The organism is Streptomyces atriruber, assembly GCF_001418325.1.
Classification (GTDB): Bacteria; Actinomycetota; Actinomycetes; order Streptomycetales; family Streptomycetaceae; genus Streptomyces; species Streptomyces atriruber.
In genome coordinates, this window is record NZ_LIPN01000095.1 from 1 (window position 1) to 50299 (window position 50299).

At 71.6% G+C, this 50299-nt stretch carries 39 protein-coding genes and 1 pseudogene; 26 read left to right on the forward strand and 14 right to left on the reverse strand.

Features of this window, described 5'->3' with window-relative positions; genetic code table 11:
• Positions 1-56 precede the first annotated feature (56 nt).
• Positions 57-3074, forward strand: coding sequence for an alpha-mannosidase (locus AOK03_RS10895; RefSeq protein WP_055564990.1), 3018 nt, complete (start codon positions 57-59; stop codon positions 3072-3074).
• 26 nt (positions 3075-3100) lie between these two features.
• Here AOK03_RS10895 and AOK03_RS10900 read toward each other — a convergent pair whose 3' ends face one another.
• Complete coding sequence (locus AOK03_RS10900) at positions 3101-3817, reverse strand: hypothetical protein (protein WP_244177564.1); 717 nt, start codon at positions 3815-3817, stop codon at positions 3101-3103.
• Entirely contained in the window at positions 3814-4575 is a 762-nt protein-coding gene (locus tag AOK03_RS10905) for a FadR/GntR family transcriptional regulator (protein ID WP_107097975.1), read from the reverse strand. Before AOK03_RS10905 ends, AOK03_RS10900 begins: the two co-directional genes overlap by 4 nt.
• A gap of 213 nt (positions 4576-4788) precedes the next feature.
• Between AOK03_RS10905 and AOK03_RS10910 the strand changes: the two genes are divergently transcribed.
• From AOK03_RS10910 to AOK03_RS10945, 8 genes are all read left to right on the forward strand, one after another.
• Positions 4789-5871, forward strand: a complete 1083-nt coding sequence (locus AOK03_RS10910) for a sugar ABC transporter substrate-binding protein (protein ID WP_055564992.1) — start codon at positions 4789-4791, stop codon at positions 5869-5871.
• On the forward strand, positions 5868-7409 hold the full coding sequence (locus AOK03_RS10915) for a sugar ABC transporter ATP-binding protein (RefSeq protein ID WP_055564993.1): 1542 nt from the start codon (positions 5868-5870) through the stop codon (positions 7407-7409). The genes AOK03_RS10910 and AOK03_RS10915 overlap by 4 nt, the downstream gene beginning before the upstream one ends.
• Complete coding sequence (locus AOK03_RS10920) at positions 7402-8439, forward strand: ABC transporter permease (RefSeq protein ID WP_055564994.1); 1038 nt, start codon at positions 7402-7404, stop codon at positions 8437-8439. The genes AOK03_RS10915 and AOK03_RS10920 overlap by 8 nt, the downstream gene beginning before the upstream one ends.
• 48 nt (positions 8440-8487) lie before the next feature.
• The gene (locus AOK03_RS10925; RefSeq protein ID WP_055564995.1) at positions 8488-9873 is read left to right on the forward strand and encodes an L-fuconate dehydratase; all 1386 of its coding nucleotides are present in this window, start codon (positions 8488-8490) and stop codon (positions 9871-9873) included.
• The gene (locus AOK03_RS10930; RefSeq protein ID WP_055564996.1) at positions 9870-10625 is read left to right on the forward strand and encodes an SDR family NAD(P)-dependent oxidoreductase; all 756 of its coding nucleotides are present in this window, start codon (positions 9870-9872) and stop codon (positions 10623-10625) included. The genes AOK03_RS10925 and AOK03_RS10930 overlap by 4 nt, the downstream gene beginning before the upstream one ends.
• Entirely contained in the window at positions 10622-11665 is a 1044-nt protein-coding gene (locus tag AOK03_RS10935) for an aldo/keto reductase (protein ID WP_055564997.1), read from the forward strand. The genes AOK03_RS10930 and AOK03_RS10935 overlap by 4 nt, the downstream gene beginning before the upstream one ends.
• Entirely contained in the window at positions 11662-11976 is a 315-nt protein-coding gene (locus tag AOK03_RS10940) for an L-rhamnose mutarotase (protein ID WP_055564998.1), read from the forward strand. Before AOK03_RS10935 ends, AOK03_RS10940 begins: the two co-directional genes overlap by 4 nt.
• Positions 11977-12053: 77 nt before the next feature.
• Positions 12054-12899 (forward strand): amidohydrolase family protein, encoded by an 846-nt coding sequence (locus AOK03_RS10945; RefSeq protein ID WP_055565023.1) that lies wholly within the window; start codon positions 12054-12056, stop codon positions 12897-12899.
• Positions 12900-12917: 18 nt separating this feature from the next.
• Here AOK03_RS10945 and AOK03_RS10950 read toward each other — a convergent pair whose 3' ends face one another.
• Positions 12918-14339: a lipase maturation factor family protein gene (locus AOK03_RS10950; protein ID WP_055564999.1), complete on the reverse strand. Its 1422-nt coding sequence runs from the start codon at positions 14337-14339 to the stop codon at positions 12918-12920.
• A gap of 164 nt (positions 14340-14503) precedes the next feature.
• Between AOK03_RS10950 and AOK03_RS10955 the strand changes: the two genes are divergently transcribed.
• The 8 genes from AOK03_RS10955 to AOK03_RS10990 all read left to right on the forward strand — a co-directional run bounded on the left by AOK03_RS10955 (position 14504) and on the right by AOK03_RS10990 (position 26799).
• Positions 14504-15679, forward strand: coding sequence for a DUF6777 domain-containing protein (locus tag AOK03_RS10955; protein ID WP_157868918.1), 1176 nt, complete (start codon positions 14504-14506; stop codon positions 15677-15679).
• A gap of 378 nt (positions 15680-16057) precedes the next feature.
• Positions 16058-18934 (forward strand): helix-turn-helix transcriptional regulator, encoded by a 2877-nt coding sequence (locus AOK03_RS10960; RefSeq protein ID WP_055565001.1) that lies wholly within the window; start codon positions 16058-16060, stop codon positions 18932-18934.
• Positions 18935-19213: 279 nt separating this feature from the next.
• Positions 19214-19867 carry a response regulator transcription factor gene (locus AOK03_RS10965; RefSeq protein ID WP_055565002.1) on the forward strand — a complete coding sequence of 218 codons (654 nt, stop codon included), beginning with the start codon at positions 19214-19216 and terminating at the stop codon, positions 19865-19867.
• A 7-nt stretch (positions 19868-19874) separates the two neighbouring features.
• Positions 19875-21044 carry a sensor histidine kinase gene (locus AOK03_RS10970; protein ID WP_055565003.1) on the forward strand — a complete coding sequence of 390 codons (1170 nt, stop codon included), beginning with the start codon at positions 19875-19877 and terminating at the stop codon, positions 21042-21044.
• Between the two features lie 272 nt (positions 21045-21316).
• Entirely contained in the window at positions 21317-22360 is a 1044-nt protein-coding gene (aroF, locus tag AOK03_RS10975; RefSeq protein WP_244177565.1) for a 3-deoxy-7-phosphoheptulonate synthase, read from the forward strand.
• Between the two features lie 380 nt (positions 22361-22740).
• A complete protein-coding gene (locus AOK03_RS10980) occupies positions 22741-23685 on the forward strand; it encodes a ParB/RepB/Spo0J family partition protein (protein WP_055565005.1) in 945 nt (314 codons plus the stop codon).
• Between the two features lie 143 nt (positions 23686-23828).
• The gene (locus AOK03_RS10985; protein WP_079074630.1) at positions 23829-25928 is read left to right on the forward strand and encodes a SpoIIE family protein phosphatase; all 2100 of its coding nucleotides are present in this window, start codon (positions 23829-23831) and stop codon (positions 25926-25928) included.
• 10 nt (positions 25929-25938) lie between these two features.
• A complete protein-coding gene (locus AOK03_RS10990; protein WP_055565006.1) occupies positions 25939-26799 on the forward strand; it encodes an Fpg/Nei family DNA glycosylase in 861 nt (286 codons plus the stop codon).
• 78 nt (positions 26800-26877) lie between these two features.
• Here the strand turns inward: AOK03_RS10990 and AOK03_RS10995 are convergent, their stop codons facing one another.
• Together AOK03_RS10995 and AOK03_RS11000 are read right to left on the reverse strand one after the other, a co-directional pair.
• Positions 26878-27522, reverse strand: coding sequence for a zf-HC2 domain-containing protein (locus tag AOK03_RS10995; protein ID WP_055565007.1), 645 nt, complete (start codon positions 27520-27522; stop codon positions 26878-26880).
• Positions 27523-27611: 89 nt separating this feature from the next.
• On the reverse strand, positions 27612-28121 hold the full coding sequence (locus AOK03_RS11000; protein WP_055565008.1) for a hypothetical protein: 510 nt from the start codon (positions 28119-28121) through the stop codon (positions 27612-27614).
• Positions 28122-28410: 289 nt separating this feature from the next.
• On the opposite strand from AOK03_RS11000, the gene AOK03_RS11005 reads away from it, so the two are divergent.
• Complete coding sequence (locus tag AOK03_RS11005) at positions 28411-29739, forward strand: CapA family protein (RefSeq protein WP_079074631.1); 1329 nt, start codon at positions 28411-28413, stop codon at positions 29737-29739.
• Here AOK03_RS11005 and AOK03_RS11010 read toward each other — a convergent pair.
• Entirely contained in the window at positions 29726-32731 is a 3006-nt protein-coding gene (locus AOK03_RS11010; protein WP_055565009.1) for a glycoside hydrolase domain-containing protein, read from the reverse strand. The genes AOK03_RS11005 and AOK03_RS11010 overlap by 14 nt on opposite strands.
• 95 nt (positions 32732-32826) lie before the next feature.
• Between AOK03_RS11010 and AOK03_RS11015 the strand changes: the two genes are divergently transcribed.
• The 4 genes from AOK03_RS11015 (at position 32827) to AOK03_RS11030 (ending at position 37767) form a co-directional block, all read left to right on the forward strand.
• Positions 32827-33987, forward strand: a complete 1161-nt coding sequence (locus AOK03_RS11015) for an ROK family protein (protein ID WP_063792473.1) — start codon at positions 32827-32829, stop codon at positions 33985-33987.
• Between the two features lie 261 nt (positions 33988-34248).
• On the forward strand, positions 34249-35160 hold the full coding sequence (locus AOK03_RS11020) for an ABC transporter permease (RefSeq protein WP_079074632.1): 912 nt from the start codon (positions 34249-34251) through the stop codon (positions 35158-35160).
• Positions 35157-36080, forward strand: a complete 924-nt coding sequence (locus AOK03_RS11025; RefSeq protein WP_055565012.1) for a carbohydrate ABC transporter permease — start codon at positions 35157-35159, stop codon at positions 36078-36080. Before AOK03_RS11020 ends, AOK03_RS11025 begins: the two co-directional genes overlap by 4 nt.
• A gap of 55 nt (positions 36081-36135) precedes the next feature.
• On the forward strand, positions 36136-37767 hold the full coding sequence (locus AOK03_RS11030) for an extracellular solute-binding protein (protein WP_055565013.1): 1632 nt from the start codon (positions 36136-36138) through the stop codon (positions 37765-37767).
• Positions 37768-37773: 6 nt separating this feature from the next.
• Here the strand turns inward: AOK03_RS11030 and AOK03_RS11035 are convergent, their stop codons facing one another.
• Positions 37774-39204 carry an amino acid permease gene (locus tag AOK03_RS11035; protein WP_055565026.1) on the reverse strand — a complete coding sequence of 477 codons (1431 nt, stop codon included), beginning with the start codon at positions 39202-39204 and terminating at the stop codon, positions 37774-37776.
• Positions 39205-39372: 168 nt separating this feature from the next.
• Positions 39373-39834, reverse strand: coding sequence for a universal stress protein (locus AOK03_RS11040; RefSeq protein WP_055565014.1), 462 nt, complete (start codon positions 39832-39834; stop codon positions 39373-39375).
• A gap of 108 nt (positions 39835-39942) precedes the next feature.
• On the opposite strand from AOK03_RS11040, the gene lysX reads away from it, so the two are divergent.
• The gene (gene lysX, locus AOK03_RS11045; RefSeq protein WP_055565015.1) at positions 39943-43227 is read left to right on the forward strand and encodes a bifunctional lysylphosphatidylglycerol synthetase/lysine--tRNA ligase LysX; all 3285 of its coding nucleotides are present in this window, start codon (positions 39943-39945) and stop codon (positions 43225-43227) included.
• 106 nt (positions 43228-43333) lie between these two features.
• Positions 43334-44179, forward strand: a complete 846-nt coding sequence (locus tag AOK03_RS11050) for a polysaccharide deacetylase family protein (RefSeq protein ID WP_055565016.1) — start codon at positions 43334-43336, stop codon at positions 44177-44179.
• Between the two features lie 47 nt (positions 44180-44226).
• On the opposite strand, the gene AOK03_RS11055 is transcribed toward AOK03_RS11050, so the two are convergent.
• Positions 44227-44916 carry a class F sortase gene (locus tag AOK03_RS11055; protein WP_055565017.1) on the reverse strand — a complete coding sequence of 230 codons (690 nt, stop codon included), beginning with the start codon at positions 44914-44916 and terminating at the stop codon, positions 44227-44229.
• Between the two features lie 348 nt (positions 44917-45264).
• Here AOK03_RS11055 and AOK03_RS11060 point away from each other — a divergent pair, with 348 nt between their 5' ends.
• Positions 45265-45756, forward strand: coding sequence for a hypothetical protein (locus tag AOK03_RS11060; protein ID WP_055565018.1), 492 nt, complete (start codon positions 45265-45267; stop codon positions 45754-45756).
• Between the two features lie 131 nt (positions 45757-45887).
• On the opposite strand, the gene AOK03_RS11065 is transcribed toward AOK03_RS11060, so the two are convergent.
• From AOK03_RS11065 to AOK03_RS11075, 3 genes are all read right to left on the reverse strand, one after another.
• Entirely contained in the window at positions 45888-46412 is a 525-nt protein-coding gene (locus AOK03_RS11065; RefSeq protein ID WP_055565019.1) for a hypothetical protein, read from the reverse strand.
• Between the two features lie 191 nt (positions 46413-46603).
• The gene (locus AOK03_RS11070) at positions 46604-47908 is read right to left on the reverse strand and encodes an alpha/beta hydrolase (protein WP_055565027.1); all 1305 of its coding nucleotides are present in this window, start codon (positions 47906-47908) and stop codon (positions 46604-46606) included.
• A 168-nt stretch (positions 47909-48076) separates the two neighbouring features.
• Positions 48077-48289: a hypothetical protein gene (locus AOK03_RS11075; protein ID WP_055565020.1), complete on the reverse strand. Its 213-nt coding sequence runs from the start codon at positions 48287-48289 to the stop codon at positions 48077-48079.
• A 172-nt stretch (positions 48290-48461) separates the two neighbouring features.
• Between AOK03_RS11075 and AOK03_RS11080 the strand changes: the two genes are divergently transcribed.
• Complete coding sequence (locus tag AOK03_RS11080) at positions 48462-49223, forward strand: polyprenol monophosphomannose synthase (RefSeq protein ID WP_055565028.1); 762 nt, start codon at positions 48462-48464, stop codon at positions 49221-49223.
• A gap of 30 nt (positions 49224-49253) precedes the next feature.
• Here AOK03_RS11080 and AOK03_RS11085 read toward each other — a convergent pair whose 3' ends face one another.
• Entirely contained in the window at positions 49254-50018 is a 765-nt protein-coding gene (locus AOK03_RS11085; protein WP_055565021.1) for a bestrophin-like domain, read from the reverse strand.
• Between the two features lie 15 nt (positions 50019-50033).
• A pseudogene (locus AOK03_RS43420) lies at positions 50034-50299 on the reverse strand (hypothetical protein); the annotation flags it as partial.

The following is a 50299-nucleotide window of genomic DNA, read 5'->3' on the forward strand; positions in this document are numbered from 1 at the left end:
GCCCCCACCAGCCGCCCCCCACCTACTCGCACCGAAAGACTCCCGGGAGACCCCTCATGCATGACGACCGCACCCTGGTCGAAGCCCGTCTCAAGCGCGTACTCGACGAGCGCATCAGGCCCGCCGTGTACCCCGCTTCCGTACCCCTCGACGTGGCCGTGTGGAACGCGCCGGGCGAGCCGGTCCCGGTCGCCGAAGGGCTCGCCGCCGAGCCGACGCCGACCGCCGTCGGCGAGAAGTGGGGGGCGCCCTGGGGGACCAGCTGGTTCCGGGTGACCGGGACCGTGCCGAAGGAGTGGGCGGGCAAGACCGTCGAGGCCGTCCTCGACCTCGGCTTCGACGAGAACATGCCGGGCTTCCAGTGCGAGGGCCTCGTGTACCGCCCCGACGGCACCCCGGTGAAGGGCCTCAACCCGCGCAACCAGTGGGTGCGCGTCGCGGCGCCCGCCGAGGGCGGCGAGGAGGTGCGGCTGCACGTCGAGGCCGCGTCCAACCCCGTCATCCTCGACTACCACCCCTTCCTGCCCACGCAGCTCGGCGACAAGGAGACCGCGGGCAGCGAGCCCCAGTACAAGCTGGAGCGCATGGACCTCGCCGTCTTCGACGAGACGGTGTGGCAGCTCGTCATCGACCTCGAAGTCCTCGGCGAACTCATGCAGGAACTGTCCCAGGACTCCGGACGGCGCTACGACATCGTGCGCGCGGTCGGCCGCGCCCTGGACGCCGTCGACCTCCAGGACGTGAACGGCTCGGCCGCCACGGCGCGCGCACAGCTCGAAGGAGTGCTCACCACCCCCGCCGAGCCCTCGGCACACCGCATCAGCGCCGTCGGGCACGCCCACATCGACTCGGCGTGGCTGTGGCCGCTGCGCGAGACGGTGCGCAAGGTGGCGCGTACGACGTCGAACATGACCGCGCTCATCGAGGACGAACCGGACTTCGTCTTCGCCATGTCGCAGGCGCAGCAGTGGGCGTGGATCAAGGAGCACCGCCCCGAGGTGTGGGCGAAGGTCAAGAAGGCGGTCTCCGACGGGCGGTTCGTGCCCGCGGGCGGCATGTGGGTCGAGTCGGACACCAACATGCCGGGGTCGGAGGCGATGGCCCGGCAGTTCGTGCACGGCAAGCGGTTCTTCCTCGACGAGTTCGGCGTCGAGAACGACGAGGCCTGGCTGCCCGACACGTTCGGGTTCGCGGCAGGGCTCCCGCAGATCATCAAGGCCGCCGGTTCGAAGTGGCTGCTCACCCAGAAGATCTCGTGGTCGCAGACCAACCGCTTCCCGCACCACACCTTCAACTGGGAAGGCATCGACGGCACCCGGATCTTCACGCACTTCCCGCCCGTCGACACGTACAACTGCTCGATGAAGGGCAGCGAGATCGCCCACGCGGCGAAGAACTTCAAGGACAAGGGCGTCGCCCGGCACTCCCTCGCGCCCACCGGCTGGGGGGACGGAGGCGGCGGCACCACCCGCGAGATGATCGCCAAGGCGGGCCGCCTGCGTGACCTGGAGGGCTCGGCGACCGTCGAGTGGGAGACGCCCGCCGCCTTCTTCGAGAAGGCCGAGGCCGAGTACCCCAACGCCCCCGTCTGGGTCGGCGAGCTCTACCTGGAGCTGCACCGCGCCACGCTCACCAGCCAGGCGGGCACCAAGCAGGGCAACCGCCGCAGCGAACACCTGCTGCGCGAGGCGGAGCTGTGGGCGGCCACGGCCGCCGTGCGCTCGCCCGGATTCACCTACCCCTACGAGCAGTTGGACCGTGTCTGGAAGACGGTGCTGCTCCACCAGTTCCACGACATCCTGCCCGGTTCGTCCATCGCCTGGGTGCACCGCGAGGCCCGCGCGACCTACGCGGCCGTCGCCCAGGAGCTGAACGGCATCATCGACAAGGCGCAGCGCGCCCTCGCGGGCGAGGGATCCGGCGCGCTGGTCTTCAACTCCACGCCGCACACCCGCGACGGCGTCCCCGCGGGCGGTGCCTGCGCCGCCGCGGTCGACGGCGCGTCGGCGATCGCCACGCGCGCCGACGGCGGCTTCGTGCTCGACAACGGTCTGCTGCGGGTGGAGATCGACGGGCGCGGCCTGGTCGTCTCCGCGTACGACCTGGTCGCCGACCGGGAGACCGTCGCACCGGGTCGGGTGGCCAACCTGCCCCAGGTGCACGCGGACTTCCCGAACATGTGGGACGCGTGGGACGTCGACGAGTTCTACCGCAACACCGTCACCGATCTGACCGAGGCGGACCGGGTGGAGGCGGGCGACGGCGCGTCGGTCCGCGTCGTGCGCACCTTCGGGGACTCGCGCCTCACCCAGGTGCTCACGCTCGCACCGGGCGCCCAGCGCCTCGACATCGACACCGAGGTCGACTGGCACGAGACGGAGAAGTTCCTCAAGCTCGCCTTCCCGCTGGACATCCACGCGGAGCGGTACGCCTCGGAGACCCAGTTCGGCCACTTCTACCGCGCCACGCACACCAACACGAGCTGGGAGGCCGCCAAGTTCGAGGCGTGCAACCACCGCTTCGTGCACATCGAGGAGCCGGGCTGGGGCGTCGCGCTGGTCAACGACTCGACGTACGGCCACGACGTGACCCGCACGGTCCGCACCGAGGACTCCGGCACGACCACGACGGTCCGCGTCTCGCTGCTGCGCGCCCCGCGCTTCCCCGACCCCGAGACGGACCAGGGCGTGCACCGCTTCCGGCACGCCCTGGTGCCGGGCGCGGCGATCGGCGACGCGGTGCGCGAGGGCTACCGCATCAACCTGCCCGAACGCCGGATCACCGGGGGCGCCGACGTGGCGCCGCTGGTGACGGTCGACGAGGACGCCGTGGTCGTCACGGCCGTCAAGCTCGCCGACGACGGCAGCGGCGATGTCGTCGTCCGCTTCCACGAGTCGCGGGGCGGCCGGGCGAAGGCCACGCTCACCACGGGCTTCGCCGCGGGCTCGGTCGCGGTGACCGACCTGCTGGAGCGCCCGCTCGACGGGGTGACGGCGCCGGAGCTCGCGGATGACGCGGTGTCGGTGACGCTGCGGCCGTTCGAGCTGGTGACGCTGCGGTTCACGCGGAGCTGAGGCCCCGCGCCGCACCTCGCATCACCTCACCCGTCGGTCCGCAGCCACACGCGCAGCGGGCCGACGGGCTCGAAGCCCTGGCGGACCGCGGCCGCCAGGGCTTCGCCATGCTCGTACCCGACGACCGGCACCCCCGGCCAGAGCCGGTTTGTCGCCTCCAGGCAGGAGCGCCAAGCGGCGTCCAGGTCGTCGTCGACGGTGAAGAGGTTGGAGACGCCGACCACGGAGGCGCCGGGGTAGGCGACGGAGCCCGCGCCGATCGCCCCGTCGGCCGTGTCCGCGAGGAAGACCGCGCCGTCGACGAGCAGGGCGGCCCGGAACAGCCCCTCACTCGTACCGTCCCCGCTCCACGCGGCTTCCCAGTCGGTGAGCCGCTCACCGCCCTCGACGGGCCGCCAGCCGCCAGGCGCCCGCCCGGCCTCGGTCGCGGGACGGTGGATCCACTGTGCCTCGAACAGCACCTCGAACCCGGCCGCGGAAAGGTCCAGCGCGCCGAAGCTGTCCTTGACCGAGGCGCCGGGTGAGGCGAGGTCGATGCGGGCCACCACGTCCTCGGACGTCGCGTCGGGAGAGAGCGTCACGGCGTCGGGATACAGCGGGGGAGTGCGCCGGGGGCTGGCCCAGACCCCGCCGTCGACGGCGCTGGGCACGCCGTGGGAGCGGCAGACGGCGTCGCACCAGTCGGCGTTGTTGCGGACGGCCGCGTGGACGGGGCCGGTGGTGCTCTGCGGGTCAGTGATCACCCAGGGATGGTGCCAGGGCCGTCCGGATCGCGCCGCCGGTTTTCCGTCCCCTCGTCCACCTGCGCCCGCAACCACTCCTCCACCTCGCCCACGTGCGCCGCCGCCGCGGCGCGCGCCGCCTCCGGGTCCCGTGCCACCAGGGCGCGGTGGATGCGGGCGTGTTCGCGGCGGGTGCGTTCGAAGGCACCCTCCTCCTGGTAGCCGCGCCACACCCGGGCACGGAACGTGCGGGACGACAGGCCCTCCAGTATCGCGGCCATCGTGTCGTTGCCCGCCGCGAAGGCGATCGTGCGGTGGAACGCCAGGTCGTGGGAGAGGATCTCCTCCGGGTCGTCGGTGGCGTTCATCGCCTCCAAGTGCTTCTCCACGTCGGATAGTTGGGTCTCGGTGATGCGCGCGGCCGCCAGCGCCGTCGCGGTCGACTCCAGGACCCTGCGTACTTCCAGGAGCTCGACGAGGCGTGGCCCGCGGGACAGGTCCGCCACCACTCCGAAGGTCTCCAGGAGGTCGCCGGCCTCCAGCCGGGTGACGTAGATGCCGGAGCCGTGGCGGGCCTCCAGGACCCCGAGGACCGTCAGTGCGCGGATCGCCTCCCGCATGGAACTGCGCGAGATGCCGAGCTGGGCCGCCAAGTCCCGTTCGGTGGGCAGGCGTTGGCCCGGTTCGAGGCTGCCCCCGCCGATCATCGCCTTGATCTGCTCGATGGCCCGCTGCGTCACGGTGCCCTTCTGCGGGGCGGACTGGTCTGGCTGGTCCACGTAACGCTCCTCCACTGGCCGAGTGCGCCGCAGTCTAGCCAGAGATGTGGTCCGACCACTACGGCCTGAAACCGCGAAAAGTTGACGACGAGGGGTGTTGTGAGCGGCAAGTGGTCTGATAAATATTCGCGTCATCAGCTCCCCCCTCGTTCCCCCTCTTGATTCCTCCCTTCGTTCCCCCCGTTGTTTCCCTTCTCGATGAGGAGCCGTCAGATGGTCGGCAGGACAGTGCGCAACAGGCCCGGCAGGGCGGGGACTTCGCGGGCGGTGCGGGCCGCGGCCGTGGCCGCCTGCGCCTCCCTCGTGCTCGCCGCGTGCGGCAGTACGAAGGACACCGCCTCGCCCGGTGCCGGAGGCGGCGGAGAGGGCAAGGTCGGAGTGGTCCTGCCCCTGCTGACCTCGCCGTTCTGGCAGTCGTACAACGACTACGTGCCGAAGATGGCGAAGTCCGAGGACGTCGACGCGATGAAGACCGTCAACTCCAACAGCGACCCCTCGCAGCAGATCACCGACATCAACAACCAGCTGAACCAGGGCGTGAAGGGCCTCGTCGTCGCGCCGCTCGACAGCGCCGCGATCTCCGCGGGCCTCGACCAGGCCGAGCGCAAGGGAGTGCCCGTGGTCGCCGTCGACGTCGCCCCCGAGAAGGGCAAGGTCGCGATGGTGGTCCGGGCCAACAACGTCGCGTACGGCGAGAAGGCCTGCGACTACCTCGGCGACCAGGTCAAGACCGGCAAGGTCGTGCAGATCATGGGCGATCTGGCCTCCGTCAACGGGCGCGAGCGCTCCAAGGCCTTCCGGGACTGCGTGAAGAAGAAGTACCCGAAGCTGAAGGTCCTGGAGATCCCCGCCAAGTGGGAGTCCGACACGGCCGCCGCCAAGCTGGACACCCTGCTGAACTCCGACCCCGACATCAAGGGGATCTACATGCAGGCCGGCGGCGTGTACCTCGCGCCCACCCTGCAGACCCTCAAGTCCAAGGGAATGCTGAAGAAGGCGGGGGAGAAGGGGCACATCACCGTCGTCTCGAACGACGGCATCCCGCAGGAGTTCGACGCGATCCGCAAGGGCCAGATCGACGCGACCGTCTCGCAGCCCGCCGACGCCTACGCCAAGTACGGCATGTACTACATCAAGGCCGCGATGAACGGGAAGAAGTTCGCGCCGGGCCCCACCGACCACGACTCGACGATCGTGAAGCTGCCCAGCGGCATCCTCGAGGACCAGCTGCCCGCCCCGCTGGTCACCAAGGGGAACGTCGACGACTCCAAGCTGTGGGGCAACTCGGCCAAATGACGACGACCGAGCCCCCCACCGACCGGGCCGACACGACCCCGCTCGTCGAGGCGTCCGGCATCGTCAAGCGGTACGGACCCACCGTCGCGCTGCGCGACGGCAGGCTGACCGTCCTGCCGGGTGAATCCCACGCCCTCGTCGGCCGCAACGGCGCGGGCAAGTCCACCCTCGTCACCGTCCTCACCGGACTCCAGGCGCCCGACGCGGGCACCGTCCGCTTCGACGGCGAGCCCGCGCCGCCGCTCAGCGACCGCGACGCGTGGCGCCGCAAGGTGGCCTGCGTCTACCAGAAGCCCACCGTCGTCCCCGAACTCACCGTCGCGGAGAACCTCTTCATCAACCGCCAGTCCTCGGGCCGCGGCGGATTCATCAGCTGGCGCAGACTCCGGTCCGAGGCCGCGGAGGTCCTGGACACCTGGGACGTGCGCGTCGACCCGGACGCGCGCACCGCCGACCTCAAGGTCGAGGACCGGCAAATGGTCGAGATCGCAAGGGCGTTGAGCTTCGGCGCCCGCTTCATCGTCCTCGACGAGCCGACCGCGCAGCTCGACAACCGCGAGATCGAGCGCCTCTTCACACGGATGCGCGCCCTCCAGGACTCCGGCGTCACGTTCCTGTTCATCTCGCACCACCTCCAGGAGGTGTACGAGGTGTGCCAGACCGTCACCGTGCTGCGCGACGCCCGCTGGATCACCAGCGCCCCCGTCGCCGAACTGCCCAAGGGCGCACTGGTGGAGGCCATGGCGGGCGAGGTCATCGCCGAACAGGCCGACGCCGAGGAGGCCGTGGCCCGCGCCGGAGTGCCGGCCGACGCCCCCGTGCTGCTCGACGTCCAGGGCCTCACCAGCGAGTCGTACACCGACATCGACCTCACCGTGCGCAAGGGCGAGGTCGTCGGACTCGCCGGATCCAGCGGCAGCGGCAAGATCAACCTCGCGGAGAGCTTCGCCGGACTGCACACCCCGACCGCCGGCACCGCCCGGCTCGACGGCCGGCCCCTGCCCTTCGGCGACGTGACCGCGGCCCTGCGCGCCGGGGTCGGCTGCGTGCCCCGCGACCGGCACGGCCAGGGCCTGGTCTTCGGCATGACCATCGGCGACAACGCCACCATGAGCGTCCTGGACCGGCTCGGCCGCCACGGCTTCATCGGCACCGACACCAGGCGCCGCTTCGCCGACGATCTCATCGAGCGGCTCGACATCCACGCCGAGGGTCCCGACCAGCCCGTCTCCGACCTCTCCGGCGGCAACGCCCAGAAGGTCGTCATGGCCCGCGCCCTCGCCTCGGACCCGCGCCTGCTGGTCCTCATCAACCCGACCGCGGGCGTCGACGTGAAGTCCAAGGAATCCCTGCTCGCCCACATGGACAACGCCCGCGAGGACGGCACCGCGGTCCTCGTCGTCTCCGACGAGGTGGACGACCTGCGCCGCTGCGACCGCGTGCTCGTGCTCTTCCACGGCCGGATCGTCGCCGAGCACGCGGCGGGCTTCCACGACCACGAGCTGATCGCCTCCATCGAAGGAATGGACCATGGCTGACCTGAAGGCCCCGTCGGCCTCCACCACGCCCCCCGTACACCTGGGCCGTGACAAGGCGGCAGCGAAGTCCGTGCTGCTGCGACGCGCCCGCGAACTCGCCCTCGTACCCGCCCTGTTGCTGCTCATCCTGCTCGGCGCACTGGTCAACGACTCGTTCCTGACCGAGCGGAACCTCATCTCCATCCTCGGCGCGTCCGCAGCGCTCGCCATGGTCGTCCTCGCCGAGTCGCTCGTCCTGATCACCGGCAAGTTCGACCTCTCCCTGGAGTCGGTCGTCGGCATCGCGCCCGCCGTCGGCGCGCTCCTCGTCCTGCCCGCGGCCCAGGCGGGCTTCGGCACGGACCTGCCCGCCGCCGTCGGCATCCTCGCCATCGTGCTGGTCGGCGCGGCCATCGGCGCCTTCAACGGCGTCCTCGTCGTGAAGCTCAAGCTCAACGCGTTCATCGTGACGCTCGCCATGCTGATCGTGCTGCGCGGCCTCCTCGTCGGCGCCACCGAGGGCAAGACCCTCTTCGGTATGCCCGACGCCTTCTACACCCTTGCCACCACCACCTTCCTGAGCATCCCCATGTCGGTATGGCTCGCGGCGGCCGCCTTCGGCATCGTGGGCTTCGTCCTCAAGTACCACCGCGTGGGCCGCGCCCTGTACGCGATCGGCGGCAACCCGGACGCCGCGCGCGCCGCGGGCATCCGCGTCGACCGGGTCATGCTCGGCGTGTTCGTCGTCGCCGGAGCCCTCGCCGCGGTCGGCGGACTCATGCAGACCGGCTACGTCGGCGCCATCAACGCCAACCAGGGCCAGAACATGATCTTCACGGTGTTCGCCGCCGCGGTCATCGGAGGCATCAGCCTCGACGGCGGCAAGGGCACCATGTTCGGCGCCCTCACCGGCGTCCTGCTCCTCGGCGTCGTACAGAACCTGCTCACCCTCGCCCAGGTGCCGTCCTTCTGGATCCAGGCCATCTACGGCGGAATCATCCTGGTCGCCCTGATGATCGCCCGCGTCACCACGGGCCGCGCACAGGACTGACCCGCATCGGACCGCCGCTTTCCCCGCCCCTTTCCGGAAAGGCCTCCTGTGTCCCCGACCCCAGCCCGCATCACCGCGGTAGACACCTACGACATCCGGTTCCCCACCTCACGGGAGCAGGACGGGTCCGACGCGATGAATCCGGACCCCGACTACTCCGCCGCCTACGTGGTGCTGCGCACCGACGCCGAGGACGGGCTGGAGGGGCACGGCTTCACCTTCACCATCGGCCGCGGCAACGACGTCCAGGTCGCCGCGATCCGGTCGCTGCGCCACCACGTGATCGGCCGCCTGGTCGAGGAGCTCTGCGCCGATCCCGGCACCGTCAACCGCGACCTCGTCGGCGACAGCCAGCTGCGCTGGCTCGGCCCCGAGAAGGGCGTGATGCACATGGCCATCGGCGCGGTCGTCAACGCGGTCTGGGACCTCGCGGCCAAGCGCGCCCGCAAGCCCCTGTGGCAGCTGCTCGCCGACGCCACACCCGAGTGGCTCGTCTCCCAGGTCGACTTCCGCTACATCGCCGACACCCTCACCCCCCAGGAGGCCCTCGGCCTGCTCCGGTCCGGCCGCGCGGGCGCGGCGGACCGCACCGCCAGGCTCCAGGAGTACGGCTTCCCCGGCTACACCACCTCGCCCGGCTGGCTCGGCTACAGCGACGAGAAGCTCACCCGACTCGCCCGGCAGGCCGTCGCCGACGGATTCACCCAGATCAAACTGAAGGTCGGCGCGGACCTCGCCGACGACATCCGCCGCTGCCGCACCGCCCGCGAGGCGATCGGCCCGGACATCCGCATGGCCGTCGACGCCAACCAGCGCTGGAACGTCGACGAGGCCGTCCAATGGACGCGTGCGCTCGCCGAGTTCGACCCCTACTGGGTCGAGGAGCCCACCAGCCCCGACGACGTCCTCGGCCACGCCGCGATCCGCACGGCCGTCTCCCCGGTCAAGGTCGCCACCGGCGAACACGTGCAGAACCGCATCGTCTTCAAACAGCTCCTCCAGGCCGACGCCATCGACATCCTGCAGATAGACGCGGCACGGGTCGGCGGCGTCAACGAGAACCTCGCGATCCTGCTGCTCGCCGCCAAGTTCGGCGTTCCCGTCTGCCCGCACGCGGGCGGCGTCGGACTGTGCGAGCTCGTGCAGCACCTGTCGATGTTCGACTACGTGGCCCTGGCGGGCACCACCGAGAACCGCGTCATCGAGTACGTCGACCACCTCCACGAGCACTTCACCGACCCGGTCGTGATGCGCGCGGGCCACTACACGGCCCCGACCGCACCCGGCTTCTCGGCGACCATGCGGGCCGAGTCCGTCGCCGAGTTCACCTATCCGGGCGGCACGTTCTGGGCCGCGGACCTCGCACAGGACGCCCGCGCCCAGGACGAACCCGCACCGGACCACATCGCACGCGACAAGGGAGCAGCCGCATGACCGACTTCCAGGGGCTCAAGGCCCTCGTCACCGGCGGGGCCTCCGGCATCGGCCGGGCCACCGCCGAGCTCCTCGCCGCCCGCGGCGCCGAGGTCGCCGTCCTCGACCTCGATCCGAGCGGGGTGGACAAGCCCCTGCGCGCGTACACCGCCGACGTCACCGACGACGCGGCCGTGCGGGACGCCGTCGCGGCGGCCGCCGCCGACCTCGGCGGCCTCGACGTCCTGGTCAACAACGCGGGCATCGGCGCCCAGGGCACCGTCGAGGACAACGACGACGCCCAGTGGCACGCCGTCCTGGACGTCAACGTCCTGGGGATCGTCCGCACCACCCGCGCCGCCCTGCCCCACCTGCGCCTCTCCACCGACGCGGCGATCGTCAACACCTGCTCCATAGCCGCGACCGCGGGCCTTCCGCAGCGCGCCCTGTACTCGGCGTCGAAGGGCGCGGTGCTCTCCCTCACCCTCGCGATGGCCGCCGACCACGTACGGGAGGGAGTGCGCGTCAACTGCGTCAACCCCGGCACCGCGGACACCCCGTGGATCGGCCGCCTCCTGGACGCCGCCCCCGACCCCGCCGCCGAGCGGGCCGCGCTGGAGGCCCGCCAGCCCACCGGCCGCCTGGTCACCGCGGACGAAGTCGCGGGCGCCATCGCCTACTTGGCGAGCCCGCAGTCCGGCGCCACCACCGGCACCGCGCTCGCCGTCGACGGCGGCATGCAGGGTCTGCGGCTGCGGCCGGTGAACCGGTGAGCGCCCCGGCGCGGCGCCTCCTGGGCCCCGGCGGCGTCGAGGTGACCGAGCTGTCCTTCGGCGCCGCCGGCATCGGCAACCTCTACTCGCCGATCACCGACGAACAGGCGGCGACCGCCCTCGACCACGCCTGGAACGCGGGCATCCGCTACTTCGACACCGCCCCGCACTACGGCCTCGGCCTGTCCGAGCGCAGGCTGGGCGAGGCGCTGCGGGGCCGGGACCGCTCCTCGTACGTCATCTCGACGAAGGTCGGCAGGATCCTGGAGCCGGCCGACGAGGTGTCCGGCGACGACCTCGCCGACGGCGGCTTCGCGGTGCCGCGCACGCACCGCAGGGTCTGGGACTTCAGCGCGGACGGCGTGCGCCGGTCGATCGAGTCCAGCCTCACCCGCCTCGGCGTCGACCGCGTCGACGTCGTCTTCCTGCACGACCCCGACAACCACGCCGAGGAAGCCTTCCGCGAGGGCTACCCGGCCCTGGAGAAGCTGCGTTCCGAAGGTGTCGTCGGCGCGATCGGCGCGGGCATGAACCAGGCGGAGATGCTCACCCGCTTCGTCCGTGACACGGACGTCGACGCCGTGCTCTGCGCGGGCCGCTACACGCTCCTGGACCACCAGGCCCTCACCGAGCTGCTGCCCGCGGCCAGCGAGCGGGGCGCCTCGATCGTCATCGGCGGCGTCTTCAACTCCGGGCTGCTCGCCGACCCCAAGCCGGGGGCCAGGTTCGACTACACCGAGGCGCCGCCCGACCTGCTGGCCCGCGCCCGCGCCCTGCGGACGGTCGCCGAGCGGCACGGCACCACGCTCCGGGCCGCCGCACTCGCCTTCCCCTTCGGTCATCCGGCCGTCGCCAGCGTGCTGGTCGGCATCCACGCACCGGAGCAGGTCACCGACGCGGCCGCCCAGTTCGCCGCCGACGTGCCCGCGGACTTCTGGCAGGAAGCCCGGGAGGCGGGACTGCTGCCGCCGGAGGTGCCGGTCCCCGGACCGGCACGGGGAGACATACCGGGAGAGGTACGGGGAAGGGACCGGCTGTGAGAGTCGCGCTGCACACCAAGGTCCGCGCCGACCGCATCGACGCGTACGACGCCGCGCACCGCGAGGTGCCCGCCGAGCTCACCTCGGCGATCCGGGCCGCGGGCGCCTCGTCCTGGACCATCTGGCGCAGCGGCACCGACCTCTTCCACCTCCTCGAATGCGAGGACTACGGCCGGATGCTCGCCGAGCTGGAGAAGCTCCCGGTCAACATCGCCTGGCAGGCCCGCATGGCCGAGCTCCTGGACGTCGTCCACGACTACTCCGCCGAGGGCTCGCAGGCCGGTCTGCCCGTCGTATGGGAGCTGCCGTGACCGAGACCGCCCAGCCCGGGACCACCGAGCCCGACACCGCCGAGTCCGGTGCCGCCGGGCCCGGCGGCACCGGGCACGTGCCGCTCCTCGTCGACGCCCACCATCACGTGTGGGACCTGTCCGTGCGCGACCAGGACTGGATCACCGGCGATGCCCTCGCCCCGATCCGCAGGGACTTCTCCCTCGCCGACCTCGCGCCCGAGGCCCGCGCGGCAGGGGTCGGCGCCACGGTCGCCGTGCAGACGGTGACCGTCCCCGAGGAGACCCCGGAGCTCCTGGCGCTCGCGGCGGACAGCGACCTCGTCGCCGGGGTCGTCGGCTGGACGGACCTCACCCGCCCGGATGCGGCCGACGCGCTGGCCGCACTCCGTGAACTCCCGGGCGGACAGCACCTGGTGGGCATCCGACACCAGGTGCAGGGCGAGCCGGACCCCGAGTGGCTGCTTCGCCCGGACGTCCGCAGGGGCCTGTCCGCCGTCGCCGCGGCAGGCCTCGCCTACGACCTCGTCGTCCTGCCCCACCAGCTGCCCGCCTGCGCCAGGGCGGCGGCGGAAATGCCGGAACTCACCTTCGTACTGGACCACTTGGGCAAGCCGCCCATCGTACGCGGCGCCCTCGAACCCTGGGCATCGGCGGTCCGCGCGCTCGCCGCCCGCCCCAACACCGTGTGCAAGCTCTCCGGCATGGTCACCGAGGCGGACCACGCCACGTGGACGGTGGACGACCTGCGGCCCTACGCCGACACGGTCCTCGACGCCTTCGGACCCGGGCGGCTGATGTACGGGTCCGACTGGCCCGTCAGCACGCTCGCGGCGACCTACACCGAAGCCCTCGACGCGGCACGACTGCTGACGGCCTCCCTGGACACCGCCGAGCGCGGGGAGGTCTTCGGCGGCACGGCCCGGCGCGTGTACCGCCTCTGAAGTCGTCCGCCGACCGGTTCACCCCGATGGCGGGGCGATCCGTGTCGGTCCCAGGAACTCACGCACGTACGTACGCTCCCAGCAGGCGCCCGTCTCGCGCAGCTCCCGCCATGTCGTGTACCGGTAGCGGTACAGCCGGGCGCGGATGTAGGCGGGTGGCGCCCCGCGCGGGAAGGGTGAGCTGCGCAGCAGCCGCAGCGTGTCCCGGTCGTCGGCCAGGAGACGCTCCACCAGCGGGCCGAACCATGCCCGCGCGTACGCGGGGGAGAGCCCGGCGAACCACATCATCCAGTCGAGCCGCAGGTGGTAGGGCGCGAACTGGCGCGGCCAGCGGTGTACGTCACCGGGCTTGCCCTTGAACTCGTAGGCCAGCCAGTCGGAGTCCTCGCGCGGCACCGTGTCCGCCGTGCCCTCGATGACGACCTCCTGGCGCATCCGGCTGACGCTGCCGAACGCTCCGTACGCGTTGACGAGGTGCAGCGGATCGAACGAGCGGTTCATGACCTGGCGCCGGGACAGGAGATTGCGCACCGGGCGGTAGCTCATGGCCAGGAGCAGCGCGGCCACGGCGGTGACCACCACCTCGTACCAGACGGGGGCGGCTGCGACGTCCGGCGCCGTGTGCCAGGGGGACAGGTCGAGGGCGGACACCGCGAGCGCGATGGTGATCCAGTTCAGCCAGGAGAAGTTGCCGGACAGGACCAGCCACAGCTGCGTCACGATCATGAGGCAGGCCGCGCCCGTCGCCACCGGCCGGGGGGTGAACAGCAGGAAGGGCACGCCGAGTTGGGTGACGTGGTTGGCCGCGACCTCCATCCGGTGCACCGGCTTGGGCAGGTGGTGGAAGAACCAGCTCAGCGGCCCGGGCATCGGCTGCGTCTCGTGGTGGAAGTACAGGCAGGTGAGCTTGCGCCAGCAGGCGTCACCGCGCATCTTGATCAGCCCGGCGCCGAACTCCACGCGGAAGAGCACCCACCGCAGCAGGAAGAGCACGAGGACCGGCGGCGCGACCCGGTCGTTGCCGAGGAACACCGCGAGGAAGCCCACTTCGAGGAGCAGCGACTCCCAGCCGAAGCCGTACCACGCCTGCCCCACGTTCACGATGGAGAGATACAGCGCCCAGGGCACCAGCCACAGCAGCATCGCGCCCCACAGCGGCAGGAGCCCGTCCGCACCGGCGAGCAGCGCCACCGCGACCGCGCACCCCGTCCAGGCGCAGAGAGCGAAGAACCGGTCCGAGAACCGGAGGTGGAACAGGCTGGGGGCGCTTCGGAACGGCACCCGTGCGACGTACCGCGGCACCGGCAGCATTCCGCGCTCCCCGATGAGCGCCCGGAACTGCAGGGCGGCCCCGAGGAAGGCCATCACGTAGAGTACCGCCAGGGCCCGCTGGAAGATCAGCCGGCTCAGCCAGTACGCATCCGCGGTGAACCACTCCACGTGCCCATTGTGCTGCCGACCAGGCTCTTCCGAACGCCGACGCGGCCTTCCCGTGCGTCGTCCCGGTCACCCGCTCGGCTTGCGGGCCTGCCGGAGGGCCTACAGACAATGGCGGAACACCCCTGACGCAGGGGACACACGGCACGGCAACGGCGGGAGAACCGGTGCGCACACCCACCAGGACCCACGTGATCGTCCTCGCGATATCCGCGGCCCTGGCGGTGGCGGGCTGCTCGGGCGACGGGGACAAGAGGACGGCCGACGGCGGCAGCGAACTGTTCATGCAACCGGTCGCCGCGCAGGGCCCGGATCCGTTCACCGATTCGACGGCGAACACCGACGCGTCGCCGCCGCCCGTCACCCGTTCGCCGCAGCCGTCGCCCACCGGGTCGGCGACGCCTGAGGGCACCCGTTCCATCCCTGGCGGGACGCCGGGGCTGTACGGGGGCACGCACTCCGTCGGCAGCTGTGACGTCGACCAGCAGGTGCGCTTCCTCACCGCCGACGAGGCGAAGGCCCGCGCGTTCGCGCAGGCGTCGGGCATCGACCGGGCAGCCGTCCCGAGCTTTCTGCGGGGGCTGACCCCCGTCGTGCTGCGGGCCGACACGCGCGTGACCAACCACGGCTTCCGGGGCGGATCGCCCACGAGCTTCCAGTCCGTCCTGCAGACCGGTACGGCCGTCCTGGTCGACGAGCGGGGCCTGCCGAGGGTGCGCTGCGCGTGCGGCAATCCGCTGCGGCCGCCGGTCGCCCTCAAGGGCTCGCCCCGGCACAACGGCCGTCCGTGGAACGGCTATCAGCCGACGCGGGTCGTCGTGGTGACCCCGGCGCCGCAGCCGATCGTCAACATCACCATCGTGAACATCGTCAACAACACCTGGATCGAGCGGAAGATCGGCGACGGCAAGGCGCACCACGACCGCGCGACCAAGCCGCCGACACCTACGCCCACCCCCACTCCGACGTCGCCGAGCCCGACGTCGCCGTCCCCGTCCAGCCCGACGCCGACGGATCCGGACGGTACGAGCGCGGACGAGACGAGCCCCGACGAGACCGAGCCCGACCGGACGAGCCCCGACGGTACGAGCCCGGACGAGACCGGCCCGGACGAGACCGAGCCGGACGGAACCAGCCCGGACGGGACCAGCTCGGACGAGACGAGCCCCGGCGAGCAGGATCCGGGCCAGGGCGACGTCCCGGGGCGGCCCACCGGTCCGGACGAGGACCCCGGCGACTCCTCTGCCGACACCTCGACCGGCTGCCCTCCGCGGACGGGGACGCCCCCGGACCCCGCGTCGCCGGTCCCGCCCGGCTGCCCCTCGCCGGTGCTGCCCTCGTAGAGCCATACCGGACAGACGGTGGGTGAGAGGGCCATGCGGAACGCGCCAATCGTTCCCCGGCCCTCTCGTCGCTGTCGTCCCTGTCGCCACTGATGTCTTTTGTTCGACCGGCAACCGCGTTCTGAAATATCGCCGACTTCAGTCATCAGGCAAATGCGCAAGAGTTTCCGAATGATATGGAGCGGGCGCGTCCGATTGGCCGGGGGGTGGCGCATTCACGTCGGTATTGGCATGGCATTGAGTCAAATGGCGCTGGTAGTTGATTTTCAAATATGGCAGAGTCGTCCGTCGGGTGGCCGGTCGAGTCCATGAATTGATGGAGGGGGTTCTTCCGGTCGCCCGAGGATCAGCCGTCAGCCGCGGGGGAGAAGTCGGCTCATGAACGTGGTGGAACGTGGTGAAGAACTTTCGATCATGGAACACATGCTCGACTCGGCCGCGAGCGGGCATGGCGGCGTCGTTCTGGTAAGCGGCGCGGTCGCCAGCGGCAAGACCGCACTGCTGCGGGCCTTCAGCCCGTGCGTCACCGCCGCAGGCGCACTGTATCTGCAGGCCACGGCGTCCGCCGCGGAGACGGACCTGCCCCTCGGAGTCATGGGGCAGCTGCTTCTCGGCGCCGGTCTGTTCGGCGCGGACGCCCGGCGCGCGGCGCGGCTCGTGGACCACGTCGTGGTCTCGGCCCGCTCGCGGCGGGCGGCCGGAGAACTGCCCGCCGTGGCGATGAACGAGATTCCCGAGCTCTGCGGGTTGCTGCTCGAAAAGGCCAGGGAAAGGCCAGTGGTGCTCAGTATCGACGATGTGCACCATGCCGACCGGGACTCCCTGGAATGCCTCCTCTACCTGTCGCGCAGACTGCCCGTCAGCCGCATTCTGGTCGTGCTGGGGGAGAACAGTGACTTCCTGACGGGCAATACGCGATTGCGCGTCGATTTACTACGGCTGCCCGGCTGCCGGAATATCAGGCTCGGCCCGCTCCAGCGGTCCGGAGTCGCAGAAATGATCTCCGCATTCGGTGAACCCGGGTGGCGGACGCGCAAGCTCGTCTCCGACCTGCTCCACACGGGCGGCGGCAGCCCCCTGCTGACCCGGGCGCTGATCGAGGACCACCACGCCACGGGTGCCGCGGCCGCCTCCTCCGCAGGCCCGGTGCCGGGCGAGGCCTTCGTGCGGGCCGTCGCCACCTGCCTCTACCGCAGCGACCTCGCCACCCGCCGCACCGCCTGGGCCCTCGCGGTCGCGGGCCCCGACATGTCGCTCGCCGAGCTCATGGAGGTCCTCGGGGTCGGCCGGGAATCGCTCCTGCGCAGCCTGCGCGCGCTGAACGAGGCGGGCCTCCTCGACGCGGGCTGGTTCCGTCACGAGGCCGGGCGCGCCGCGGTGCTCAGAAGCCTGGAGCCCGCCGACCGCGCCCGCGTCGAGGCCCGCTGCGCCCGGGTCCTGCACGAGCACGGCGCGGCCGTCACCGTGGTCGTGCGCCATCTGATCGCCGCGGAGACGGTCGACGCGCCCTGGGCGCGGCGCACCCTGATCGAGGCGGCCGAGCGCGCCCTCGCCGACGACGAGGTCGAGCTCGCCCTCACCTGCCTGCGCATCGCCCGCGACACCAGCACCGACGCGTGCCAGTCCCTGGAGATACGGGCCGCGCTCACCCGGGCGCTCTGGCGCGTCAACCCGGCGGGCGTCGCCCAGCACCTGCCCGAGCTCACGGCCGCCGCGCTGGACGGACGGCTCGGCGCCCGGCACACCGACGAACTCGTCGGCCACCTGCTCTGGTTCGGGCGCCCGGAACGGGCCCTGGAGGTGCTCCGCGCGGTCGAGCGGCAGGGCGTGGCGCCGTCCGGCCGGTCCGGCACCGGCGCGCCGCACCGGTACGACTGCCCGCGCCTCTGGCTCGGATACGCCTACCCGGGCCTCTCCGCCTCCGCCCTCGCCTCCCTCGGCGGGACGCCGGAGCACACGACGGCGCAGGACACGACCCCGCAGCACGCGCAGGCCCTCGGCCGCAGCCCGCACCAGCGGGCGGCGACCCTGGTGCGGGCCCTCCTGGACGGGCCGGGCGAGGACGTGGTGGTCAGGGCCGAGCAGATCCTGCAGGGCACCCGGCTCGACGACGGCACCGTGACGGCGCTCCTGGTCGCGCTCAACTCGCTGCTCCTCGCCGACCGGCTGGAGGCGGCGGCCTTCTGGTGCGAGACGCTGCTGAACGAGGCGGCCGAACGGCATGCACCCCTGTGGCAGGCGCTGCTGGCCGCGACCAAGGCCCGCATCGAGCTCAGGGCGGGCGCGCTCGGTGCGGCGCGGAAGCTCGCGCGCTCGGCGCTCGGCCTCGTGCCCGCGGACGGATGGGGGGTCGCCGTCGTCGGGCCCCTGGCCATCGCCCTGTCCACGGGCACCCTCATGGGCCGACTCGACGAGGCCGCGGCCCAACTCGCCGTACCCGTACCGGACTCGGCCTTCCAGACGGCCGACGGGCTGCTCTACCTGCGGGCCCGGGGGCAGTACTACCTCGCCGCCGGCCGCCCCTACGCCGCGCTCGACGACTTCCTCACCTGCGGGGACCTCATGCGGCGCTGGCGCTTCGACCTGCCCGCCCTGGTCCCCTGGCGCACCGACGCCGCCGAGGCCCATCTGTCGCTGGGCGACAGCGAGCGGGCCCGGGCCCTCGCCGAGGAGCAACTGGCCCTGGCGGGCCGGGGCAACGACTGCGCGCGCGCCGTCTCGCTGCGGGTGCTCGCGGGCACGCTGAAGGCCGCACACCGGCCGCCGCTGCTCGGCGAGGCCATCGAGATCCTGCGCGACCGCGGCCACCGCATCGAACTGGTCCGGGCCATCGACGAGTTGGCCCGGACACAGCGCGAGCTCGGCAAGGTGGGCCGGGCCAGGGCCCTGGCCCGCAAGGCGCAGCGGCTCGCGGGGGAGTGCGGGATGCCCGTGCCGCCGTCCGTGGCCGACGCGAGCAGTCCGCACCCCGCCGAACAGCCGTGGTCGTCCGGGAACCGCCGACATCCCGACGAACTCAGCAACGCCGAACTGCGTGTGGCCACGCTCGCCGTCCGTGGCCACACCAACCGTCAGATCGCCGACAAGCTCTGCATCACGATCAGCACCGTGGAACAGCACCTGACACGTGCCTACCGCAAGCTCGCCGTCCAGCGGCGCGCGGACCTCGCCGCCAAGATCGGACCGGTCACGGGACCGGGGGACGACGAGGAGCCCGCGGCGCACGACTCCTGTGACCGGCTCCACGTGGGCTAGCGACCGGACATCCGTCATGTGTCCGTCTCCCCCTCGGTGAGGCCCTGGCCGCCGTTGCGGTGGCGCGGTTCCGTTTCTACGCGGCGGGCGGTCACACCACGGTCCGAAGATCTGTGACCGGCACACAGGACCTTCGGACGGTCCGGTGGCACGGGCCACCGCCCGCCGTGCTGTGACCCGTGCGTGACGGGCGTTCGGGCACCGTGGACTTCATGATCAGCTCCCTTCGGACGTCGAACGAGGGCACAGCGATGAAGGACCCACCATGAGGACGCCGCCATGAGGATCCTGGTGGCCGAGGACCACGCCGAACTCGCGCGGTCGGTGGCGCGGGTGCTGCGCCGTGAAGGCATGGCGGTCGACGTCGTCCTCGACGGCGCCGACGCGCTCGAACGCACCTCGGTGGTCGACTACGACGTGGTCGTCCTCGACCGGGACCTGCCCGGCGTGCCCGGCGACGAGGTCTGCCGAAGACTGGCCGAACAACCGCTCCACGCCCGGGTATTGCTGCTCACCGCATCCGCCACCATCTCCCACCGCGTGGCGGGCTTCAGCCTCGGCGCGGACGACTACCTGCCCAAACCCTTCGCCTACGCCGAACTCGTCGCCCGCATCCGCGCACTCGCCCGCCGCTCGCCGGCCGCGCTGCCCCCGGTACTCGAGAGCGGCGACCTGAGACTCGACCCGGCGCGGCGGGTCGCCTCGCGCGCCGGGGAGCGACTGGCGCTCACGCCCAAGGAGTTCTCGGTCCTGGAGTACCTGCTCGCGGCCCAGGGCCGCGTCGTATCGGCCGAGGAACTGCTGGAACGCGTGTGGGACGAGGCGACCGACCCGTTCACCACCACGGTCAAGGCGACGATCAACCGCCTGCGGCCGAAGCTCGGCACCCCGCCCGTCATCGAGACCGTCCCTCGGGGCGGCTACCGGATTTGAGGGGCCCATGCACCTGCCCTCGCGGCGTGCGGGCGTACGCCTCACGCTGCTGTACGGCACGCTGTTCGTCGCCTCGGGGGCGGTCCTGCTCGCCCTCACGTATCTGCTCGTCGCCCGGTTCCCAGGGGACCGTCTCCTCGTCGACGGGGCGGACCCGGGCGCGGGCGTCGGCCGCTCCGGCGGAGGACTTCCCGGCGCGCAGACCGCGGCCCGTTCCGGCGACGTCATCGGACGGCTGCAGGAACAGGCGGTCAGTCAGCACGCGGACCAGCTGCGGCAGGTGCTCGTCCAGTCGGGCGTCGCGCTCGCCGTCATGCTGGCGGTCTCGGCCGTCCTCGGCCGGCTGGTCGCCCGGCGAGCGCTGCGCCCGCTGCGCGCGATGACCGGCACCATCCGGCGCATCTCGGCGTACACCCTCCACGAGCGGCTGGCCGTCCAGGGCCCGGCCGACGAGCTCAAGGAGTTCGCCGACACCGTGGACCGGCTCCTCGGCCGTCTGGAAGCGGCCCTCGACTCCCACCGGCGCTTCGTCGCCGACGCCGCGCACGAGCTGCGCACCCCGCTCACCCTGGGGCACGCGCTGCTGGAGGAGACGCTCGTCGACCGCGACGCCACCGCGGAAACGTTTCGGGCGAACTCCGAGCGGCTGCTGGCGCTCAGTGAACGGCAGGCACGCCTCCTGGAGTCGCTGCTGGCGCTCGCGGGCAGCCACCGGGGTCTGGCCCAGCGGGAGGCGCTGGACCTCGCTGCCGTCGTCGAGTGGGCGCTGCACGTCTCGCGTCCGGAGATCGAGCGGCGCGGGCTGCGGGTGGAGACGGTCATCGGGCCCGCGCCCGTCCTGGGCGACCAGGCGCTCGTGCAGCGCCTGGTGTCCGGCCTCGTGGACAACGCGGTGGGACACAACGCCCCCGGCGGGCGGGTGGAGATCGCCACCGGTGACCGGGACGGGCGGGCCGTCGTCTCGGTGGCCAACACCGGTGACCGGGTGGCGCCGGAACAGGTGGACCGGCTCTTCGAACCCATCCGGTGGACGGGCCGCACGGGCGGCGACGGCCACCCCGGCCTCGGCCTCTCGATCCTGCACGCCATCGCCCTCGCCCACGACGCGGTGATCAGCGCACGCGCACGCCCGGAAGGCGGCTTGGTCGTGGAAGTCACCTTCCCGCGGTGGTCCTGAGGTGTCGGTGAAGGGCCAATGGATATTGCGCAGTTGGACAAGAGCACGGGATTCCATTGAGACAAAGCCCGGACACCTCCTACCGTGGTCGCCCGACGTAATTCCCCGAAGGGCCCCGAACGGATTCCGGGAAGTTCGACTCCGGAAAGTCCGGGCTCGTGAACGGCGGTGGACGGTGTTGGAAGGATTTCCGTCACGTCCGGAGGAATCGCGTCTCCGAGATCGGCTCCGCCTTGCCGGGGCCTCGTGCGCGGGAGGAACCCTTGGTTGTCGTGATGGCTCCGGAGGCCACGCAGAAAGACATGGACGCGGTCGTCGACCTGGTCCGCACGGCGGGCGGGGACGCGTTCGTCAGCCGGGGAGTGACCCGCACCATCGTCGGGCTCGTGGGGGACGTGGCGGCCTTCGGCGCCCTCAACCTCGCCCACTTGCGCGGGGTCCTGGACGTGGTGCGCATCTCGGTGCCGTACAAGCTGGTCAGCAGGGAGCACCACCTCGACCGCTCCGTGGTGACCGTGGCGGGCGTCCCCATCGGTCCCGACACGCTGACCGTGATCGCGGGTCCCTGCGCGGTGGAGACGCACTCGCAGACCCTCGCCGCCGCCCGGATGGCCAAGGCGGCCGGCGCCGCGCTGCTGAGGGGCGGGGCCTTCAAGCCGCGCACGTCGCCGTACGCGTACCAAGGGCTCGGCGAGCGCGGACTGTGCATCCTCGCCGACGTGCGGCAGGAGACAGGCCTGCCGGTGGTGACCGAGGTCATCGACCCGGCCAGCGTCGAACTCGTCGCTCCCTACGCCGACATGCTGCAGATCGGCACCCGCAACATGCACAACTTCGCCCTGCTCCAGGAGGTGGGCGCGGCCGGCAGGCCCGTGCTCCTCAAGCGCGGCTTCGGCGCCACCATCGAGGAGTGGCTGATGGCCGCCGAGTACATCGCCCAGCGCGGCAACCTCGACATCGTGCTCTGCGAACGGGGCATCCGCACCTTCGAGACCGCCACCCGCAACACCCTGGACATCAGCGCGGTGCCGGTGGTCCAGCGCCTCTCCCACCTCCCGGTGATCGTGGACCCCTCCCACTCGGGAGGCCGCCGGGACCTCGTCCTGCCGCTCACCCGGGCCGCCCTCGCGGTCGGTGCGGACGGCGTCATGATCGACGTGCACCCCGAGCCGGGGACGGCGCTCTGCGACGGCGACCAGGCCCTCACCCGGGCGGAGATCGACGAGGTGGCGGGGGCCGTCGGCGCCCTGTCGCCGCTGATGGGCCGCACCCTTGCGCGGGCCGCCGCCGGTGCGCAGGCCGGTAGGGGTGAATAGGGGTGGCGCGGACCGTGGCGCGCCATGAGTGAGGGGTACCAGGGCGGAAAGCGCGTTGTTAAGGTGAACATGCCCGGCCGGGGAAATGCTCCCGCGGCCGGACGGTACGGATTCCGTGAATTTCCGGAATCCGATTGCGGTGGTTGAAGACGGCGAGGGGCGCACACGTGCGCGCCGCACCTTTCGCCGTGATCCGGGAGAGCACGCCTGCAGAGCGCGCAACGCATTCATTTCAGGGGCCCTCGACCAAGGGCGAACGCGTGCGCGGCGCGGCGGTGCGGCATGACCGGTCGGTGTGCCGGGACGCGCACACGGGGGACATCGGAGCTTGAGGGGGAGTTGAGTTGGCAACACCCGGGCACGAAGAGATCGACCGATTAATGGTCGTCGAAGTCGAGATCGGCTCGCTTTCGACGACTGATTCACCGCGGACGTCCGGAGTCGATCCGGAGCACGTACAGGCGCTGGCGGTCGTACAGACCCCGCTGCCGCCCATCACCGTGCACCGGCCGACGATGCGGGTCATCGACGGCCTGCACCGGTTGCGCGCCGCCGAACTCCAGGGACAGCGCAAGATCGCGGTGAAGTACTTCGACGGCGCGGAGGACGACGCCTTCGTGCTCGCCGTGGAGTCGAACGTCACCCATGGCCTGCCGTTGACCACGGTGGACCGCAAGCGGGCGGCCGCCCGCATCATCGCCACGCACCCGCAGTGGTCGGACCGGATGATCGCCTCGGTCAGCGGCATCGCGCCCGGCACCGTCGCGGACATCCGCAGACGGGCCCCGGGCGGCCGCGACGGCGAGGAGAGCCGGATCGGCCACGACGGCCGGGTCCGGCCCATCAACGGCGCCGAGGGGCGCAGGGTCGCCAGTGAGCTCATCGCACAGAACCCCGCCCTGTCGCTGCGCCAAGTGGCCCGCGTCGCGTCCATCTCGCCGGAGACCGTACGGGACGTACGCAACCGCATGATGCGCGGCGAGGACCCCGTGCCGCAGCGCGGGCGGCGGACGAACGGTGAGGACCACGTCCCCGCCCCGCGGGTCGCCCGCCCCTCTGCCGTGCCCGACCGGGACACGGCCCAGGACCGGGCCACCGCGGTCAAGCGGCTCAAGGCCGACCCGGCCCTGCGTTTCAGCGAGATCGGCCGCACCCTGCTGCGGCTGCTCAACATCCACACGATCAGCATGGAGGAGTGGGACCAGATCATCGAAAAGGTCCCGCCGCACTGCAGGGGCATCGTGGCCTACCTCGCCGGGGAGAGCGCGGAGATGTGGACGGAGGTGGCGGTGCGGGTCCAGAGCAAGGTCGCGGAGACGGCGTAGCGGGCGCCGGACCGCACCGCACGGTGTCCAAGTGGGCGGGGCCCGTGGTTGGACGGCGGAGCCCCGCCCGCCCCGACCGGGCCACGCCCCGCGCGCCGCGTCTCCCACGTGCGCGCACGGGGGCCTCCGCCTAGCGTGGGCCCATGGAGCACGACCCGGCGGGGCAATGCCGCTGTGGACAGCCGGCCGGGGAGTCGGCCGGCTGTTTCCTCGCGCTGTACGGGGCCGTGCTGCGCACGGGCCGGTTCGACTGGGACCTCGACACGGGCCGGATGACGATGGACGCCACCGCCCACGAGGTCTTCGACGTACGCCCCGATCAGTACGACAACCGGCCCGAGACCCTCGCCTTCCGGGTGCCGACCGTCGAGGGGCACCGCCTGGACCAGATCGTCTCGCGCGCCCTGAAGGACGGCAGCGACACCTACGGCGCGTACTTCCGGATCCGCTGCCACACCGGCGCACTGCGCTGGACCCACACCCAGGGCTGCATCCAGCGGGACGCCACGGGCCGCCCGCGCCGCATCGTGGGCCTCGTCAGGGACGCCACCAGGGAGCTCGGCGACAGCCCGGCCGCGCTGCGCGAGCGGGCCGACGAGGAGGCCGAGCGGCGCCGCACCACGAGCCTCGTCCAGGGCACCACCGCGGCGCTCGCGCACGCCCGGACGGTGCGGGACGTCATCGACGTGCTGCGGGACACCCACGGCCTCGCGTACCTGGGCGCCTCCAACCTGGTGATGGGGCTCGTCGAGGCGGGCCGGATCCGGCTCGTCGCCGAGGGCCCCACGGGCAGCTTCGTGCCCGGCACCCGCCTCACGGGCGTCGACGAGGACTACCCCATGAGCGAGGTCGTGCGCACCCTCGCGCCGCGCTACATCGAGACGGCCGACGACTTCGCGGAGTCCTATCCGCTGCTCTGGCCGCACATCGACGAACTGGGCATCACCGCGGCCGCCTATCTGCCCCTGATCGCGCAGGCCCGCCCGATCGGCGTGCTCGGACTGCTCTACCAGGACAAGACCGGCTTCACCGAGGACGAGCGCAACGTCCTGGCCGCGCTCGGCAGCAGCATCGCGCAGAGCCTGCAGCGCGCCATGTTCTACGAGCAGGAGAAGGACCTCGCGCAGGGGCTCCAGCAGGCGATGCTGCCCCGCACCATCCCCGGCGTGCCCGGCGCGGAGATCGCCGTGCGGTACCGCTCCGCGGCGCTCGGACGGGACATCGGCGGCGACTGGTACGACGTGATCCCGCTGCCCGGCGGCCACGTCGGCGCCGTCATCGGGGACGTCCAGGGCCACGACACGCACGCCGCCGCCGTCATGGGGCAGCTCCGCATCGTCCTGCGCGCCTACGCCGCGGAGGGTCACACGCCCGCCACCGTCATGGCCCGCGCCTCCGGCTTCCTGCACGAACTGGACACCGAACGCTTCGCGACCTGCCTCTACGCCGACGCCGACCTGTCGACCGGCGTGGTGCAGTTCGTCCGCGCGGGCCACCTCGACCCGCTCCTCCAGCGCGCCGACGGCTCCTTCGGCCGGGTGCCGGTGGACGGCGGCCTGCCCCTCGGCCTCTCGGCGGAGTTCGGGCAGCTCGACTACCCCGTCACCACCATCGAACTCGACCCGGGCCAGACCCTGTTGCTCTGCACCGACGGCCTCGTCGAGGAGCCGGGCACCGATCTGGACGACGGCATGCGGGCCCTCGCGGAGCTCGCCGCCGTCGGACCCCGCGACCTGCAGCGGCTGGCCGACCGGCTCTGCGGCATCGTCGACGGCCGCGGCGGGGACGACGACGTCGCGCTCCTGCTGATGCGCCGCCGCACGCACGACACGCCCCAGGCGGGCGGCCGCCTCCGCCAGCACGTCGCACCGAGCGACCCGGAGGCGCTCGCCGAGGCCCGGCACCTGATCAGGGCCGCGGTGCGCGCCTGGGGCGCGGGCGAACGCGCCGACGAGATCGAGCTGGTGGCCGACGAAATGATCACCAACGCCCTGATGCACACCGACGGATCCGCGATCGTGACCCTGCGGGTCCTGACCGGCACCGAGCGGCGGCTGCGCGTCGACGTCGAGGACTCGTCGAGCGCCCTGCCCCGCCGCCGCGACGCGGGCGACTCCGGGGTGTCGGGCCGCGGCCTGCTCCTCGTGGACCGGCTCGCGGACGTGTGGGGCGTGGACGCGCGCGGCGGCGGCAAGAGCGTGTGGTGCGAGTTCGTCGTGCCCGCCGGGGAACCGCGGGAGTGAGCGAGAAGAGATGCCCGAACTGCCGGAAGTAGAAGCCCTGCGCGCATTCCTGACGGATCATCTGGTCGGCCGGGAGATCGTGCGCGTGCTGCCCACCGCCGTCAGCGTCCTCAAGACGTACGACCCGCCGCCCACCGCCCTCGAAGGCCGCACGGTCACCGCCGTGGAGCGGCACGGCAAGTTCCTCGACATCGACGCCGGCGGGCTGCACCTGGTCACCCATCTCGCCCGCGCGGGCTGGCTGCGGTGGCACGACAGGCTCCCCGACGGTCTGCCGCGCCCCGGCAAGGGCCCGCTGGCGCTGCGCGTCGCCCTGGAGACGGGGGAGGGCTTCGACCTCACGGAGGCGGGCACGCAGAAACGCCTCGCGGTGTACGTGACCGAGGCGCCGGGGGAGCTGCCCGGCATCGCGCGGCTCGGCCCCGACCCACTGGCCGACGGCTTCGACGAGGCGCGGTTCGCGGGCCTCCTGGAGGGCGAACGGCGGCAGATCAAGGGGGCGTTGCGCGATCAGAGCCTGATCGCGGGCATCGGAAACGCGTACAGCGACGAGATCCTGCACGCGGCCCGCATGTCCCCGTTCCGGCTCACGTCGAGCCTTACCGAGGAGGAAGTCCATGGGTTGCATGTGGCGCTGCTGGCTACGCTGACCGAGGCGGTGGAGCGCTCGCGCGGCGTCGCGGCGGGCCGTCTCAAGGCGGAGAAGAAGAGCGGTCTGCGCGTGCACGGACGCACCGGCGAGCCGTGCCCGGTGTGCGGCGACACGATCAGGGAGGTGTCCTTCGCCGACTCCTCGTTGCAGTACTGCCCGACCTGTCAGACGGGCGGGAAGCCGCTGGCGGACCGGAGGATGTCGCGGCTGCTGAAGTGAGGGGCCGCTGAAAGCGACGGGCCGTTGAAGCGACGCGCTGCGGATGTCGGGACGCCCCGGCTTCCGTAGCTGGGCGGTTCACGGGTTCCGCAGCGTCAGCAGACGCTTCCCCCGCGCCGTGCGCACCTCGTACCGGTCGGTCTGCGCGGTGCGCAGGGCCGCGGCGCCCAGTGTCCATACGGTCGGCCCGGGAACCCGCCACGACATGACGGTCTGCTCGGAACCGTCGGCGCCGACGGCGACCAGCTCGCAGACCCGCTCCCCGGCCGCCGCGTCGCGCACCGTGAGCCCGACCTCCGTGCCCCAGGCGCGGTCCCGGGCGGTGAGCGTGGCCGAGAGCCCGCTGTGGGCGTCCCGCGCGCTGATCCGCACGGGCCCGGAGCCGCCTGCCGTCGTGACGGCCACGGCGGGCGCGCCGACGACCAGGACGACACCGACGGCGACCGCGCACAGCCGTCTTCCGCGTCGCACGCCGTGCAGCCGCCCCGTCTCGCTCAGGAGGCGGTCCAGAAGGCCGGGGGAGGGGGCGGCGAACGGCTCCACGGAGATCGGAGTCGCACGTCCGTACCGTTGCAACTGCCGGGTGGCCGCGCGGAGCTCGTCCATCGCCACGGTGCAGGCGGGACAGCCCAGGAGGTGATCCTCGAAGCGGTGGGCGTCCGCCTCGTCCAGGACGCCGAGCGCGTACGCGCCCGCGTCACGATGCCGCTCCAGGGGCCTCATGGTGTTCCTTGTCGTTCCGTGTCGGTGCCGGGTGCCGTTCCTCCTCCGGTACGCAGCGGAACGCGGAATCACTCAAGGGCGGGACGGCCTCAGAACAGATGGATGGCCAGGTGTCCCAGCGGCAGCCCGAGCCGCCACGCGGGGGTCCACACCTTGGGGCCGTCCTCCTCGCCCTGCACGGCGCGGCCGGGCACGGAGTCCAGATCGGGCGCCAGGAGCTCGGTCTCCTGCAGCCAGCGCCACGCCTGGTCGGCGAGGGCCAGGTCGGGCCCTGCGGTCCCGGCGACGGCGTCGGCCATGAGCAGCGCCATCCGCTCGCGGACCCAGTCCTGCCACGGCTGGCCGTAGGCGGTCAGGCTCAGCCAGGTCTCCAGCTGGGAGACCACGCGGATGCCGGACAGTTCGCCCCGGGTGTCCGACAGGAAGATCGTCAGGGCGAGTGCGTCGCGGCCCGCCCGGTACTCGAAGGAGGTGGGCGGCATCAGATCGCCGGTGCGCAGCAGCTCGTCCGCGATGTACTCGGCGTACAGCCACGCCATGGGGACGACCAGTTCGCCGCCCTGGGGGCCGTCCGTGTTCCCTCTGCTCTCGTGCCGCATCCTCTCCGCCTTCCTCCGGTCCGTGCGCGTCACCGGCCTCTGGCCCCCCTGTCCGGCGCACGGTGAGGAACAGCCGATTACCCGCGAGGGGTGCTGAGCAAGGCGCTTTACGGAGCCTTGACCCGGCCTCCGGTTTCACCGCAGGTGGGCCGCCGTGTGTTGTTCGCGTCACAGGTGAAATCGTTTGACTCCGTTTCAGGGACTGTGACGGCAATGGTCCTTGATTAGCCGTTAGCTCCGTATCTGACTTCGTCTGGCCGAATATCGCCCCATCCATGGAGCCCGACCGATGAAGCAGCGCGCACGGATCACGCGGCACACACCTGCCACTTTCACCCCGCACACACCGAAATCCTCGGCAACGCCGGGAACCCCGCACACCGCACCGAAGTGGCGGAGCGCCCTGCGCCCTGCGCCCGGGAAGGCCGTCGCCGCGGCCGTCCTGATCGCGGGCATCGCGGCCACCGCCGCCTGCTCGGCCCAGCCGGACACGACCGGGAAGGAGCCCGCCCCGAACGGGAAGTCCGGGCGCGCCGAATCGGGTGCGGCCCCGGCGCACTCCCCGGCCGGCGGATCGGCGGCCGGAAAGCGCGGCTTCACGCTCGCCGCCTCCGGGGACGTCCTGCCGCACTCCTCGATCATCCGCAGGGCCAACGCGGACGCGGGCGGCGACGGCTACGACTTCGCGCCGATGCTCGCGGGCGCCAAGCCGGTCATCCGCAAGGCCGACCTGGCGATCTGCCACATGGAGACGGTCTACGGAGCAGACGGGGACTACAGCGGCTACCCGAGCTTCAAGTCGCCGCCCCAGGTGGCCCGCGCCCTCAGGACCACCGGGTACGACGCGTGCTCCACCGCCTCCAACCACACCCTCGACGACGGCTCGGCAGGCGTGCGCCGCACCCTGGACGCGCTCGACAAGGCGGGGATCAAGCACGCGGGCTCGGCGCGCTCGGCCGCCGAGGACAAGACCCCGGTGTGGCTGCGGGCGGGCGACGCCAAGGTCGCGCAGCTCGCGTACACGTACGGCACGAACGGCTATCCCCTGCCGAAGGGCAAGCCCTGGTCGGTCGACCTCATCGACCGCAAAAAGATCGTCGCGGACGCCAGGGAGGCCCGGAAGGCGGGCGCCGACGTGGTGGTCGTCAGCCTGCACTGGGGCAGCGAGTGGCAGGACGCGCCCGATCGCCGGCAGTTGCAGCTCGGCAAGCAGCTCACGGCGTCCCGCACGGGCGGGCGGCCCGACATCGACCTCATCCTCGGCACCCACGCCCACGTGCCGCAGGCCTACGAGAAGGTCAACGGCACCTGGGTCATCTACGGCATGGGCGACCAGATCGCCGGCGACATGATCAACCACGAGGGGGCGCACGACCCGCGGGGCAATCAGGGCACCATCGGCCGCTTCACGTTCGCCCCGCCCGCGCGGCCGGGCGCCCGCTGGGAGGTGGAGAAGGCCGAGTTCCTGCCGATGTGGTTCGACACGGACCCCGGCCGCGTCGTCAACCTCAACACCGCCCTCGACCGCGGCGCCGACGTGAGCGCCGTGCGCGACCGGATCCGCCGCGTCGTCCTCAGCCGCGGCGCGGGCAAGGACGGCCTGGTCATGGGGAAGTAGCCGCTGCGGGCCCGTCCGCGGGCGGGGCGATCCGCAGCAGCCAGCCGCGTCCCGGGGCCACCGGGACCGGCTCGCCCGCGGCGAACGACCGCTCCGGCTGGAAGCCCTCGACCGCGGGCGCGTACGCCGCCACCGGGCCCGACCCCGTGGTCAGGACGACCTCGGCGGGTTCCGGCGCCCAGGACGCCACCGCGGTCGCCGTGCCGCCCGGACCGCGCCACGTCGTCGCGAGGACGTCGTCCCGGCCGGTCCGCACCGGCGGCTCGCCCGCCCACCAGCCGGTCATCTCCGCCTCGGGCAGCCGGAGCCCGTCGAAGGCCCGCCAGAGCGGCCGTACGTCGGTCATCGGGGCCCGTGCCGTCATGCCGAAGACCAGACCGCGCCACGGATTGCCGCCGCCTTCCAGCATCTCGCCCATCAGGCCGAAGGGGATGCCGGACATCTCGACCAGCCAGTAGGCGGGGTCGGCCCCGTCCGCGCCGTCCCGGCCGTCGTAGTCGAAGAGCTCGCCGAGCCAGAGCCGGTCGACGTACGGCAGCAGCTCCGCGTACAGGTTGGCGCTCGACGCGAAGCCGTCCGGCTCGCGGAACTGGTTGCAGGAGTGAAGGTCGACCAGTGGCGCGGACGCGCCGGACCGGGCGAGCGCCTTGCGGACCCGCTTCATGGTGGTCCTGTCGTACGCGACGTCGTCCAGATAGAGCCCGTCCACGCCGACGACCCGGCGCAGCCGCTCGATGCCGCACACATAGGAGTTGTGCCACCGCGAGTCGCCGGACGTGACGACCGCGACGTCACCGACGTCGGGCGCCACCCAGCCCGGGACGTAGCTGCCGCCCAGGTGCTCCTGCAGCCACGCGTGTCCGCCGCCGGGCCCGGACGCGAAGATCTCGTCGCCGAGCGACGCGAGCACCGGCAACTCCGGTGTGTGGCGGGTGAGTTCGCGGACCGTGTCGTAGACCTTCACGCGGACCCCCAGCCGGTGTGCCTCGTCCGTGTAGGCGCGCAGCGTCCCGGCGGCGAGCAGCGGGTCGTTGATGTACGGGTTGGGCGGCGTCGCGTGGTGCAGATTGACGACGTTCGCGCCGTACGCCGCGACCTCGCCGGGTGTGGCGTAGGCGTGGAAGTACCGCTCGGTGAGCTGTCGCGCCGGGTCGAGCGGCTTGAACGGGGTGAGCAGCAGCCGGAACGTGAAGCGGCGGCTCTCGCCCGCGCGCAGCCGCAGCGGGCCGCTGAACGCGGTGAGCGCGCGCACCCCTTCGGCGGTGCGCAGCCGCACCCCGCCGTCCCCGTCGCCCGCCCAGGAGTGGGGCGTGACCAGGGGCTTCTCCCGGTAGTAGTTTGTGTTGAGCGGTCGCTCATAGTGCTCGTCGCGCAGCGAGAGCTGGAGGCCCGCCGCCGGGTCGCCGAGCCAGCAGGCGTCCTGGTTCCGGGTGGGGGTGTCCCACGTCCAGTCGTACGTCGCCGGACAGGCGCGGCCCGTCAGGCCGAGGCCCATGACGTACCGGGCGACGTCCTCGCGCATCGGCACGTCGAGGGTCACGTCGAGTTCGGTGTCGGCGGTGGCCTCGACGGTGGCGCGCAGGACGAGGAAGCCGTCGGACTCCAATTCCCCTTCCGTGTGCAGGAGTACGTCCCGTCCCGTCGCCGTCGTGGACCAGCGCGCGCGTGCCGGTCCCGGCTGGTCGAGGGTGAGCGGCCCGTGCTCCAGGGCGCGGCCGACAGCGAACGCGACGGGCGCGGCGAGCAGCTCGCGCTCGGGTCCGTCGGCCCGGGTCACGGACGGCGTGAAGGCGGAGGAGATGCGGTGGGGCAGGCCGTCGGTGCCGAGCTCCACGGCCCGCCCGAGGATCGAGAGGCGCCGTCCGTCGACCTTCACCGGTGTGAACGGCGGGACCACTTCGTCGTCCTGCGCCAGCGTCGAGTCCAGCCAGCGGAGCCGGGTGAGCCGTGCGGGGTCCCCCGTGCCGTGCCCGGCGACGACGGCCTCGTTGACGGTGAGCCGCAGCGGCAGGGTGCGTTCCGGGGCGCCCTGGGCACTGACGGCGATCTCGCCCTCGTAGACGCCGGGACTCGCCCCCTCGGGCACGTCGATGCCGCACCACAGCGCGGTCACCCCGCCCTCGGCGACCTCGACGTTCCGCTCGAAGACGGCGCCGCGCGCGTCGATGCCGCCCGTGCTGAGGCACCGTACGGCGAACGGCAGTCCCCGCACCTCGGCGCGCACGCCCGTGAGGCCGGTGAGCGCGTACACGCCGATCTGCACCGCGTAGAACTCCCCGCGGTCCGCCGCACCAGTGAAGGGCGCCCCCGGCGTCGCCCGCGCCCAGCGGGCGGGCAGGCTGCCGTACCGGCCCAGCGGATGGGCGCGATCCTCGGCGAAGAGCACGAAGGGCTCGCCGGAGTGCGCCCGGCGCAGCGCCGCGCACTCGGCCGCGGTCGCGGCGAAACCCATCGGGGCGAACGAGTCGACCGCGCTCGCCGACTCGTAGCGGAACGCCTCGGCGCGGGGGAGCCGGGACCAGCCGTCGCCCTCACCGACGGGTCCGGCCCCGTCGGTGCCCGCCCCCTCGACGCCGCCGCCGTCCAGTCCGCAGCGGTGCGCCCAGCCGGGGTCGGCGGTCCGGGTCGGCGGCCGGTAGGCGGCCTGGGGGTAGTACGGCTTGCCCGTGTGCGCGTACGGCAGATAGTGCACGGCGTACGCCCCCGGGCCCTCCACCGGCTCGAAGGCGATGCGGCCGCGCTCCCCGGACACCTCCACGGCCACCGTGTTGTGCACCCGCAGCCCGGACGGGGCGAGGACGATCACGTCCACGTCTCCCGTGCCGGAACGTACGCTCACGCCCTGGCGTCGCCACGGGAGTTCGGCCGCCACGGCGGGGGCCGCGTCGGTGACCTCCACCAGCAGGCGATGATTTCCGTAGACGTCCTGATCCCAGATGCCGACGCCGCACTCCAGCTCGGGATGGCCGGCCTGCGGTTCTGTCTGACCCATCCGTGCTCCCAAGGGCGCTGTTTGTTAGGTAAGTTTCTCAATCGCTCCGGGTCACCCTGGGAGCAACCGATCTTGCTGTCAAGGGGAAGGGACCCATGAGTGGCGACCCGTTGAGTGGCGATCCGTCACTGCTGCGACGGCTGAACGCGGCGGCGGCCCTGCGCGTGCTGCGCGAGCGCGACGAGATCACCGTGCCCGAGCTGGCCGCGCTGATCGGCGTCTCCCGGCCGACCGCACAGGACCTGACGGCCCAACTACTGCGCGAGGGGCGGCTCGTGGAGCTGACCCCGGGCAGTGGTGGCGTCGGCAGGCCGGCCCGTAGATTCCGGTTCCGCGCCGAGGCGGGGCACGTCCTCGGCGTCGACATCGGCGCGCACAAGATCCTGGTGCTCGCCGCCGACCTGCTCGGCCGCACCGTGGCGGCCCAGCGCGTCGCCGTCACGCCCGAACTGCCCGCGCGCGACCGGCTCGACGCCGTACGCACCGCGATCGCCGGGTGTCTCGCCAAGCCCGAGGCGGCCGGGGTGCGCCCACTCGCCACCGGCGTCGGCACCAGCGGCATGGTCGACACCAAGGGGCGCGTCGCGGTCAGCGACTCGCTGCCCGAGTGGACCGGCCGCGACCTCGCCCGCGAACTCGCCGACACCGTCCACGGCCCCTTCGTCGTCGGCAACGACATCCAGCTGGCCACCCTCGCCGAGTGCACCGGCGGTGTCAGCGTCGACGTGCGCGACTGCGTCTACCTCTACGTCGGCAACCGGCTCGGCATCGGCCTGTGGCTCCGCGGCGAACTCCACCGCGGGCACCACGGGGCGGCCGGCGAGATGGCCGCGGGGGACGGTTGGGAACTCTCCTACCAGCGACTTCTCGACTGGTTCGCCGGCCATCAGGGCGCGGAACGGCCCACCCGCGAGAACGCGGCGCGCGCGGTCGTCACCGCCGCGGCCGCCGGCGACGGCGGCGCCCGCTACACCCTGCGGGCCTTCGCCGAATGCCTCGCCGACAGCCTCACCCGCCATGTCGCCGTGCTCGACCCGCGGGCGGTCGTGCTCGGCGGCGGCATCTCCCGGGCGGGCGCCCTGCTGAGCGAGCCGTTCGCGCGGCGCCTCGCCGAGAGCTGCCCGTACGCACCCGAGGTGCGGACCTCCGTGCTGGGTGAGGAATCCACCGCAATCGGGGCAGCCCGCCTCGCACTGGACCACCTGGAACAGATGGAACAGACCGAACGCGCCGCGCAGAAAAGTCCAACCCCTTAGGACCCACAGGTGGTTGACGGGCGCGGGCGGCCCTTCCATGATGTGGCTCACTTTCGGCAAGTTGGCTTCTTAATTCCGTCCCACAAGAACGTTCCCCAGCAGCCCGCTTGCCGGTGTCCCCATTCCGTCGTGCCGCCAGGCCAGGGAGAACGAGTGACATCCCCTGCAACGCGACGCAGGCCACAGGCCGCGTCACCGCCCGCGTCCGTGTCGAAGTCGACGTCCAAGTCCCCCTCGGGGGGCCCTGGTCCCGAGGTGCGCATGCGCGCCCCGCTGCGTGTCCGGCTGCGCAACAACTGGGTGATGCTCGCCCTCATGACCCCGGGCGTGCTGTTCTTCATCGGGTTCTTCTACGTCCCGATGCTGGGCAACGTCATCGCCTTCCAGGACTACCAGCCCTTCATCGGCTTCAAGGACAGCCCGCTGGTCGGCCTCGCCAACTTCCAGGAGCTGTTCGCCGACCCGGCGTTCTGGGAGTCGGTCCGCAACACCCTCGCCTTCGCCGCACTCCAGCTGATCTTCTTCTTCCCGGCCCCGTTGGCCCTCGCGCTGCTGATCAACAGTCTGGTCAGCCCGCGCGTCAAGAAGTTCGTGCAGAGCGTCGTGTACCTGCCGCACTTCATCTCGTGGGTCCTGGTCGTCGCGCTCTTCCAGCAAGTCCTCGGCGGGGCGGGCCTGTTCAGCAACTACCTGCGTGACCACGGCATGTCGCCGCTCGACGTGATGAGCGACCCCAGCACCTTCCCGCTCCTGATCACGGGCCAGGTGATCTGGAAGGACATCGGCTGGGGAATGATCATTTACCTGGCGGCGCTCGCCAACGTCGACCAGAGTCTCTACGAGTCGGCGGCCGTCGACGGCGCCGGACGCTGGCGCCGCATGTGGCACGTCACGCTGCCCGCCGTCCGCGGCGTGACGATCATGCTGCTCGTGCTCCGCCTCGGCGACGTGCTCTCCGTCGGCTTCGAGCAGTTCCTGCTCCAGCGCGACGCGGTCGGCGCCAGAGCGGCGGAAGTCCTCGACACCTACATCTACTACCACGGCGTCGTCTACGGCGACTGGGGCGTCGGAGCCGCGGCGGGCCTGGTCAAGGGAGTCATCGGCGCCCTGATGATCTGGGGCGCCAACAAGGTCGCCCACGCCTTCGGAGAGCACGGGGTGTACAGCAAATGAGCAGCTTCGGATTCCCCCTGCGCACGCCCCGGGTCCGCGAGGAGCGGCCCGCCTGGGAAGAGCCGCCGACGAAGATCGGGTCGGCCGCCAAGGCCGTCGTCATCACGGTCATCTGCGCCGTGATGATCCTGCCCTTCCTCACGGTCCTCTCCACCAGCCTCGCCTCCCGCAAGGAGATCACCGAGTCCGGCGGCTTCGTCCTCTTCCCCACGGACCCGACCCTGGAGGCGTACCGCACGATCCTGTCCGGCGGGATCGTCTCGCGCGCGGTGGTCGTGAGCGTCCTGATCACGGTGGTCGGCACCGCGCTCTCGCTCCTGACGACGATCGCGCTCGCGTACGCCCTGAGCAAGCGCGGCGTCCCCGGCAGCAAGCCGATCCTGCTGATGGTCCTCTTCACGCTGCTGTTCGCGCCGGGGATGGTCCCGATGTACGTGGTCGTCAAGGAGCTCGGACTCCTCGACTCCTACTGGTCGTTGATCCTCCCGGTGCTCATCAACGCCTTCAACCTCGTCGTGCTGCGGGCGTTCTTCATGAACATCCCCGACGAGCTCTACCAGGCGGCCCGCATCGACGGCGCGGGGGACTGGCGCATCCTCACCCGCATCGTGCTCCCGCTCTCCAAGGGAGTCGTCGCCGTCGTCGGCCTCTTCTACGCGGTGACGTACTGGAACGCCTTCTTCAACGCGATGCTCTATCTCAACGACTCGGGCAAGTGGCCCATCCAGCTGGTCCTGCGGACGTACGTCGTCCAGAACAAGTCCATGACGAGCGACCAGCTCGGCATCGCCCACATGCCGCCGCAGCAGTCCCTCTCCATGGCCGTGGTCATGCTCGCGCTGCTGCCGATCCTCGCGCTCTTCCCGTTCCTGCAGAAGTACTTCACCAAGGGCGTGCTCACCGGCGCCATCAAGGGCTGACCCCACCCCGCCCCGCCCCACCACGACCTCATCCGCGGAGATTCCCATGCCTGGCATGTCCCGACGCACCTTCCTCAGCCTCTCCACCTCCGTCGCCGCGGGCGCGGCCGTCACCTCCCTGACGGGCTGCGGCTCCGGCACGAAGAAGACGGGTGAGGCGGCGTCGTCGAAGGTGAAGCTGCCCACCCACGTCCCCTTCACCAAGATCAAGCCCGACCTCGCGCCCAACGCGAAGGGGCTCTCGGCCGGCTTCCTCTCCTACCCGAAGGACCTGGTTCGCAGCGTCGCGAAGACCCCCGGCGACGGCTCGGGGATCACCATGCTCACGGAGATCTGGACGCAGCCCCCGACCCCCAAGGGCTCGAACGCGTACTGGGACAGGCTCAACAAGGAACTCGGCGTCGACCTCACCGCCATCCTCGGCACCGACCCCGGCTACGAGGAGAAGTTCTCCGCGACCATCGCCGGCGGCGACCTGCCGGACCTGCTGTGGATACCGCCCAACCAGGGCATCCAGCACGTCGCCGAACTCCTGGAGGCCAAGTGCGCGGACATCACGGAGTACGTCTCCGGTGACGCGGTGAAGAAGTACCCGAACCTCGCCGCGATGACCCCCGCGCACTGGAAGACAGCGGTCGTCAACGGCAAGATCTGGGGCGCGCCCGTCCCCTACCCGGCGTTCGGCCAGGTCTACGCGGGCAACCCGAAGGTCTGGGAGAAGGCGGACGGCATCGCGTCGCGCGACGCAGAGGAGTTCCTCGCCAAGTGCAAGGAGGTCACCGGCGGCAAGACCTGGGCCCTGGAGCCGATCTACGTCAACGCCGTCAGCGTACTCAGCCAGTGCTTCGGCGCCCCCAACAAGTGGCGGCAGAACAAGGACGGTTCGCTGACCTGGTTCCAGGACACCGACGAGTACGAGGCGGCCCTCGACTTCGTCCTGAAGCTGAAGAAGGCGGGCGTCTTCTACCCCGGCAACCCCAAGATGGCCGACGCGTACATCAAGATGGCGCAGGGCACGATCGGCGCCACCGTCCACGCCAACCCGTACAACGCGCGCAAGGAGATCCGCGTCCAGGACCCCGGCATCGCGTCCGAGATCCTGATCCCGTTCGCCGCGGGCGGCAACAAGCCCCACCACCACTACCACCTGGGCACCATCGGCTACACCGCCATCAAGAAGGGCGACGAGAAGCGGGTGCGCATGCTGCTGCGCGTCCTCGACTACCTGGCCGCGCCGTTCGGCAGCAAGGAGCGCGAGTTCCTGGAGTACGGCACCGAGGGCGAGGACTTCACGTACGACAAGAACGGCTTCCCGGACCGCACCAAGCAGGGCAAGCAGCAGGTCGAGGGCCTCTTCAGCGGACTGCAGACGTCGACGACCTCGCCCTTCTCCCTCATCGCGTCCAGCTTCCCGGGCACGGACCGCGTCCGGGACGTGAAGGACGTCTACGCCGCCGAGCAGAAGCTCCTGGAGACCGCGATCCGCAACCCCACGGTCGGCCACTACTCGGACGCGTACACCCAGCACTACGGGCGCATGTCCACCGAGGCGACCGACCTGGTCAACGACATCGTCAGCGGGCGCAAGAAGATCGGCGAGTGGCGGCCGTTCTGGGCCGAGTGGAAGAACAAGGGCCTGGAGCAGATGGCCCGCGAATACCAGAAGTCGATCGAGCGGAGCTCCTGACGCGCCTCACGCCTCGGTGCCCCGATCCGTCTTCGCCAGCTCCGACTTCCGGTACGAGTAGCCGAAGTACACGCCGAGACCGATCAGGAACCACACGGCGAACCGCACCCAGGTCTGCCACTGCAGGAAGGTGATCAGCCAGATCGAGAAGACCACGCCGATCGCGGGCACCACCGGCATCCCGGGACAGCGGAACGTGCGCGGCAGCTCCGGTTGCTTGTACCGCAGCACGATCACCGCGACGCAGACCACGACGAACGCCAGCAGGATCCCGATGTTGGTCAGTTCGGCCGCCTCGCCGATCGGCAGGAACCCGGCGATGGCGGCCGACGCGACCCCGACGATCCACGTCACGCGCGTCGGCACGTGCCGCGTCGGATGCGTCTTGGCGAACCACTTGGGAAGGAGGCCGTCCCGGCTCATCGAGAACCACACGCGCGTGCAGCCCAGCATGAACGTGAACATCACGGTGAGGATGCCGATGATCGCGCCCACCGCGATGACGTCCGCCAGGCCGCCGAGTCCCACGGACTTGAAGGCCGTGGAGAAGCCGCTCTCCGGGTCGACGTCCTTGTAGCTCTGCATGCCGGTGAGGACCAGGCACGCGAGGACGTACAGCACCATCGAGATGGCGAGGGAGTAGAGGATCGCCTTCGGCATGTGGCGCTGGGCGTCCTTGGACTCCTCGGCGGCGGTGCTCATCGCGTCGTACCCGAAGACGGCGAAGAACACGGTCGCCGCGCCGGTGAACGCGCCGCTGACCCCGTAGGGGAAGAACGGATCGTAGTTCCCGGTCTCGATGTGGAAGAAGCCGACCGCGATCACGACGAGGACCACGATCACCTTCAGGACGACCACGATCATCTCGAAGCGCGCGGCGTTCCTGATGCCGAGCGTGAGGAGATACGCGATGAACAGGCACAGCACCGCGGCGAACAGGTCGACCTTGTGCCCGTCACCGGTGCCCGGCGCGCCCATCATCCAGTTCGGCAGCTCGGCCCCCATCTCCTCGACCAGGAAACCGAAGTAGCCGGAGATGCCGATCGCGACCACGGCGACGATGGCGGTGTACTCCAGCAGCAGGTCCCAGCCGATGAACCAGCCGGTGAGCTCGCCGAGCACCACATAGCCGTAGGTGTATGCGGAGCCCGCCTTCGGGATCATGCCGGCGAACTCGGCGTACGAGAAGGCGGCGGCCGCGCTCGCGACGCCCGCGATCAGGAAGGAGACCAGCACCGCGGGGCCCGCCGTGCCGTTGGCGACGGCCCCGGCGAGGCTGAAGATGCCGGCGCCGATGATGCCGCCGACGCCGATCGCGGTGAGTTGCCAGAGCCCGAGGGACCTGGCGAGTCCGCCGCCCGCCCCCGCCTCTGTCTCCTCGATGTGCTCGATGGGCTTGCGGCGCAGTACGCCCTGTCCCATCCGGAGTCCCGACATGAGCTCCACCTCTTCGCAGACGGCAGTCGGCTGATGGCGGATCATGATGGCCCAGGCCGGGCCGCGACGGAAGACGCCACACGCGGGGCGCGCGCAGGGCCGCCGCGGCGGGGGCCATTCAGGTCACATCGGGTCACGTCGGGGCACGTCACGTCACCTCAGGTCACTTCACGGCACCACCGTGACCGGCCACCGGCCCGCCTTCACCAGACGCACGGCGACCGACCCCACGATGCGATGGCCCGCCTGCTCGGAGGCGCCGACGACGACGGCATCCGCCTTGAGGTCGTCGGCGGCGGTGACGAGACCGGTGTAGGGGTCGCCGCGGAAGGTGTGGAACTCCCACCGGACGTCGAATATGTCCTTCACCCGCTCGGTCGCGGCCCGGATCTCCGCGATCAGCCCCTCGGCGATCTCGTCGGTGGTCTCCGCGACCGGGACGCCGAACGCGGCGCCCGCCGCCATCACCGGCTGGATGTACACGACGGCGAGCAGGGCCCGCTGTCGCCGGGCCAGGCCCCCGGCATATGCCGCCGCTCTCAGCGAGGAATCGGAGCCGTCGACTCCGACGACGATCACCTTGGGCCCGTCGGTGCCGCGTTCGAACTGGTGGGACTGGTCTTCACTCACGCCGAGAGGTTAGCGGAGGCAGTGCTACCGCCTGTGTTCCGGGCGGTCGTGCCCCGCCCTGCCCCTCTCGACGCGCGCGGCGGCGCGGCTCTTCCTAGAGTCGTGCTCATGACGGTCAGCACGGAGGAGCCCCAGGCCAGAGGACCGATACCGCGCCGAGGCGGATTCCTCGGACGCGTCCCGGAGGGGTTCGCCGCCTTCTTCGGAGCCCTCGGCGTCTTCTGCGCGGTGCTCGCGGTCATCTCTCCGCTGCGCCGCCTCCTCACGCCCGTCATCCGCGTCCTCGACCTCCTCACGGTCCCGGTCAGCGCGAACCTCGCGTACGCCGTCTTCCTCTTCCTGCTCGCCGCCGCGACCGCCGCCCGGAAGAAGGTCGCCTGGTGGCTCGTCGTCAGCTATCTGGGTTTGCTCCTCGCCTTCGACGTGCTCGGCGCGGCCCTCGGCTTCTGGGCGGAGTCGCTGCCCTCCTTCATCATCTGCGGCGTCGCCTTCGTGCTGCTGATCCTGGCCCGCAAGGAGTTCTCCGCGGACTCCCGGCGCGGGGCCGTGTGGCGGGCCATCGCGGTGCTCGCCGCCGGGCTCGGCGTCGCGATCCTGGTCGGCTGGGGCCTGGTGGAGCTGTTCCCCGGCACGCTGGTGCGCGGCGAGCGCCTGCTGTGGGCGGCGAACCGGGTCTGCGGCGGGCTGATCCACGGCCACGACTACTTCGACGGCTCCCCGCCGCGCGGCCTCTACTTCTGGCTCGGCCTGTTCGGCGCCCTCGCCCTGCTCAACGCCGCTGCCACGCTCTTCCGCTCCCAGCGCATGGAAGCGGCCCTGCACGGCGACGAGGAGCCCCGCATCCGCGCCCTCCTCGGGGCCTACGGCGCGCAGGACTCGCTCGGCTACTTCGCGACCCGGCGGGACAAGGCCGTCGTCTTCTCGCCGAGCGGCAAGGCCGCCGTCACCTACCGCGTCGAGGCCGGCGTCTGCCTGGCCAGCGGCGACCCCGTCGGCGACCGCGAGGCCTGGCCGCACGCGATCGGCGCCTGGCTGGAGGTGGCCCGGCAGTACGCCTGGGCCCCCGCCGTCATGGGCGCGTCCGAGGACGGCGCGACCGCCTACGCCCGCGCCGGGCTCGGCGCGCTGCAGCTCGGCGACGAGGCGATCCTGCACGTCGCCGACTTCGACCTGGACGGCCGCGACATGCGCGTCACCCGCCAGGCCGTGAACCGCGTCCGCCGCACCGGCGCCACCACCCGGATCCGCCGCCACTCCACCCTCACCGATGAGGAGATGGAGGAGATCGTCGACAAGGCCGACGCCTGGCGGGACACCGAGACCGAGCGGGGCTTCTCCATGGCCCTGGACCGCCTCGGGGACCCCGAGGACGGCGACTGCCTGCTGGTCGAGGCCTTGGACGCCGACGGCAAACTCCTCGCACTGCTCTCCCTCGTCCCGTGGGGCAAGGATGGCATCTCCCTCGACCTGATGCGCCGCGACCGCACCGCACCGAACGGCGTCATGGAGTTCATGGTCGCCGAACTGTGCGCCGCAGCGCCCCGGTCGGGCGTGCGCCGCATCTCCTTGAACTTCGCGGTGTTCCGCTCGGTCTTCGAGGAGGGCGGGCGCATCGGCGCGGGCCCGGTGCTGCGGCTGTGGCGCAAGCTGCTGCTCTTCTTCTCCAAGTGGTGGCAGCTGGAAGCGCTCTACCGCTCCAACGCCAAGTACCACCCCGAGTGGTATCCGCGCTTCATCTGTTACGGCGACAGCGGCGCCCTCGCCCGCATCAGCCTGGCCTCCGGCATCGCCGAGGGCTTCGTCTCCGTGCCCTCCCTGCGCAAGCTCTGGGGCAAGGGCCACAAGCCCCGGGGCGTCACCCAGCCCGCGACCACCGAGGGCCTCCCGTCGATCGCCGCGCTCGGCCTCGCGGACGGGGACGCCGCCGCCGACCCGGACCCGACGTCGAAGCTCCCGGAACAGATCCGCATCCGCCACCGCAAGCTCGACCGGCTGCGCGCGCAGGGTGTCGACCCCTATCCCGTGGGTCTGGCCCCGCGCACCCACGAACTCTCCGCGATCAACGGGGAGATGACGGGCACACAGGTCACGGTCGCGGGCCGCGTCATGCTCGTACGCGACTTCGGCGGCGTCGTCTTCGCCGTGCTGCGGGACTGGTCGGGCGACCTCCAGCTCGCGCTCACCCGGGACGCCTCGGGCCCCGATGTGCTGGACCGCTTCACCTCCGGCACCGACATCGGCGACCACATCACCGCCACCGGCACGGTCGGTACCAGCGACCGGGGCGAGCTCACCGTCTTCGTCACCGACTGGCTGCTCACCGGCAAGTGTCTGCGCCCGCTGCCCGACAAGCGCCGCGGCCTCACCGACCCCGAGGCCAAGGTCCGCCGACGCTACCTCGACCTGGTCGCGAGCCCCGGCGCCCGCGACGTGGTCCGGGCCCGGTCCACCGCCGTGCAGGCGCTGCGGCAGGGCCTGCTGGACCGCGGATATCTGGAGGTCGAGACGCCGATGCTCCAGCAGATCCACGGCGGCGCCAACGCACGGCCCTTCACCACCCACATCAACGCCTACGACCTGGACCTGTATCTGCGCATCGCCCCCGAGCTGTACCTGAAGCGGCTCTGCGTCGGCGGCATGGAGAAGGTCTTCGAGATGGGCCGCACCTTCCGCAACGAAGGCGTCTCCTACAAGCACAACCCCGAGTTCACGATGCTGGAGGCCTACCAGGCCTTCGCCGACTACGACGTGATGCTCGACCTCACCCGTGAACTCATCCAGGGCGCCGCGATCGCCGCCTTCGGCAGGGCAGTGGCGTACAAGGACGGCGTCGAGCACGACATCTCCGGGCCCTGGCCGGTCAAGACGGTGTACGGCGCGATCTCCGAGGCGCTGGGAGAGGAGGTCGACGCGGACACCCCGGTGGCGGACCTGCACCGGCTGTGCGACCGGGCCGACGTCCCGTACACGACCGATGACGGCCGTGGTGATGTCGTCCTGGAGATGTACGAGCGGCTCGTCGAGGAGCAGACGAAGCTGCCCACCTTCTACAAGGATTTCCCGACCGACGTCTCCCCGCTCACCCGCCAACACCGCACCGACCCACGCCTCGCCGAACGCTGGGACCTCGTCGCCTTCGGCACCGAACTGGGTACCGCCTACTCGGAGTTGACCGACCCCGTGGAGCAGCGCCGCCGTCTCACCGCGCAGTCGCTGCTCGCCGCCGGGGGAGACCCCGAGGCCATGGAGATCGACGAGGATTTCCTCGACGCCCTGGAGTACGCGATGCCGCCCACCGGAGGCCTCGGCATCGGGGTCGACCGGCTCGTCATGTTCCTCACCGGCCTGACGATCCGGGAGACCCTGCCCTTCCCGCTGGTCCGCCGCGTCTGACAGAACGTGCGCGTCCGACAGAACCTCCGCGTCTGAACGGGTGCTTTCGGAGGCCGCCCCGGTGTTGGTGTTCCGCATGGGCCTTCCGCCATGCGACGGATTAGTCATGAAAGATGATCAGCTGACTCCAGGGCGGCGGGTCCTGCTCCGCGCCGCGGCGGTCCTCGGTCTGGCCACGACCGGGGCGTGCGGGGTGTCGGAGGTTCCGTCCGCGCCGGGCCCCGCCGCCTCCGGGGGCGCGCCCGCCGGGGGCCCGCAGGCCGCCCGTGCCCTCAAGCCCTCCGCGTACCGCCTGCAGCCCATCGCGGGATACGGTCCGCAGCGCGCCAAGCGGGCCCTGCCGCATGTGCGCAAGGCGCCGATCCTGCGCATGCCGGGCCGCGACCGGTCGATGGTGCTGACGTTCGACGACGGACCCGACCCCCGATACACCCCGCACGTCCTGCGGACACTGCGCAAGCACGACGTCCGTGCGATGTTCTTCGTCTGCGGCGAGATGGCCGTCGACAACGCGGACCTGCTCCGCGAGATGGCCGACGACGGGCATCTGATCGGCAACCACACCTGGAGCCACCCGCTGCTGCCCCGCCTGGGCAGAGCCGCGATGCGCGAGCAGATCGAGCGCACCTGCGACGTCATCGAGGAGGCCACCGGAGAGCCCCCCGCCTGGTTCCGGGCCCCGTACGGCGCGTGGAACCGCAACGCCTTCCAGCTGGGGGCCCAGCTGGGCATGGAGCCGCTCGCCTGGACCGTCGACACCCTCGACTGGACCGAGCCGGGCGCGGCGACCATCGTGCGGCGCGTCCGCGCGGGCGCCGGGCCCGGCGTCGTGGTGCTCTCGCACGACGCGGGCGGCGACCGCTCGGGCAGCGTCGAGGCGCTGCGCAAGTACCTGCCGGAGCTCCTCGACTCCGGCTACCGCCTCACCGTGCCGAGCCGCTACATGTCCTGAGCGGTCCCGCAGCGCTCCTTTGCGCCGCCGCCCGTCTGGTCCCCGGCTCAGCGCACGGCGGTCAGGCGGGCGAACACCACGACGTTCCCGTCGTATCCGGACTGCTTGGAGAAACCGCCGCCGCAGGTGATGACCCGCAATTCGGGAGTTCCGCTGTTTCCGTAGACCCGCTTGCCCGGGAAGTTGTTCTTCTCGAACACTTCGATGCCGTAGATCTCGAAAATCGCCGTCTTTTTGTCCGCGCGCTTGACCTCGATGTGGTTGCCCTTCTTCAGCGAACCGAGGCCGTAGAAGACGGCGGGGCCCTGCTGGTTGTCCACATGGCCGACCACCACGGCCGTGCCCTTCTCGCCGGGCGACACGGCGCCGGTGAACCAGCCCGCGAGATTCGGGTCCTCTGGCGGCGGCGCATCCACCCAGCCCTCGGCGTCCAGTCCCACCTGTATGACCGGGGCGTCCACGCGGATGCCCTTGATGCGCACGCGCTCGGCCGGGGAGAACGCCAGCGGGACCGGGGCGGCGGCTCCCGCGTCGGGCGCACGGTCCGCGGCCGCGGCGGACGCGGGCTGCGGCGGGCCCACGTCGAATTCCCCCGAGCCATTGCGGATCAGCGCGAGTCCGGTCAGCAGGACAAGCGCCATCACACCCCACGGGGCACGCTTCTTCTGCTTTTCCTCCTCATGGAGATCCGGGAAATCCTGGAATTCGAACTTGTCGGCCGGATGGGACGAAGGCATGCTCTATCCCCTCTCGAACGCGGCAGAGAGCCGTGTCCGTTGCGCGTACCGAAACGCTAAGCGCGGGGCGCGCGGCGTGCGAAAGGGCGGGAGCGAACGGGTGGCGCCGAGGCAGGCGTGCGCCATCCGAGTCGCGCCGGACAGGAAATTTCTGACGGTCCGTGACCTGCGGTGATGTCAGGTTGCGCGGACGCGCCTCGGCGTGTCGTCTCACCAGGACGGCGGATCCCCGAAATGCGGCCCCGTGCACGGCATCTGAGGGTCAGTCTGGGAGGCGCTCTCGCCGATCGACCGGGGACGGTATCCCCGGGGCGTCTTCCGCGGAGGATTGCCATGCGTACTTCCCGTATGCGGACCACACGTGCCCTCGCGGTCGCCGCGGCGGCGGTCGGGGTCGTCGGGCTCGCCGCCCCGGCCGCGTCCGCCTGGGCCGACCCGACCAACATCGTGGCGATGCCCAGTGTGATTCCGAGAGGGGGGCATCTGACGGTCACCGTCGACGGGTCGTCCTGCCAGTCGGGCGGCAAGGTCACGTCGCCCGCCTTCCCGGACACGAACCTGCAGGCCATCCCGGGCGGCACCACGGCGAGCGGCACCGCGACCGTCCACTCGCACGCCCGCCCCGGCGCCTACGACATCACCGCCCACTGCGGTGGCAAGACGCTGGTCCGCCCCGCCGCGTTCACCGTCATCCACGGTGGTGTGCGCGGTGGCGTCGGCTCCACCGCGAACTCGGGCGCGACCGGGACCGACATGGCGATCGGCGGCGCCCTGGTCACCGCCGCGCTGCTCGGCGGCGGCGTCTTCTGGATGCGCCGACGCTCCGAGAACAGGGTCTGACCCCGCGGTCCGGGCCGGCGCGCCCCCCTTCCGCCCCGCGCCCGGCACCACCCTTCTCGCACGGCAGGTGAACAGCGCTTCGCCCCCGGGACCTGGAGACGTTCCGGGGGCGAAGCGCTGCCCGGCGGGGGTCAGGAGTTGCCCTCGCCGGTGCGGCGGCGGGTCTTGTAGTACGCGGTGCCCAGCGTGCCCAGGATCAGGGCGCTGCCGAGGGCGATCTCGTGCAGGTCGAGCCCGCCGAGGCTACCGCCGATGCCGGCCTTGACGCCCTTGTGGTGCGAGCTGCCGTCGGGGCGCCCGGTGGCGATGGTCAGGTCCGTCTTGTCACTGCCCGGGTTGCTGCCGTTGCAGGTGAACGTCACCTCGTACATCGCGCCGGGCTTCGCGTCCCAGAACACCTGGGCGGTGGCGGACTTCTGGCCCTTGGGGATGGTGGTGTCGTCGAAGACGCCCGAGGTGACCTTGGTGTCGCCGTCGTCGCACCCGTCGACGTTCAGGGTGACCTGGCCGCCCGCCGCGACCGTCTTGGGCGAGATGCTGAAGCCGAACGCGGTGACGTTCTCCTCGCCGACGGCGGCCGCCGACGCGGTCGGTGCGGTCAGGGCCAGTGCGGAAGCGGTGAGCAGAGCGGCCGAAGCAACGCGTATCGCGCGCATGGTGAATCCTCCGGGTCTTCCGAGGAGCAGCTGCGGACCTTCTTCCGCTGGCGCCTGAAATGCACCTCGATGCCCAGAACGCTAGGTACGGCCCCGGGGCGCCGCGATCTGTGTCGCGCGAACGGGGCAATCGTGTGGGCCGGTCGGGCGAACCGGGCGGCGCGGCGCCGTCGACGGCGCCCGGGGACGTGTCAGGGCGTCAGGCCGATGCGGGACGCCAGCCACGGGAGCTGCTTCTCCAGGCCGGGGCGCCACACCTGCCAGCTGTGCCCGCCGGGCAGTTCGACGAGCTCGACCTGCATCCCGGCCTTCTTCGCGGCCGCGTACACCTTCAGCGCCTGCGGGCGGTACGTCGAGTCGTCGGTCCCCGCGACGAAGGTCCCCGCGGTGTCCGGGAACTTCTTCCGCGCCATCACGTCCATAGGATTGACCTTCTCGAACGCCGCCTCGTCGCCGCCGAACGCCGCGTCCACGGTCTTCTTGCGGCTGCCGAGGGTCGGCTCGTCCTGGCCGGAGATGTCGAGGAAGGTGCCGTAGCGCCGCGGTGCGTTGACCGCCATCTGCAGGGCGCACGTGCCCCCGTTCGAGAGCCCGGAGACCGCCCAGTGCGCCCGGTCCGTGGCCGTCTGCAGATGGCCCGCCGCCCACGCGGGGACGTCGTCGGCGAGATACGTCTGCACCTTGCCGAGCCTGGAGTCCATGCACAGCGGATTGTCGAACGAAGACCCCAGCGGATCCACCACCAGGACGATCGGCGCGAGCCCCGCGTGCCGTCCGGCGAACTCGTCCATCATGTCCGGCAGCTGGCCCGAGGTGATCCAGTCCTGCGGGGCGCCGGGCTGTCCCGCCATCAGGACGAGCACGGGCAGCAGCGGCCGGGGCGAGGCGCGGTAGGCGGGCGGCAGATAGACGTACGCGTCACGTGCCTTGAACCCCGACTTCGTGCCGGGGATCGAGGCGGTGGACACCGTGCCCTTGGCGGGCAGTCCGCCCGGCGCCTTCCAGACCTGCGACAGAGCCTTGCCCTCCGGCACGTCGAGCGTCGGTTCCCTCTTGCCCGTGGCGTCCTTGAGGCTGACGGTGTCCTGCGGGCCGAGCGCGGTCCGCAGGGTCGGGTAGTTGTCGTAGTGGATGTTGACCTCGGATAGGCCGAGCACGACGACGAGCGCACCCGCGAGCAGCGCGCCCGCGCGGCCGCGCCAGCGCAGCGTCGGCAGCCGGAACAGCGCCAGACACACCCCGAGGATCACCACGCCGATCCACACGACGACATCGCCGGGGAGCTTGTCGGGGAAGGGCTGCCACCAGTCGTCGACGGTGAGCCGGACCAGCAGGGTCAGGAGCGCCGCGGTGATCACGGCGAGCGGCAGCAGACGGGTCCACCAGCGGCGGTCGCGGGAGAACAGGAGCGCGGCGAGGGCGAGGCAGCCGAGGATCCGCACGACGAGCGGAACCGCTCCGTCGACCAGCGACCAGTCCAGCGGCCCGGTGGCCATCGGCACCCGCTCCACGCGCGTCCTCGTTCCGGGAGAGGTAGGTGAGCGGGCCGCTCTGCCTTGAGCTACAGCCCCTCGATGTGGAGCTGGGTGGACTTGAGCGCACCATCTGCCCGCTCACTGAAAACGATAGCAATCGTAACAATAGGTGCAAACCGGGCTAATGCCTCAGCCGTGCGTCCACGTGTGCGGGCCGCCGCGCCACTCGACGAGATGCGGGTCGTCCAGCGCGATGTCGGCCTCGCCCAGCCCCGCCCGCCGCAGGAGATCCGTCAGATCCCGGTCACTGCGTGCGACGCCGACGTCCTGTCCGCGCACGGTGACCTGCCGTCCGCCGTCGGCGGTGGGCGGGTGGACGACGATCGGTGTTTGCCAGGCCATGGGACCAGAGTGCGCCGTCCGGCGGCACCGCGCAGCGCGGTTCACGGCCAACGAGGGCGGAGAACTCCCCAACGGGCAGAGCGGAAGGGGGCGTTGGCGAAATTCCATGATCCCTGCCGTAGGGTGGGGCCGACCGCACGGAGCATCGCACGGGGGAACGAACGTGGAACAGGTGTCCCGAGCTGCCGACGCGCCCTCTGGGAAGGTCGTGGTCGTCGTGCCCACGTACAACGAACGGGAGAACCTGCCCCTCCTGATCGGCCTGCTCACGGCGCTCGGCCTGCCGAACCTGCACGTCCTGGTGGTCGACGACGGTTCGCCCGACGGCACGGGCGCCCTCGCGGACCGGATCGCGGAGGAGTCAGGGGGAGCCGTCACCGTCCTGCACCGGACGCAGAAGGACGGGCTCGGCCGTGCCTACGTGGCCGGGATGACCCGCGCCCTGGCCGACGGAGCGGACGTCGTCGTCCAGATGGACGCCGACCTCTCGCACCCGGCGAAGACGCTGCCGCTGATGGTGCGCACCCTGCTCGCGGGCGACGACGGCCTGGCCGTCGTGGTCGGCTCGCGCTATGTGGCGGGCGGCGCGCTCGCCACCGAATGGGCCTGGTACCGCAGGGCGCTCTCCGCCTGGGCGAACTTCTACGTCAACGCCGTCCTGCGGCTCGGCGTCAAGGACGCCACCGCCGGGTACAAGGCGTGGCGCGCCGGTGCGCTCGAAGCGATCGACCTGCCCTCGGTGCAGAGCAGCGGCTACTCCTTCCAGGTCGAGATGAACTACCGCACGATCCGCCGCGGTCTGCGCATCACCGAGGTGCCGATCACCTTCGAGGAGCGGGTCAACGGAGAGTCGAAGCTCAGCCTGCGCGTGCAGGCCGAGTCGGCCGTCACCCCGTGGAAGCTGCGGTTCGGCCGCCGGGGCGCGGGGAGCTGACGGGCTCCCCGCGCCGGAGGCGGACCGGGGTCAGCCGCCGATGCCGGGGAACAGCGTGAGGAACGGATCCGCTGTCACCGCGACGCCGCGGCTGTAGGGGGCGTCGAAGTCCCAGATGAGGAAGAGCAGGAAGGCGAACAGGGCGGAGAACAGTCCGGCGAGGACCAGTTCGCGCGGTGTACGGCGGATCTGCAGCGCGAAGATCATGCCGATGGTGACGAGCCCGCCGATGATCAGGCCGAACCAGACCACGCCGGGCATCGTCGCGCCGAGGCTGTCGGCGCGGGCGCTGCGTGCGTCGTCGGCGGCCGCCACCGCGTCGACCAGTGGCTGATACGCCTGCGCCTCGAAGTCCGATTTCGGTTGGTAATCGGTCACGTCGTGCCGGACGCGGGACAGGAGCTCCGTGCCGCGGTCGGTGAGTTCGCCGTGGGACTTCATGGTGTCCCACTCCGTGCTGACGACATGGCTGACATAACTGTGGACGTCGTCCCGAACGCGTTCCCGGACGTCCGCCGGGTAGATCCGCACGCGCTCCGAGACCTCGTGCAGCGCCTGGGCCTCGAGGCGGACGTGTTCCTGGGCGGAGCCGCGGGCCTCCCAGGCACCCGCGATGGCCAGGCCCAGCACGATGGCGTACACGACACCGATCATCATCGTCATGTACTCGATGACGTCCGGTGTCTCGGACGCGTCGTAGTCCGCGCCGGTCCTGCGGTGCCGCAGGAGGGTCACGATGAGTACGACACCGCAAGCGGCCACCATCGCGAGGGTGAGAACAAGCCATTCCGACATGAATACCTCCGGCGGTCAGCGCGGGCGGAGCGCGGCCACGGCGAGCACCGCGGGTGCCGTGACGAGCAGAGTGAGCGAGACGAGGGACGGGCCGTGGCGGGGCGGTGACTTGCGAGGCGGAGCGTGGTACTCCGGATAGGTCACCCGCTTGGGGGGCTTCGGTGGGCGGACGGAGGGCTTGGGCTTCGGTTCCGGCTTCGGCGGGGGTGCCGGTGCCACGGCCCGTGCGGGCGGCGGAGGCGGTGGAGGCGGCGTGGGCCGGACGGTCGGCTGCGGTGGTG

Excerpts from the sequence above, each read along its gene's own strand:
- AOK03_RS10895 (WP_055564990.1), top strand. The coding sequence starts at position 57 with ATGCATGACGACCGCACCCTGGTCGAAGCCCGTCTCAAGCGCGTACTC.
- AOK03_RS10910 (WP_055564992.1), top strand. The coding sequence starts at position 4,789 with ATGGTCGGCAGGACAGTGCGCAACAGGCCCGGCAGGGCGGGGACTTCG.
- AOK03_RS10915 (WP_055564993.1), top strand. The coding sequence starts at position 5,868 with ATGACGACGACCGAGCCCCCCACCGACCGGGCCGACACGACCCCGCTC.
- AOK03_RS10920 (WP_055564994.1), top strand. The coding sequence starts at position 7,402 with ATGGCTGACCTGAAGGCCCCGTCGGCCTCCACCACGCCCCCCGTACAC.
- AOK03_RS10930 (WP_055564996.1), top strand. The coding sequence starts at position 9,870 with ATGACCGACTTCCAGGGGCTCAAGGCCCTCGTCACCGGCGGGGCCTCC.
- AOK03_RS10960 (WP_055565001.1), top strand. The coding sequence starts at position 16,058 with ATGAACGTGGTGGAACGTGGTGAAGAACTTTCGATCATGGAACACATG.
- AOK03_RS10965 (WP_055565002.1), top strand. The coding sequence starts at position 19,214 with ATGAGGATCCTGGTGGCCGAGGACCACGCCGAACTCGCGCGGTCGGTG.
- AOK03_RS10970 (WP_055565003.1), top strand. The coding sequence starts at position 19,875 with ATGCACCTGCCCTCGCGGCGTGCGGGCGTACGCCTCACGCTGCTGTAC.
- AOK03_RS10980 (WP_055565005.1), top strand. The coding sequence starts at position 22,741 with ATGGTCGTCGAAGTCGAGATCGGCTCGCTTTCGACGACTGATTCACCG.
- AOK03_RS10985 (WP_079074630.1), top strand. The coding sequence starts at position 23,829 with ATGGAGCACGACCCGGCGGGGCAATGCCGCTGTGGACAGCCGGCCGGG.
- AOK03_RS10990 (WP_055565006.1), top strand. The coding sequence starts at position 25,939 with ATGCCCGAACTGCCGGAAGTAGAAGCCCTGCGCGCATTCCTGACGGAT.
- AOK03_RS10995 (WP_055565007.1), bottom strand. The coding sequence starts at position 27,522 with ATGAGGCCCCTGGAGCGGCATCGTGACGCGGGCGCGTACGCGCTCGGC.
- AOK03_RS11000 (WP_055565008.1), bottom strand. The coding sequence starts at position 28,121 with ATGCGGCACGAGAGCAGAGGGAACACGGACGGCCCCCAGGGCGGCGAA.
- AOK03_RS11005 (WP_079074631.1), top strand. The coding sequence starts at position 28,411 with ATGAAGCAGCGCGCACGGATCACGCGGCACACACCTGCCACTTTCACC.
- AOK03_RS11010 (WP_055565009.1), bottom strand. The coding sequence starts at position 32,731 with ATGGGTCAGACAGAACCGCAGGCCGGCCATCCCGAGCTGGAGTGCGGC.
- AOK03_RS11015 (WP_063792473.1), top strand. The coding sequence starts at position 32,827 with ATGAGTGGCGACCCGTTGAGTGGCGATCCGTCACTGCTGCGACGGCTG.
- AOK03_RS11020 (WP_079074632.1), top strand. The coding sequence starts at position 34,249 with ATGCGCGCCCCGCTGCGTGTCCGGCTGCGCAACAACTGGGTGATGCTC.
- AOK03_RS11025 (WP_055565012.1), top strand. The coding sequence starts at position 35,157 with ATGAGCAGCTTCGGATTCCCCCTGCGCACGCCCCGGGTCCGCGAGGAG.
- AOK03_RS11030 (WP_055565013.1), top strand. The coding sequence starts at position 36,136 with ATGTCCCGACGCACCTTCCTCAGCCTCTCCACCTCCGTCGCCGCGGGC.
- AOK03_RS11035 (WP_055565026.1), bottom strand. The coding sequence starts at position 39,204 with ATGTCGGGACTCCGGATGGGACAGGGCGTACTGCGCCGCAAGCCCATC.
- lysX (WP_055565015.1), top strand. The coding sequence starts at position 39,943 with ATGACGGTCAGCACGGAGGAGCCCCAGGCCAGAGGACCGATACCGCGC.
- AOK03_RS11050 (WP_055565016.1), top strand. The coding sequence starts at position 43,334 with ATGAAAGATGATCAGCTGACTCCAGGGCGGCGGGTCCTGCTCCGCGCC.
- AOK03_RS11055 (WP_055565017.1), bottom strand. The coding sequence starts at position 44,916 with ATGCCTTCGTCCCATCCGGCCGACAAGTTCGAATTCCAGGATTTCCCG.
- AOK03_RS11060 (WP_055565018.1), top strand. The coding sequence starts at position 45,265 with ATGCGGACCACACGTGCCCTCGCGGTCGCCGCGGCGGCGGTCGGGGTC.
- AOK03_RS11065 (WP_055565019.1), bottom strand. The coding sequence starts at position 46,412 with ATGCGCGCGATACGCGTTGCTTCGGCCGCTCTGCTCACCGCTTCCGCA.
- AOK03_RS11070 (WP_055565027.1), bottom strand. The coding sequence starts at position 47,908 with ATGGCCACCGGGCCGCTGGACTGGTCGCTGGTCGACGGAGCGGTTCCG.
- AOK03_RS11075 (WP_055565020.1), bottom strand. The coding sequence starts at position 48,289 with ATGGCCTGGCAAACACCGATCGTCGTCCACCCGCCCACCGCCGACGGC.
- AOK03_RS11085 (WP_055565021.1), bottom strand. The coding sequence starts at position 50,018 with ATGTCGGAATGGCTTGTTCTCACCCTCGCGATGGTGGCCGCTTGCGGT.